The organism is Streptomyces sp. NPDC003691 (assembly GCF_053981115.1).
In genome coordinates, this window is the sequence record NZ_JBSFNQ010000058.1 from 1 (window position 1) to 50,297 (window position 50,297).

Below are 50,297 nucleotides of genomic sequence, written 5' to 3' on the forward strand. Positions count from 1 at the left end.
CGGCGCGGTCTTCTACCTCGGCGCGGCCGGGTCGGTGGCGTACCTCTTCCGCGACTCGTACGAGGCCAAGCTCGCCCGCGGCGACCAGCCGAGCGGGAGCCCAGCAGGGCTGTCCGGGCGGGTCCCCGGCCCGACGAGACCGCCCGGCCGGGGCTCAGCCCGCCGTCGCGACGAGGCGCCGCAGCGAGGTGTGGGCGGGCGGCCCCCAGGTGGGCTTGCCGCCGGGGCGGCCGTGCACCCCGGCGTCCCCGATGAGGATGCCGCCGATGGCACGCAGTACGGCCCATCCCCGGGCGCGGCGCAGGGTCGCGGCGTCCGGGGACGGCCGGTACGCCGTATGGAAGCGGTCGGCAGTGCCCTCCGGCAGCAGGATCCAGACCGCGGCCAGATCGCAGGCGGGGTCGCCCGCGCAGAGGTCCCCGAAGTCGATCACGCCGCAGAGCGTGCCGTCGGCGGTGACGACGTTCGCCGGGTGGAGGTCGCCGTGGAGCCAGACGGGCGGGCCCGTCCACGCCGGTGCGGCCAGGGCGTCCTCCCAGACGGCGCGGACCGCGTCCGGGTCGGTGACCAGCCCCGGCTCCACGGCCGCGGCGAGGTGCTTCTCGAAGGACCCGGCATGCCCGGCCAGCGGACCGCCGCGCTCGCGGCCCTCGGGGGCCCCGGCGGGAGCGGGCCGGTGAAGCGCCGTCAGAAAGGCGGCCAGGGCATCGGCCGCCGCCGCGCCCCGGGTGACGGGGGCGCGGTCGGCCGGTTCGCCCGGCACCCAGGTGGTCACGGTCCAGGGCCGTGGAAAGAGCGCGGACGGCTCCCCGAGGCGCAGCGGGACGGGTGTCGGCAGCGGCAGGCCCGCGGCGAGACCGGGCAGCCAGGTGTGTTCCTTGCGCAGGAGTGCGTCGGCGGAGTCCGTCGCCCAGGGGAGCCGTACGGCCAGATCCGCGCCGAGCCGCCACAACTGGTTGTCCCAGCCGCGCGCCCCGAACTCCACGGGACGGTCCGCCAGATCGGGGTGCTGCTCCCGCAGCAGATCCCGGACCAGCTCCGCCGTGACGTCGATATCGGTGTGGTTCATGCGGATCAACCGTAGCCGGACGGCGGAATCCGCCCGGCCCGCGTGCCGCACGGCGGCCCCGGGGGCGCGTTCCGGGACGCTCCGGCTTCCGCTCGGGGGCGCCGCACCGGGCCGCGCACCCCTGACTGCGGTCCCGCTCGGGGCCGTCCGGCCCGGCGGCGGGGGAGTCCCGTCCAGGCTTCCGCCCTGGCCGAACCGCCTCCCGGGCTTCCGTACGGGCGAGGCTACGGGCGGCCCGCCGTGCCCGCCGTGCCCGCCGTGCCCGCCGTGCCCGCCGTGCCCGCCGTGCCCGTAGTGCACGGAGCGCGTGGGCCGGGCGGAACGCCCCGGACGCCCCCGGCCCCCGGAGGTCCCCCCGCCCGCGGCCGCCGCCGCATGGGCCCCGCGTGTGCAACGCACACACCGCATTTGTGAACGGCGCATGAACGAGACATGACATAAGTGACTGTCCGGCCGCGCCGCCCGGATGGAAATCTCTGTCACGCCACGGAGCGCCCGGCTGACGGCCGGCCCCCGCGGCCGGACCCCCGGGCGGCAGCCCGCACCGCACCGACGACCCGTGAAGGAGGCCAGGTGAATCCGGAGTACGGCGCTTACTGCCAGACGGACGGTGACTTCTACGACGCACCGCACCGCGCCGACGGCAGCGCGACCCCGGACGCCTCCTTCTTCGAGCCCGCCCGCGGCGCCGCCCCCGAGGGCTGGGAGACGCACCGCAGCGGCGACTGGCTGAACTTCCACCCCGCCGGTGCCGAACTCCCCGCCCAGGGCTGGAAGATCCATGTGTCGGCGGCCGCGGACAACGCCGCCTCGGTACTCCGCCGGGTCCACGAGCACTGCCTGGCCCACCGGGTCCCGCACAAGTTCGTCCCCTCCCCGCGCCTGCTCCACCTCCGCAACGCCAAGTACGCCGACCGTGCGGGCAGCGGCAAGTTCATCACCGTCTACCCTTCGTCGGACGCCGGCTTCGAGCGGCTCTGCGAGTCGCTGACCGCCATGCTCGAAGGGGAGCACGGACCGTATGTCCTGAGCGATCTCCGGCTCGGCGAAGGACCGGTCCACGTACGGTACGGAGCCTTCGCCGCCCGCTACTGCCTCGGCGCCGACGGCCGTCCCGTACCCGCCGTCGAGAACCCCGGGGGCACCCTCGTCCCCGACCCGCGCGGCCCCTCCCTGCGGATACCCGACTGGGTCACCCCGCCCGGCTTCCTCCGCCCGCATCTGGAGGCCCGCGCCGCGCTCGGCACCGCCGGGACCCCGTACCAGGTCGAGGCGGCCCTGCACTTCTCCAACGGCGGCGGGGTCTACCGTGCCCGCGACAGCCGCACCGGGGAGACCGTCGTCCTCAAGGAGGCCCGGCCCCACGCCGGACTCGCCGCCGACGGCGCCGACGCCGTCGCCCGGCTGGAGCGCGAGCGCACCGCCCTGGAACAGCTCGCCGGACTCGGCTGCGTCCCCGCCGTCCTTGCGGCCTTCGAACTGGGCGGCCACCACTTCCTGGCCCTGGAGCACATCGAGGGCACCACCCTCAACACCCTCCTCGCCCGCCGCTATCCCCTCTCCGCGCCGGACCCGGATCCCGCGGCCCTCGCCGAACACGCCGCCTGGGTGGAGCGCGTCCACGGCATGGTCGAGGAGGCGGTCGCCCGGGTCCACGAGCGCGGCCTGGTCTTCAGCGATCTGCACATGAACAACATCATGCTGAGCGACGACGAGTCCCGTGTTGTCCTCCTCGACTTCGAGGCCGCGTTCCCGGCCGCCGACGAGAACCGCCGGCAGACCGTCGCCAACCCGGCCTTCGTCGCCCCCGCCGACCGCACCGGCACCGGCATCGACCGCTACGCCCTGGCCTGTCTGCGGATCGCCCTCCTGGCGCCGCTGACCACGCTCTTCTTCATCGACCGGGGCCGCGCCCCCCGGATGGCCCGCGACACGGCCCGGCTGTTCGGCACCGACGAGGCCGCCCTCGTCCCCGCCGTCCGCGAAATCGTCCGCGGTATCCCCGGGGAACACGCGCCCGAACCCGCCGCCCCCGAACCCGCCGACTGGCCCCTGAGCCGGGACTCCATGGCCCGGGCGATCGCCGCCTCCTTCACCCCCGAACGCGAGGACCGCTGCTTCCCCGGCGACATCACCCAGTTCGCCACGCCCGTCGGGGGCCAGTGCTTCGGCACCGGCGCCGCCGGAGTCCTCCACGCCCTCCACGAGACCGGCGCACCGCCCTGTCCGGAGGCCGTGGAATGGCTGCTGACCCGGACCAAGAGCGTCGCGCCCGGCACCCCGCCCGGCTTCCACGACGGCCTCGCCGGCATCGCCTGGACCCTGAACCGGCTGGGCCACCACGACCGCGCCGCCGAACTCGCCCACCTCGTCGCCGAACAGCCCCTCGACCGCCTCGGCCCCGATCTCCACAGCGGCCAGGCCGGTCTTGCCCTCGCCTTCGGCGACCTGGCCCGCGACGCGTCCGGCGCGGACGCCACCGCGTTCGCCGCGGCGGCCGACCGCTGCGCCGGGTACGCCGCCCGGTCCCTGACCGAGGGCCGCCCCTCGCCCCGCAGCGGGCTGCTGCACGGCGCCACCGGCCTCGCGCTCCTCTTCGTACGGCGCTACGAGTCCACCGGCGATCCGGCCTTCCTCGAACTCGCCCGGACCGCGCTCGCCCGCGACCTCGACCGCTGCAAGCCCGGAAAATCGGGGGAGCTGATGGTCGTCGAGGGCAAACGGCTGATGCCCTACCTCGGCGCGGGCAGCGCCGGTATCGCCCTCGTCCTCGACGAGTACCTGGCCCATCGCCCCGACGAACGCTTCGAGGCCGCCCGGGAGAGCATCGCACCCGCCCTCCGCGCCGCGTTCTACGTACAGCCCGGGCTCTACCGCGGTGTCGCCGGGCTCGTTCTGCACCTCGCCCGCACCCCCGTGGGCGACCCGTCGGAACGGCGCCGCGCCATCGAGCGCCACGCCCGGCTCCTCGGCCTCCAGGCCACCCCCTACCGAGGCGAACTCGCCTTCCCCGGCGAGCAGATGATGCGCCGGTCCATGGACCTCGCCACCGGTACCGCCGGTGTCCTGCTCGCCCTCGGCACCGCGTACGGGGACACCCCCGCCGCCCTGCCGTTCCTCCCGCCGCGCCCGCGGCCCACAGACCGGCCCCAGCCAGGGGCCGCGCACCACCAACCGTCCCCACGATAAAGGAGTTTGTCATGGCGCTTCTCGACCTCCAGGCCCTTGAGATCACCGAGGACGAGGCCTTCGGCGACGTCGAGACGGGCAGCAACCTCAGCCTGACGTCCTGCGGCCACAACAGCCACCTGAGCCTGCTGGCCTGCTGACGCCCCTTCGGCGTACGGACCGGTTCCGGGGCTCCGGCCCCGGGACCGGTCCCGTCCGTTCGTCCGGCCGCGCCTCCTCCGGCCGGACCCCGCACACCGGAAGGACCGTCCGCATGACGAACCGCCGGGCCGCCGCCCACCGCGGCCGCGGGCCGCGCCGGAACCCGGCCGGGCCGGGCCCGTACCGGATCCGGCCGCGGTCATGACGGACGCGCACACCACCGCACCACCCGCCACCGTCCCGGCGGCGCCCGCCGCCTCGCCGTCCGCGCCGCCGCGGCCCGGCCGGGCCGGGCTGGCCGTCCTCGTCCTCTGCACCACCGCGGGCGCCCTCGCCGCCGTCGCCCTGCCCGCCGCCCTGGGCCGGACCCTGGACCTGGCGGTGACCGGAGACGGGGTCCCCTGGGCCGGACTGGCGCTCTGCGCCGCACTGACCGCCGCCGACGCGGGGCTCGACGCACTCGTCGCCCTCCTCGGCGGCACCAGCACCGCCGCCCGTACCGCCCGGCTGCGCACGGCGGCCCTCGGCCGCCTGCTGCGCGCGGCCCCCCGCGAGGCCGGCGCGCTGCCGCCCGGGGACCTCACCACCCGGGTCACCGCCAACGCCGCCGACGCGGCCTCCGTCCCCGTCACGGCCGCGGCCGCGGTGCCCGGGGCGCTGCTGCCGCTCGGCTCCGCCGCCGCGCTGCTCGTCATCGACCCGTGGACCGGCCTGGCCCTGCTCGCCGGACTGCCCGCCGCGGTCCTGCTGCTCCGTGTCCTCCTGCGGCGCAGTGCCGACGCCGCCGCCGACTACCAGCGCGAACAGGCCCTCGTCGCCGACCGGCTGACGGAGGCTCTCGACGGTATCGCCACCGTCCGCGCGGCCGGTACGGCGGCCCGCGAGCACGCCAGGATCACCGAACCCCTCGGCCGGCTCGCCGTCCACGGCCGCCGCACCTGGCGCATCCAGGGCACCGCCACCGGCCAGGCGGCCGTACTGATGCCGCTGCTCACCGTGGCGGTCCTCGCCGTCGCGGGCACCCGGCTCGCCGCGGGCGCCATCACCGTCGGCGAACTGCTGGCCGTCTCCCGGTACGCGGTCCTCGCCCTGGGCCTGGGCGCCCTCACCGGCACCCTGGGCGCCCTCGCCCGGGGCCGGGCCGCCGGGGCCCGGCTCGCCCCCCTCTTCGCCCTGCCGCCCGTACCGCACCGCTCGCTCACCCTGCCGCCCGGCGGGCCCGGCACCCTCGAACTCCGCGGTGTCGGCGTCGAGCGGGAGGGCCGGACCCTGCTGGCGGACATCACCCTCACCGTGCCCGGCGGCACCTCGACGGCCGTCGTCGGCCGCTCGGGCGCGGGGAAGTCCCTCCTCGCCGCCGTCGCGGGGCGGCTCGCCGACCCCGACACGGGGACCGTCGCCGTCGACGGGGTTCCGCTGGACGGCGCCGACCCCGAACGGCTGCGGCACGACGTCGCGTACGCCTTCGCCCGGCCCGCCCTGCTGGGCACCACCGTCGAGGACGCCGTCGCCCTCGGCCCCGGACGGCCGGGGCCGGACGCCGTCGGGAGGGCCCTGCGCGACGCCAGCGCCGACGGCTTCACCGCCCTGCTGCCCGCCGGGGCACGCACCCCACTGGCCGAAGCGCCCCTGTCCGGCGGCGAGTACCAGCGACTCGGCCTGGCCCGGGCCTTCGTCCGCGATGCCCGGCTGCTCGTCCTCGACGACGCCACCTCCAGCCTCGACACCGTCACCGAGGCCCGGATCCAGCAGGCCCTGGCCGCCCGCGCGGGCCGCTGCACCCGCCTGGTGGTCGCCCACCGCGCCGCCACGGCCGCCGCCGCGGACCAGGTCGCCTGGCTGGACGGCGGCAGACTGCGCGCCACCGGCACCCATACGGAGCTGTGGCAGGACCCCGAGTACCGGGCGGTCTTCACCGCCCCCGAACCGCCGCCGCCCCGCTCTTCCGGGGAGCCGTCATGAGCCCCGCCCCGCGGCCCGGAACACCCGGCCCCGTACCGGCGCCCGAGGCGCCCCGCGCCGAGCCGCCCCGGGAGCGCGCCGCCGTGCGCCGGGTCGCCGCCGAGGGGCTGCCCTTCCTGCGGGCCCGCACCCGGGTGCTCCGCGGGCTCCTCGGCTGGTCCCTGCTGGAGTTCGCGCAGACCTTCGCGGGCGGATACGCCGTGGCCCGCGCCCTCGACGACGGGTTCCTCGCCGGGGAGCGCGGCACCGGAGCGCTCTGGCTGGCCTTGGCCGCCGTCGCCGTCGTCCCCGCCTTCCTCGCCCAGCGCGGTGTCTTCGCGGGCCTGGCCGACCTCGTCGAACCCCTGCGGGACGGGCTCGTACGGCGCGCCACCGCGGTGGCCCTGACCGGCGAGCCGGGCTATCCGGCCGCGGGCACCGGAGCCGTCTCCCGGGTCACCCACCAGAGCGAGATCGCCCGCGACGGCTGGGCCGGACTGGTCCTGGCCCTCCGCGGCTTCGTCTTCACCTCCGCCGGGGCGCTCGCCGGGCTGGCCGCGCTCTCCCCGCTGCTGCTCGTCGTCGTCCTGCCGCCCCTGCTGCTGGGCATCGGGCTGTTCCTCGCCACCCTGGTCCCGATGGGCGCCCGGCAGCGCGACTACCTGGACGCCGACGAGACCTTCGCCGCGCACGCCGGACGGGCCACCGCCGCGCTGCGCGACATCGCGGCCACCGGCGCCGCCGGGCCGCTGACCGAACGCACCCGGGAGCTGGCCGAGGCGCAGACCACGGCCGCCCGCTCCCTCGCACGCTGGTCGGCGCTGCGAATCGTCGCACTGGCGATCGGCGAACGGCTGCCCCCGGTCCTGCTTCTGGCGGCCGCCCCGTGGCTGCTGGACCACGGGCTGACCACCGGCGGACTCATCGGCGCCTTCACCTATCTGACGACCTCCCTCGCCCCCGCCCTCAACTCCCTGCTGGCCGCCCTCGGCACGGCGGGCGGACGGCTCCTCGTCGTCCTCGACCGGTTCACCACCCGGGCCGTACTGCCCCCGGACCCGGCCGGGGACCACGGCGACAGGCGCCCCGCGCCCAGCGCCGTCCGCGCCGAACTGCGCCGGGTGTCCTTCGCGTACGGACCCGGTGCCCGTCCCGTCCTGGACCGGCTGGACCTCCGGCTGCACCCGGGCGACCATCTCGCGGTCGTCGGCCCCAGCGGCAGCGGCAAGTCCACCCTCGCCGCCGTACTCGCCGGAGTGGTACCGCCCACCGCGGGCGAGGTGCGCTGGCTGGGCCGGCCCGCCGGCGGACAGGAACCCACCGCCGTCCGCACCCTGCTGCCCCAGCAGCCGTACGTCTTCACCGGCACGCTCCGGGAGAACCTCCGCTATCTGCGGCCCGGCGCGCCCGACGGCGACCTGGCGGCCGCCGTCGCCGCGATCGGCCTCGACGCCCTGGCGGAACGCCTCGGCGGCCTGGACGCGCCCCTCGACCCCCGGCGGCTCTCCCAGGGGGAACGGCAGCTCGTCGCGCTGGGCCGGGCCCATGTGGCGACCGCGCCCCTGCTCGTACTCGACGAGGCGACCAGCCATCTCGACCCGGCGGCCGAGGCCCGCGCGGAGACCGCGCTCGCGGCCCGGGCCGACACCCTCGTCGTGGTCGCGCACCGGCTCTCGTCGGCCCGGCGCGCCGGGCGCGTCCTGGTGATGGACGGGACGCGCACCGAGGAGGGGACACCGGACGAACTGCTCACCCGCTCCGCGCTCTTCCGCGAGCTGACCGGCCGCTGGGCACCGGAGCCCGCCGAGCGGCCGGGGACCGCCGACGACACCCGGACGGTCCGCTCCGGCTGAGGCCCTCCGGCCCGGCCGGGGATCCGGCAGGCCCTCCGGCCCGCCGGCCGTACCGTGCCCGCGCTGTGCCCGGCCGGGAGCCGGACCGGGACCTTCCGGGCCGCTGCCCGCACAGTTCCCGGCCGAAGGCCGGGGCGGAACTCCCGGCGGGTGTCCGGCCGCGGCGTCGGGCCCGCCCGCTCAGAGCCAGCCGAAGTCCCGCGACAGCCGTATCGCGTCCAGCCGGTTGCGACCGCCCGTCTTCCGTATCGCGGCGGCCAGATAGTTGCGCACGGTACCGCTCGCCAGGTGCAGCGCACTGGCGATCGACGTCACCGATTCCCCTTCCGCGGCCAGCTCCAGCACCCGTAACTCTCTCGGGGAGAGCGGCACCTCCGAGGCGTTGAGCAGACCGAAGGCGAGCGACTCGTCGATATGCCGCCCGCCCGCCGCCACCTTGCCGACCGCGTCGCCGAGGCTGTCCACGGGGCCGAGCTTGTCGACGTACCCCATGGCCCCGGCGTCCCCGGCCCGGCGCAGATCACCCGCCCGGTCGGCCCGTGCCAGGACCACCAGCCCCGGACCGCACTCCTCGGCTCCGCGTAAGGACTCCATGAAGGTGAGTACCTCCATGGAGTGCGGACACTCCAGATCGGTGACGATCACATCGGGTGGACACTCCCGTACGGCGGTCCGCACGCCGCCCTTGTCCGTGGCGTGTACATGGAGGCCCTCGTCCTTGCTCAGCAGACAGGCCAGCGACGCCCGCCACAGTGACACCGCGTGGACCAGCAGAACCGTCGTCATGTGATGCTCCTCCACTTGTGACTTCGCATCCACAGCGCGGATGTACGACGCGCTGTGCGCCACTGTTCACCAGTTCAGCACGGTTGAAACGCGCACCACTGACGAAATGACTAATACGGCCCGGTGGCGCGTGAGCGGTGGCCGGAAAATACAGCCGGAATGTGACCCGCCGGTAGCAAATGGGGAGCGGGGGGCTTGCGGGGCGCCCGGGATGCCGGTGTCGGAAGGGGCCAAGTCCCGCTGCTGGTAGGAGAGTTGTGCACCGCGTGTGAAGGGTGCGATACGGGAGCGGCGGCGCGGCGCTGCTGGTGCGGGAACGCCGTCCGCCGGGCCGTTCGCCGCCCGTCGTCCTCTCGGGTACGGGCGGCGAACGGCCCGGCGGCGGGGTGTGCGGACCCCGGCCGGGCGGCGTGAAATCAGAGCCAGCCGGGCGCGACGAACAGCAGCCAGGTCACCGGCGGCGCCACGACGGCCATGCTGAAGCCCCAGACCATCAGCCGCCGGAAGACCGTCTCCCGGTCACCCTCCGTCACGCTCGCGGTGACCAGGGCTCCGCTGGTGGAGACCGGGGAGGAGTCCACCACCGAGGAGGAGATGGCCAGCGCGATGACCAGGCCGACCGCGCCCACCTCACCGGCCAGCAGGAACGGCACCGCCAGCGGGATCAGCGCCCCGAGGATGCCGGTCGTGGAGGCGAAGGCGGAGACCACGGCCCCGATGGCGCAGATCAGCAGCGCGCCCAGCAGCGGTGTGCCGATACCCGCCACCTCGGTGCCCAGATAGGCGATGGTGCCGATCCGCTCCATCATCGCCACAAAGGTCACGATGCCGCAGACCAGCAGGACCGTGGACCAGGCGCAGCGGTCCACGGCCCCCTTCGCCGACGCCGGGGAGAGCAGCGACAGCACCACCGTGACGGTCAGGGCGAGCAGCCCGACATGGAGGTCGAAGACCAGCGCCCCGAGGACCAGGGAGAGCAGCCCGGCCAGGGTCAGTATCCGTACCCCGTCGAGCCGCAGCTCCGGTTCGACGGCGGGCGCGGCCGGCGCGGGAGCCAGGGCGACACCGCCCCGGCCTCCGGAACTCCCGGCCGCCAGGGCGGTGCTCGCCGGGGAGGGGTCCGCCGAGGGGGCGGAGCCCGTACCGCCGCCCCCGGCGGGCGGGGGTACGGCCGGCCCCTCGTCGCCCACCCGGCGGCCCAGCAGCGACCGTCCGCCGAACAGCGCGAAGACCACCAGGCAGAGCAGTACGTTGAAGACGAACGAGGCGGCGAAGAGCAGGGTCGGGTTGCCGGGGATCCCGTTGCGGGAGACGACCCCGTTGGTGATGCTGCCGAAGACGCTGATGGGCGAGAATCCGCCCGCGCTGGCGCCGTTGATGATGAACAGGCCCATCAGTACCGGATTGATCCGGTGGCGGACGGCGAATCCGGCGCCGATGGGCGCGACGATGGCGACCGCGGCGGGCACCACGGCGCCCACGGCCGTGAGGGTGGCCGTGACCAGGAACAGCACCCAGGGGATCAGGGCGATCCGGCCCCGGACGGCCCGGGCGCTGGCCTGGACCAGCCAGTCCACGGTGCCGTTGTTCCGGGCGATGGCGAACAGGAAGGTGACACCGACCAGTACGACGAAGAGATCGCCGGGGAAGCCCCCGAAGATATCGTCCGCCGACTGGCCGAAGAAGAGTGATCCGGTGACGAAGGCGGCCACGATGGCCAGGGCCCCCATATGCACCGAGGTGACGGTGGCGACGGTGAAAACGCATGCCAGGGCAATGATGGCTAGGACGTGATCGGACACGAGGCTTCCTCGCCTTCGGTCGATGGCCGCTGCGGGTGACGGCACCGCCGGGCGTGCGGAGGCGCCCGAGGGGGATGGCGGTGCCGGGGGAGGGGCGGGCTGCGATGCGTTGTCCCCACGCATCGGCTAATTCCGCCATTTGGAACCTGAGTTCCGCGATGGGGAGTATGCAAGGCCCCGCGTCCCGGCCGAGTCAAGAGGTCCGACAGAGATTCCCCGCGGGATGTGTCTTCGCCGCCCGCGCTCGCCGCCCCGTCGCGCCCCGCCGTCCGGTCCGCCCTCCCGGCCCGTTGCCGGCCGCCGCCGGGCCGGACCCCGGTCCGCCGCACGGTCCGTCCGTCCCGGCCGGTTTCCCCTCGCCGGTGCCCCGGGCCGGGCCCTCCCGTCGGGGTCCGCCGCTGCCCGCCCGGGCCCGCCGCCCGTCAGTGCTCCGGCGGCCGCCCCAGCGCCCGGCTCACCGACCGGGCCGCCTCCCGGACCGCCGCGCCCAGGGCCGCCCGGGACTCCTCCGTCATCCGGCTGCTCGGAACATTGACGCTGATGCTCGCCACCGGAGCCCCCGAGGCGTCGACCACCGCCGAGGCCACCGCCGACACATCCGTACGCCACTCCCCGCCGTTGGTCGCGTACCCCCGCTCGCGGATCTCCGCCAGCTCGGCGCGGAACGCGGCGCCATCGGTGATCGACGCCCGGGTGAACCGTTCCAGCCCCTCCGCGATCAGCCGCTCCACCGCCGTCTCCGGGCCCGCCGCCAGCAGGGCCTTGCCGTTCGCCGAAGCGTGCGCGGGCAGCACATGGCCGAGCGGCAGCACGATCCGTACCGGCTTGCTGGTCTCCAGCCGTTCGATCAGCACCACCTTGCCGCCCTCCGGGACCGCCAGATGGACGGTCTCGTCCGTCCGTCGGCGCAGCTCCTCCATCACCGGCACCGCGATGTCGCGCAGCCCCAGCTCACCCGTGGCATGCCGCCCCACGTGCAGCGCCTTGGTGGTGACGGTCCATCGGGTGGGGGTCCCCGGAGCCGGCCGGATCCACCCCGCCTCGTGCAGCGTGACCAGGGCCCGCTGAACGGAACTCTTCGGCAGGGAAAGCGCCCGCGCCAGCTCGGCGACCCCCGCGGGCTGCCGCTCCGCGACCTCTTCGAGGGTGCGCAGCGCATTGAGAACGTTCTGCATGCATTGACTCCAGGGTCGGGTCGTGCCATTCTCCCCGTGCCATCACACGGTACACCGTGCCGCTACACGGCACAAGCCCTTTGGAGGAGTCCCTCCCATGACCGTTCGCACCGGCCGCCACTTCCTTCAGATCCCCGGCCCCACCAACGTCCCGGACCAGGTGCTCCGCGCCATGTCCGCCGCCACGATGGACCACCGGGGCCCCGAGTTCGCCGCCCTGACCACCCGTCTGCTGGAGGTGGTCAAGCCGGTCTTCGGCACCACCGCCCCCGTGGTCATCTACCCCTCCTCCGGCACCGGCGCCTGGGAAGCCGCCCTGGTCAACACCCTCAGCCCGGGGGACCGGGTGCTCTGTTTCGAGACCGGCCACTTCTCCACCCTCTGGGAGGAGATGGCCCGTTCCCTCGGCCTGGAGACGGAGATCGTCCCCGGCGACTGGCGGCACGGCGCCGACCCGGAGGAACTGGCCCGGCGCCTCGCCGACGACACCGGCCGCACCATCAAGGCGGTCTGCGTCGTCCACAACGAGACCTCCACCGGAGTCACCAGCCGGATCGGCGAGATCCGCCGGGCCCTCGACGCCGCGGACCACCCCGCCCTGCTGCTCGTCGACACCATCTCCTCACTGGGATCCATCGACTACCGCCACGACGAATGGGGCGTCGACGTCACGGTCTCCTGTTCGCAGAAGGGCCTGATGCTGCCGCCGGGACTAGGCTTCAACGCCGTCAGCGCCAAGGCGCTCGCCGCCCGCGAGAAGGCCGGACTGCCGCGCTCGTACTGGGACTGGATCCCGATCCTGGAGGCCAACCGCCGCGGCATGTTCCCGTACACCCCGGCCACCAACCTGCTCTACGGGCTGGCCGAGGCCGTCGAGATGCTGACCTCCGAGGGACTGTCCGAGGTGTACGCCCGGCACGCCCGGCACGCCGAGGCGACCCGGGCCGCCGTCCGGGGCTGGGGCCTGGAGGTCCTCTGCGCCGACGAGCGGGAGCACTCCGGTTCGCTCACCGCCGTCCTGCTGCCCGACGGCCACGACGCCGACAAGGTCCGCAAGATCGTGCTGGAACGCTTCGACATGTCGCTCGGCGCCGGACTCGGCAAGCTCTCCGGCAAGGTCTTCCGGATCGGCCACCTCGGCCACTTCAACGACCTCACCCTCGCCGGCACCCTCGCCGGTGTGCAGATGGGCCTCACCCTCGCCGGAGTCCCCGCCGACCCGGCCGGGCTCCCGGCCGCCCTGGAGGTGCTGAGCACCCCGTGACGCCCCGCCGCCCCACCGCATCCCCCCGGGAGCCCCGCACATGACGTCCGTCCACGAGACCCCCGGAGCCGTGCCCCCGGCTCCGGCCGCCGACGCCGCCGACCGCGATCTCGAAAACCGCCTGCGCCGTGAACTGGACGGCGAGGTCGCCTTCGACGACTACACCCGCCATCTCTTCTCCCGCGACGCCAGCATGTACGCGATCACCCCGCGCGGCGTCGTCTTCCCCCGGCACCAGGACGACGTCCGGGCCACCGTCGCCGCGGCGGCCGAGTACGGGATCCCCGTACTGCCCCGCGGCGCGGGCACCAGCCTGGCCGGCCAGACCGTCGGCCCCGGTCTCGTCCTCGACTTCTCCCGCCATATGAACCGGATCCTCGAACTCGACCCCGGTTCCCGTACCGCCCTGGTGGAACCCGGCGTCGTCCAGGACCGGCTCAACCGCGAAGCCGCCCCCCACGGGCTGATGTTCGGGCCCGACACCTCCACCAGCAACCGCGCCACCCTCGGCGGCATGATCGGCAACAACTCCGCGGGCAGCGGATCGGTCCGCCACGGCATGACCATCGACCATGTCCGCGCCCTCGACGTCGTGCTCTCCGACGCCACCACGGCCCGCTTCGAACCGGTCGACGAGGCCGAACGCGCCCGCCGCGCCGGACGCGCCACCCTCGAAGGCCGGATCTACCGCGAACTCCCCGAGATCGTCCGGGCCGACGCCGACGCGATCGCCGAGGGCTTCCCCCGGTTCTGGCGGCGCGCCTGCGGCTACCGGCTGGACCGGCTCGCCCGCGACGACACCCCCTTCGACCTGGCGAAGTTCGTCGTCGGCTCGGAAGGCACCCTGGTCATCGCCACCCGGGCACTCGTCGAGCTGGTGCCCAAACCCCGGCACACCGTGTTCGCCGTCGGGCACTTCACCTCGGTCGCCGGAGCCATCGGCGCCACCGAATCCGCCCTCTCCCTCGACCCGTCCGCCGTCGAGCTGATGGACCGCACCATCCTCGACCTGTCCCGCCGGAAGATCGAATACGCCTCCCTCGGCAACCTCCTCGAAGGCGAGCCCGAGGCCCTCCTCTTCACCGCCTTCACCGGCGACGACGAGGCCGAACTCAAGGACCGGCTGGGCCGGCTGACCGCCCTGTGGAAGGCCGAGGGCCACGGCTACCACACCCTCCAGGCCGTCACCCCGGCCGAACAGTCCGCCCTGCTGAAGGTGCGCAAAGCCGGACTCGGGCTGCTGATGGCGGCCGGCGAGGGCACCCGCCGCCCGCTGGCCTTCGTCGAGGACACCGCCGTCGACCCGGTCCACCTCGCCGAGTACACCGCCCGGTTCAAGGAGATCCTCGACACCCACGGACTGACCGCCGGGTTCTACGGCCACTGCTCCGTCGGCTGCCTCCATATCCGGCCCTTCCTCGACCTCACCGACCCCGGCCAGATCACGACCATGCGGACCGTCGCCGAGGAGATCAAAGACCTGGTCCGCGAGTACGGCGGGGTCAACTCCAGCGAGCACGGCGACGGACTCGCCCGCAGCGAGTTCAACCGGGAGATCTTCGGCGACACGCTCTACGAGGCCATGCGCCGGGTCAAACGCGTCTTCGACCCCGACAACCGGATGAACCCCGGCAAGATCGTCGACGCCCCCGCGATGACCGACCATCTGCGCGACCCCGCCCTGCCGCCCGCCGCGGACTTCCGCACCCGCCTCGACTTCGAGGTGCTCGGCGGTATGCGCGGCGCCGCCGACCGCTGTATGAACATCGGCCTCTGCCGCAAGAGCGGCACCGGCACCATGTGCCCCTCCTACATGGCCACCCGCAACGAGGAGGACTCCACTCGCGGCCGGGCCGGCGCCCTGGTCAAGGCGCTCTCGGAGCCCGACCCGCGCAAGGCCCTCGGCGACGAACGCCTCCACGAGGTGCTCGACCTCTGTCTGATGTGCAAGGCGTGCAAGAGCGAATGCCCCCTCGGCGTCGATATGGCCACCCTCAAGGCCGAAGCCCTCTCCCACCACCACGATCTGCACGGCACCCCGCTGCGCTCCCGGATCTTCGGCTCCATCCGCTTCCTCAACCGGCTGGGCTCCGCCACCGCGCCCCTGTCGAACCTGCCCGGCCGGATCGGCCCTGTACGGAAGCTGATGGACCGCCTGCTCGGGATCGCCCCGGCCCGGCCGCTGCCCCGGTTCGCCCGACGCAACCTCGTCCGCTGGTTCCGCCGTCACCGCCGGACCGCCGCCGTCGCCCCCGGCAGCCAGGGCGTCCTCACCTATCTCGCCGACTCCTTCACCACCTACACCGAACCGGAGATCGGCCGCGCCGCCATCGAACTGCTGGAGCGCGCCGGCTGGGACGTCCGGCTGGAGAGCGGCGGCTGCTGCGGCCGCTCCAGCCTCTCCAAGGGCCTCGTCGAGGACGCCGCGAACAAGGCGTTCGCCCTGGTCCACCTGCTCGCCGAGTCCACCCCGCCGGGCTCACCCGTCGTCGGCTGCGAACCCTCCTGTCTGATGACCCTGCGCGACGAACACCGCGCCCTGCTCCCCGGCGACTCCGCCGTGGAGGACATCGCGGGCCGGGTCCAGCAGGTCGAGGAGCTGGTGACGGCCGCCATCGACGACGGGAGGCTGACCCTCGGCGCCGACACCTGGCCCGCCGGGCGGCGCCTCCTCTACCACGGCCACTGCCATCAGAAGGCCGAGGTCGGCACCGCCGCCGCCGTCGAGATGCTGCGCCGTATCCCCGGCGCCGAGGTGGTCGAGGTGGACGCCGGATGCTGCGGGATGGCGGGCTCCTTCGGCTTCGAGTCGGAGCACTACGACGTCTCCCTGACCGTCGGCGAGGACCGGCTCTTCCCGGCGGTACGGGCCGAGGGCGACGACACGGTCATCGTCGCCACCGGGGTCTCCTGCCGGCAGCAGATCTTCCACGGCACCGAGCGCACCGCCTGGCATCCCGTCCAGCTGATCCGGGCCGCCCTGGAGTCCGGCGGCGGGGACCCCGCTCACTCCCCGGGCGCCTCCGCGGCCACCGACCGGGCCCAGCGGTAGTCCGCCTTGCCGCTGGGGGAGCGCCGGATCGCCTCCGCGATCACCAGCCCGCGGGGGATCTTGTATCCGGCGAGCCGGGTCCGGCAGTGCTCCCGGATCGCGTCCAGCGTGGGCGGCGGGACCCCGTCGCGCACCTGGACGACGGCCGCCACCCGGTGCCCCCACCGGGCGTCGGGCACCCCGGCGACCAGCACGTCGTAGATGTCCGGATGGGCCTTCAGCGCCTGCTCGACCTCCTCCGGATACACCTTCTCGCCGCCGGTGTTGATGCACTGGGAGCCCCGGCCGAGGACGGTCACCACCCCGTCCCCGTCCACCGTCGCCATATCGCCGAGCAGCACCCACCGCTCGCCGCCGCGCCGGAAGAAGGTCTCCGCGGTCTTGGCCGGGTCGTTGTAGTAGCCCAGCGGCACATGGCCGCGCTGCGCGATCCGGCCCGGCTCGCCCACCGCCACCGGCTCGTACGTCACCGGATCCACCACCATCGTCCGCTCGTTGACCCGGAGCCGGAAACCCCGCTCCGGCCCCGAGTCCTCGGTGGCCGTCCCGTTGAAACCCGACTCCGACGAACCGAAGTTGTTCAGCAGCAGCACCCGCGGAGCCAGCGCCGCGAACTCCGCCCGTACCGTCTCCGACATGATCGCGCCGGACGAGGAGACGCTGAACAGCGACGACAGGTCCGTGCCCGCCAGCGGCCCGGACAGCGCGTCGATCAGCGGCCGGAGCATCGCGTCGCCGACCAGCGACACCGTACTGATCCGCTCCCGCTCCACCGTACGCAGCACCTCCTCGGCCGAGAACCGGCGGTGCAGCACCACCCGCTGCCCGAAGTTGAAGGCGATGAAAGCGGTGAGGGTGGAGGTGCCGTGCATCAGCGGGGGAGTGGGGAAGAAGCTCAGCCCGTCGCCGCCGGCCGCCACCCGCTCGGCCAGCTCCGCCGGCCGGCTCACCGGCACCCCCGTCGGCGCGCCGCCGCCGAGCCCCGAGAAGAACAGGTCCTCCTGCCGCCACATCACCCCCTTGGGCAGCCCGGTCGTGCCCCCGGTGTAGATGATGAACAGATCGTCCGCCGACCGCGCGGCGAACCCGCGCTCCGGCGACGCGGCGGCCGTCGCCGCCGCGAACCCCACCGCCCCCGGTACGGCGTCCGCCTCCCGGGCCGGCTCCCCGACCCGCAGCAGATGCCGCAGCTTCTCCGCCCGCGGCAGCGCGCCCGCCACCCGCGCCCCGAACTCGGCGTCGTAGACCAGGGCCGCGAGATCCGCGTCCCGGTAGAGATAGGCCAGCTCCTCCGCCACATACCGGTAGTTGACGTTCACCGGCACGATCCGGGCCTTCAGCGCCCCCAGCACGGTCTGGAGGTACTCCACCCCGTTGTAGAGGTGCAGTCCGATGTGCTCGCCGGGCCGGATGCCCGCCCCGGCCAGATGGTGCGCCACCCGGTTGGCGGCGGCGTCCAGTTCCGCGTACGTCAGCCTGCGCTCCGCCCCGGTCCCGGGGTGGTCCAGAAAGACCAGCGCCTCCCGCTCCGGCACCACGTCCACGACGGACTCGAACAGGTCGGCAAGGTTGTACTCCACCGCTCCTCCTGACCCCGGGCGAGGCCCGCCCGGCGCGGCGGACCGGTTCCGGGCGGCCCGCCCGGACGGGTACGCGCCCCGGCGCCCGGGACAGACGCCGGGACGCGTACCGGAAGGCCCCGGCGGTCCCGGCCCCGTCCGGCCGGACGCCCGGCGAGGCGCTCAGGCGGTCATTAGAGCGTCCGCCGCCGGAACTGGGAAGGGGCGGCACCGAATTATCTGACTAGCTGTCAGAAAACTATTGAACCGGCCGCCGCGCTGCTGCAACCTGTTCCCCGGTCCACGACGGGAGGCCCGCGGATGGCACTGCACGGCGACACACCGCAGCACGCGAACGGCACCGGAAACGGCCCCGGAGACAGCACCGGCTCCGGCGCCGGCCCCGGTCTCGGCACCGAGCATCTGACCGTGACCCGCGAGGGCGCCACCCTCGTCCTCACCCTCGACCGCCCCGCAGCGCGGAACGCCCTCTCCCTGCCCATGCTCGTCGGCCTGTACGACGCCTGGCTGGCCGCCGACGCCGACGACTCCGTCCGCTCGGTCGTCCTCACCGGCGCGGGCGGCGCCTTCTGCGCGGGCATGGACCTCAAGGCCCTCGCGGGCGGCGGCATAGCCGGACCCGAGTACCGGGACCGGCTGACAGCCGACCCCGACCTGCACTGGAAGGCGATGCTCCGCCACCACCGCCCCCGCAAACCGGTGATCGCCGCCGTCGAGGGGCCCTGTGTCGCGGGCGGCACCGAGATCCTCCAGGGCACCGATATCCGGATCGCCGGGGAGAGCGCCGTCTTCGGCCTCTTCGAGGTCCGCCGCGGCCTCTTCCCCATCGGCGGCTCGACGGTACGCCTCCCGCGCCAGATCCCCCGCACCCACGCCCTGGAGATGCTCCTCACCGGCCGCCCCTACAGCGCCGCCGAAGCCCGGGACATCGGGCTGATCGGCCGGGTCGTCCCCGACGGCACCGCCCTCGCCGCGGCCCTGGCCACCGCCGCCGCCGTCAACGCCTGCGGCCCGCTCGCCGTCGAGGCGGTCAAGGCGTCCGTCTACGAGACCGCGGAACTCCCCGAATCCGAGGCGCTCGCCGCCGAGCTGGCCCGCGGCACACCCGTCTTCGCCACCGAGGACGCCGCGGAGGGCGCCCGCGCCTTCGCCGAGAAGCGCGACCCCGTCTACCGCCGCCGCTGACCGCCCGACCTCCTGTGGAGCCCGTATGACCACCGTGCCCGGGACGTCCGGGGCGAGCCCCCCGACCGCGTCCTTCACCGTCGAGTTCCCCTTCACCCGCTCCCTCGGCCCCGTCCAGAGCGCCTTCCTCACCGGACTGCGCGAACGCGTCGTCCTCGGCGTGCGCACCAGCGGCTCCGGGATCCTCGTCCCGCCCGTCGAATACGACCCCGCCACCGCCGCGGAACTGCGTGAACTGGTCCAGGTCGGCACCACCGGCACCGTCACCAGCTGGGCCTGGAATCCGCACCCCCGCCCCCGCCAGCCCCTCACCACCCCCTTCGCCTGGGTCCTGGTCCGGCTCGACGGCGCCGACACCGCGCTCCTCCATGTCCTCGACGTCCCCGGCCCCGGAGCCGTCCGCACCGGTATGCGGGTCCGGATCCGCTGGGCCGCCGAACGCACCGGCGCCATCACCGACATCGCCTGCTTCGAACCCGCCCCCGGCGGCACCGCACCGGCCCGCCCCGCCGCCCGCCACCACGACGGGGCCTTCGACGCCCCCGTCACCGGCATCGTCACCCCCGCCCGCCTCGACTACACCCACACCCCCGGCCGCGCCCAGACCCGCTACCTCCGGGCCCTCGAAGAGCAGCGGATCACCGGCGAACGCTGCCCCTCCTGCCGCCAGGTCTACGTCCCGCCCCGCGGCGCCTGCCCCACCTGCGGCATCGCCACCGCCGAACAGGTCACCGTCGGCCCCCGCGGCACCGTCACCACCTTCTGCATCGTCAACATCAAGGCCCGCAACCTCGATATCGAGGTGCCGTACGTCTACGCCCATATCGCCCTCGACGGCGCCGGCCTCGCCCTCCACGGACGTATCGGCGGCATCCCCTACGACGAGGTGCGGATGGGCCTCCGGGTGGAACCCGTCTGGACCCCCGGCGCCCGCCACCCCGACCACTACCGGCCCGCCGGTGAGCCCGACGCCCCCTACGACACCTACCGGGAGCTGCTGTGACGCCACCACCCGGCACCGCCCCCGTCGCCGTCGTCGCCTTCGCCCAGACCGTCCACCGGCGCCGCGCCGACGACGTCTCCGAGGCCGAGATGCTGATGCCCGTCCTCCACGAGGTCCTGGCCGCCACCGGACTGCGCACCGGCGACATCGGATTCACCTGCTCCGGCTCCGCCGACTACCTCGCGGGCCGGCCCTTCTCCTTCACCCTCGCCCTCGACGCCGTCGGCGCCTGGCCCCCGATCTCCGAATCCCATGTCGAGACCGACGGCGCCTGGGCCTTCTACGAGGCCTGGGTGAAGCTCCTCACCGGCGAGACCGACACCGCCCTCGTCTACGCGTACGGCACCTCCTCCGCCGGTGAACCGAGAGACATCCTCAGCCGCCAGCTGGACCCCTACTACACCGCTCCCCTCTGGCCCGACTCCGTCGCCCTGGCCGCCCTCCAGGCCCGGGCCCTCATCGACGCCGGGCACACCAGCGGCCCGGAACTCGCCGCCGTCGCCGCCCGCAGCCGCGCGGACGCCGCGGCCAATCCGTACGCCCAGCTCCGCGGCACCGTCTCCCACGGCGACCCCGTCGTCCACCCCCTGCACACCGGGGACTGCCCGCCCGTCGGCGACGGCGCCGCCGCCCTGGTCCTGGCCACAGGCGACCGGGCCCGCGCCCTCTGCGCCCGGCCGGCCTGGATCACCGGTGCGGACCACCGCACCGAGGCCCATGCCCTCGGCGTCCGCGACCTCACCGACTCGCCCTCCACCCGGCTCGCCGCCGCACACGCCGGAGCCCATGACCGCGCCCTCGACCTCGCTGAACTCCACGCCCCCTTCACCTCCCAGGAAGTGGTGCTGCGCCGCGCCCTCGACCTCGACCCGAGAGTGAGGGTCAACCCGTCCGGCGGAGCCCTCGCCGCCAATCCCCTGATGGCCGCCGGACTCGTCCGGATCGGCGAGGCCGCCGCCGCGATCCACCGCGGCGAGGCCCGCCGGGCCCTGGCCCATGCCACCTCCGGCCCCTGCCTCCAGCAGAACCTGGTCACCGTCCTGGAAGGGGACGCCTGATGCCCGGGGCGGCGAAGGAACCCGTCGCCGTCGTCGGCGTCGGCCAGACCAGGCACACCGCGGCCCGCCGCGACGTCTCCCTCGCCGGACTGGTCCGCGAAGCCGCCGTCCGCGCCCTCGACGACGCCGGACTGACCTGGGCGGACATCGACGCCGTCGTCATCGGCAAGGCCCCCGACTTCTTCGAGGGCGTGATGATGCCCGAGCTGTACCTCGCCGACGCCCTCGGCGCCGTCGGCAAACCCCTGATGCGGGTGCACACCGCGGGCTCCGTCGGCGGCTCCACCGCCCTGGTCGCCGCCCAGCTCGTCGCCGCCCGGGTCCACCCGACCGTACTGACCGTCGCCTTCGAGAAGCAGTCCGAGTCCAACGCCATGTGGGGCCTCTCGCTGCCCGTACCGTTCCAGCAGCCGCTGCTCGCCGGGGCGGGCGGCTTCTTCGCCCCCCATGTCCGCGCCTATATCCGGCGCAGCGGCGCCCCGCCGACCACCGGAACCCTGGTCGCCTACAAGGACCGGCGCAACGCCCTGAAGAACCCGTACGCCCATCTCCGCGAACACGACATCACCCTGGAGAAGGTCCGTACATCCCCCATGCTGTGGGACCCCGTCCGCTACTCCGAGACCTGCCCCTCCTCCGACGGCGCCTGCGCCATGGTGCTCACCGGCCGCGCGGGCGCCGCCCGCGCCCCGCGCCCCCCGGCCTGGCTGCACGGCGGTGCCATGCGCAGCGAGCCGACGCTCTTCGCGGGCAAGGACTTCGTCTCGCCCCGGGCCGGGCGGGACTGCGCGGCCGACGTCTACCGGCAGGCCGGGATCACCGACCCCCGCCGTCAGATCGACACCGCCGAGCTGTACGTCCCCTTCTCCTGGTACGAGCCGATGTGGCTGGAGAACCTGGGCTTCGCCGCCGAGGGCGAGGGCTGGAAGCTCACCGAGTCCGGCGCCACCGCCCTCGACGGCGAGCTTCCGGTCAATCCGTCCGGCGGGGTCCTGTCCACCAACCCCATCGGGGCCTCCGGGATGATCCGTTTCGCCGAGGCGGCGCAGCAGGTACGCGGCGCCGCGGGCGAACACCAGGTCGACGGGGCCCGCCGGGCGCTGGGCCACGCCTACGGAGGCGGGTCCCAGTTCTTCGCGATGTGGCTGGTGGGCGCGGAACCCCCGGACCGCTGACGGCCCCGGCACCGGGCGGGGGAGGCGGGCCCGCGGTCCCCGCCCGGCGTCCGGAGGACGGCCCCGGCCACGTACCATGGCCGTATGTCCTTCCTCCGCCGCCGCAGCGCCGCCACCCCCGCGGGCCCGGACTTCGACGTCCTGGCCATGGACCCGGGGGACTGGCCCGGAAATCTCGGCGCCGGGCTGCTGCCCGCGCCGGACGGCACCTGCCAAGGCGTCTTCCTCCGCTACGACCTGTTCGGCGGCCGCGGCCCCGCCATGATCATCGGCAATCTGCCCGAGGGCTCCCCGGCACGGGACCTGGAGGAGGGCCAGATCCCCTTCGAGGCCGCCCAGCTGCTGCTGGCCCTGGAGAACGACGAGCACGTCGAGGTCGTCGGCTCGGAGGACGTCCCGGTGATGCAGGGCGACAATCTGCTGATCGTCCGGAGGCTGAAGCTCTCCGAGAGCCGGATCTCCTGTGTCCAGTTCGACCGCAGCGACAACGTCCTGGTGACCATCGCAAGCTGGGACCGGCCCATCACGGACGATCTGTACGCGCTGCTCAAGCCGCTGCCCGCGGAGCTGTTCCAGCAGGGCTGAGCCCACCCCCGCACCCCTCCGGCGCGCCGCGTGACCACGGTGGATCACGCGGCGCGCCGCCGTATCCGGACGGTGCGCCGTATCCGGACGGTGCCGCCGGGGTACGGGCGGTACGGCTCAGCCGGTCCGCGCCGCCGCCGCGGCCGCCGCGAACCGGGCGGCCGCCGTGCCGAGGCCGGTGGGCCCGCCGATCCGGGTGGCCGCGCGGACGTCCGGGCGGACGTCGTCCGGGCCGTAGCGGCGGGCGTGCCGGTGCCAGTTGAGGATGCCCGCCAGCCAGTCCTCCAGCTCCGTGACATAGGCGGCCAGCTCCGCGCGCTGCCGCTCGCCGAGCCCGTGGTCGTCGCAGAGCACCGGCAGCTCGTGCTCCTTGACGTGCAGGAACTGCCGCAGCCGCCCGTCCATCAGATCGTGCACGATGCCCACTGCCCGGGGATAGTCGCAGTCGAAGAAGGTCTGCACCACCAGCACCATGTTGTGCAGCTCGCCCTCGCCCTCGACCTCCTTCCGGTACGAGTAGAGGTCGTTGAGCAGACAGGCCCAGGTGACCGCCGCGTTCTCCAGGGCGGTCACGGATCCGCTCGTCAGCACCTCCGCAGGCAGCCCGGTGCGGTGCCTCAGCCGGCTGAGCAGCATGGTGAGGTCCGAGCCGAAGGTGAACCGGCGCATCTCCAGATAGTCCACCGGGTCCGGCACCCGGTGCCGGACCGTGTTGGCCAGCTCCCAGAGCCAGCTCTCCAGCATCACCGCGACGGACGTCCGCAGTTCGCCGCGGGCGCCCCGGTCCATGGGGCCCGCGGTCCGCACCCAGAGGTCCGCCAGGCCCCGCTCCATGGGGCTCACCGCGTATGCCGGGGCCGAAGCGGGTTCGTCGAGCGGCAGACAGGCGAGCAGCCTTTCGTTGGCCAGTGCCGCGCCCGGGAGATCGCCGGTGCGGCCGAAGACCAGGGGATAGTAGTCGTCCGCGTAGGTGCCCCAGGTCAGCCAGTCCGCGCTCAGCCGCAGCTCCTCCGGTGTCGCGTCGGGATCGAGGCCCGCCGAACAGAGCGCGAAGTCGTAGCCCCGGAGCATGTCCGCGTCCCAGATGTCCGCCAGCAGCCCCATCCGGTCCGCCCAGGCCACCGAACCCTCCAGGGCGTCCCGGTGGTGCGGGCTGAGCCGGAGCGGGAACGGCAGCGGCGTCTCCGGCACCAGCAGGGGGCCGTCCACCGGCCGCGGCAGCTGCGTCAGGGTCCGCAGCCGTGCGGCGGCCGGGCGCCCGAAGAGGTTCCGCACGTCGAGCGCGGAGGTCCCGAACGCCTGCGGCCGACCCCCGCCGTACGGGGTGTCGGCGGGCCGCACCGCCTCGTTCATATAGCGGCTGGAGCGCAGATGCCACTCGTGGCCGCCGGACTGCCAGTCCTGGAGCCCCTTGGTGTAGAGCGCTACCGCCGCGGCCTCCCCGGGGCCCAGGCCCCGCTCCGCGCAGAACGCCGGGACCTCGGTGAGCGCGGTGTCCTCGAACTGCTGGAGCCGGGAGGTCAGCAGGTCGTTGACCGCTTCCGCCGCCTCCTGCGTCGTACAGCCGAGGAAGGTCTCCAGCACCAGCACACCGTTGCTCAGTTCGCCTTCGTCCTCCACCTCTCGCTGGTACGAGAAGAGGTCGTTGCGGAGGTGCACCGAGTCGGCGAACGTCTCCGTGAGGACCCGCAGCGGCCGGCTCCCGGCCACGTCCCCGGGCAGCTCCGCCCCCGCCGCGAACTCGACGAGCTGCGCCGACCAGGGCGCTCCGCCCACCTTGCGGCGCATCTCGATGTACTCGACCGGGTTGGCGATCCGGCCCCGGTCGATATTGGCCAGCTCCCAGTCGGACTCGTTGAGCAGATTGCGGGTGGACCGGGCGAACCGGGCCCGCCAGTCCGGGCCCATGAACGGCACGGTCCGCCGCCAGAGATCGGCGAGACCCGCCTCGACGGGGTTGGTGGGCCGGGGCATGCCCTCGTCCGGGTCCACCGGCATGAAGGCGGCCAGCCGGTCGAGGTAGATCCGCCCGGCCGCCCGGTTCCTGGGCCGTTTGAAGACCTCCAGGAAGTGGTCGTCGAAGAAGAAGACCCAGACGTACCAGTCGGTGACCAGCGACAGCACGTCCGCGTCGCAGTCGGGGTGGGTCCAGGCGCAGAGTCCGGCGTAGTCGTGCGCCTCCAGATCGCGCTCCTCCCAGACTCCGGACCCCTCCAGCATGCCCATCTCCCGGGCCCAGGCCCGGGTATGGGCCCGCGCGGTTCCGATATGGGGGTTGAGCCGCGCCGGATACGGCACATAGAAGTCGGGCAGGACGAAGGGCTGTGCCATACGGGCCGGGCCTCCCGGATCGGGCGGAACGTTTCCGGCCACTCCTGCCCGTCCCCCGTACGGCCCAAGCTCCGTACCGGCCGGTCATACCGTAATCCCACCCGCAGGGCGGAGGGCTCGAACGCACGTCCGTACGAATCGCCGTCCGGTCTCGGCGGTCTCGGCGGCGCGGGGGCGGAATCCCGCTTCTGGTACGGGCGTTCGGGGTCCGTTACGATCACCCGCGTTGTCCGTGCACCATCACCCGGCCGGACCGCCGGGCAGCGGGGATCGGGGGGAATGCATGAATCGGGTCCGGGTGCCGCGCGACGTCGCGGAACTCTTTGCCGAAGCCGTCGGGGAACGCTCCTGGAACGGCCCCGTCCGGCATGCCGTCGGCGGCCGCGACGGCAACGGCTCCTGGGCCCAGGCGAGCGCCATCGGCGCCTGCGCCCTGCTGGTCGGCGGAGTCACGACCTGGGGCATGCTCCACGCTCTCGACGACCTCGACGGGCGGCTGATGCTGGGCCTGGGCTTCGGCTATCTGATCACCCTCATCATCGGGCTGGCCGCGGTCGCCCACCGCCCCGGCCCCCAGCGGCCCGGTGTCTGGATCCAGTTGTACGACGAGGGCCTCGCGCACTACCGCCAGGGTGCCCGCGGGCCCACCGTCCTCGCCTGGGGCCAGATAGAGCGGGCCGTCCACCATGTGACCCGGGTCGAGGACTCGTACGGCCGGGAGATCCGCCGGGTCCACTCCCTGAGCGTCACCGCCCTCTCCGGCGCGGTCCGCCCGGCCGACCGGGGCACCGTCACCCTGCCGCCCGGCTTCCCCGACGCCGAAGTGCTGGCCCGGTACGTCACCGGCCGGACCCGCTGACCGGGCCCGCTGACCGGGCCCACGGACCGGGCTCCGGCCGCGCACTGCACCGCCCGGACCGGACGCGCCGCGGCCCCGGTGCGCCGGCACCGGGACCACGGCACGGAGTTCTTCCCGGGGACGCCCCTCAGCGCGTCCCCACCGCGGCCCGGACCGCCCGCCGCGCCATCGCGCAGTCGTCGTGCAGCCGCCGCAGCAGCAGCCGCTGCTGCTCACCGGCCGACGGTCCGCCGGGGGCGCCGCTCACCGGCGGGGCCTCCCGCATGGTCCGCTGGACCGCCGTCTCGTAGGTGCGGATCTCCCGGGTCAGCACCAGCATCAGATTCACCAGGAAGGCGTCCCGCGCCGCGGGCCCCTTCCTGGTCGCGAGCTGGCTGATCCGCCGCCGCTCGGCCGGGGCGTCCCCGAGCACCGCCCAGAGCGTCGCGAGGTCGTAGCCCGGCAGGTACCAGCCCGCGTGCTCCCAGTCGACCAGCACCGGCCCGGCCGGGGACAGCAGCATGTTCGACAGCAGCGCGTCGCCGTGGCAGAACTCCCGGCCCGCCCGCCCGCCCGCGGCCCCCGGGCCCCGCAGCAGCTGCCGGAGGTCACTCAGATCGCGGTCGGTGAACAGACCCAGTTCGTGGTACCGGGAGATCCGGGAGCCGTAGTCCAGCGGGGCGTCGAACAGACCGGCGGGCGGCCGCCAGTCGTTCAGCCGGGTGATCGCGCCCACCGCCGCCCGCACGTCCGCCCGGGGCGGTGCCTCCGCCGGATGCCGGGCCAGCGCCGCCGCCCGGCCCGGCATCCGCTCGATCACCAGGGTGCAGTTCTCCGGGTCCGCGGCGACCAGCCGCGGCATCCGGACGTCCTGGGGGCGGTGCCGGACGAACGTGCGGTAGACCGCTATTTCGTGCCGGAACCTTTCCTTCCAGACCGGGGAGTGGTCGAGCAGGCATTTGGCGACCGCCGTGGTCCGCCCCGCGGTGCCGACAATCAGCACGGAGCGGCCGCTGCGCCGCAGTACCTGCACCGGATGGAACTCCGGGCAGATCCGGTGCACCGAGGCCACCGCCATCCGCAACTGGGTGCCCTGCGGACCGGAGAGGTCGATCCTGCCGCTGAGCGGCTGGCCCGCGACCGGGGCCGGCCGCCGCAGCCGGTTCGCGGGCTTGGGATCGAGATACGGTCCGGAACCGGCCGGCGCGGCGGAACGCTGCGGCCGGAGCGGGGCGGACACGGAGGACGATGCTGTGTACATGGGGGTGAACAGATCCCTTCGTGCGCCGACGGAATGCGTGCGCCGCCCCGGCCCCGGTGGCCCCGCACCCTGGGGAGTGCGGACCTCCGGCGGGCCGGGGTGGCGCGTTCCTACGTCACACCAGCGCACGGGTGGCACACCATCTGGCGGACCCTGGCGAACCCTGGCGAATAGTCGCCACCCCCCTGGCGCGGGGCTACTGTCGACTCAGCCGAGAACCTGGGGGCTTTACGTGACCGGAGGACCCAACACCCGCCTGAGCGACCTGTTCGGCATGGCCGGCTGGTCCAAGGGCGAGCTGGCGAGACTCGTGAACCGGCAGGCGGCGGCCCTGGGCCATCCGCAGCTGGCGACCGACACCTCGCGGGTGCGGAGGTGGATCGACATGGGGGAGATCCCGCGCGATCCCGTACCGCGGGTGCTGGCCGCCCTGTTCACCGAGCGGCTCGGCCGTGTCGTGACCACCGAGGACCTGGGCTTCGTCCGGAGCGGGAGAGCGGGCAGGCGGAAGGGCGCACGGGCCGCGGAACAGGCGGCGAACCCCGAAGGCCTTCCCTGGGCCCCCGACCGGACGGCGTCGGTCCTCACTGAATTCACGGGAATGGACCTCATGCTCAACCGACGCGGGCTGGTGGGCGCGGGCGCGGCGCTCGCCGCGGGCTCCGCACTCACCGGCGCCATGCACGACTGGCTGCACAGCGACCCCGCACTCGTCACCGACTCCACCCCCTTCACCGCCCATGCCGACCCCGCCGGGTACGACCGTTACGAGGCCGCCCCCATCGGGTCCCAGGAAATCCAGGCCCTGGAGCGCTCCGTCGAGGTCTTCCGGGCCTGGGACGCCTCCCGGGGCGGCGGGCTCCAGCGCAAGGCCGTCGTCGGCCAGTTGAACGAGGTGGGCGGCATGCTCGCCTACCGCCACCCCGACCACCTCCAGCGGCGGCTGTGGGGCGTGGCCGCCAACCTCGCCGTACTCGCCGGGTGGATGTCGCACGACATCGGCCTCGAACCCACCGCCCAGAAGTACTTCGTGATCGCCGCACACGCGGCGCGCGAGGGCGGCGACCGGCCCCGGGCCGGGGAGGCGCTCTCCCGGGCCGCCCGCCAGATGGTCCATCTGGGCCGCCCCGACGAAGCCCTCGACCTGATGAAACTCGCCCAGTCCGGCTCCGGGGACGAGACCCTGCCGAGGACCCGGGCGATGCTCTGCACCATCGAGGCATGGGCCCAGGCGTCCCTGGGCCAGGGCCAGGCGATGCGCCGGAAACTGGGCGAGGCCGAGGACCTGTTCGTCTCCGACCGGAGCGATGTGCCGCCGCCGAGCTGGATGCAGATGTTCGACGAGGCCGACCTGCACGGGATGGAGGCGCTGGCGTACCGGACCCTCGCCGAGCACGAACCGGCGGCCGCCACGGTCGCCCGGGGCCACGCCAGAAAGGCGCTGGAACTGCGCGAGGGCGGACGGCAGCGGTCCAAGATCTTCGACTACATCTCGATGGCGTCGGCCTGCTTCATCGCCGACGACCCCGAGGAGGCCGACCGCTACGCCCGGCTGGCACTGGTCTCGATGGGGGAGACCTCGTCGCACCGGACCTGGGACCGGCTGCGCGAGATGTACCGGCTGACCGGCCGCTACGCCGGGCACGGCACGATCGGGGGGTTGCGGGAAGAGCTGGAGCGGGTGCTGCCGCACAGCCCGGGCGGACGGGCCGGGTCCCTGGTCACCTGAGCCGGCCGGCGGCCGCCTCCCGGATGCCGGGCGGGGTCAGGCGCTGATCCGGGCCACCAGGACACAGGCGTCGTCCCGGCGGCCGGTACCGAAGGCCCCGGCGACGATCCGTACGCCGTCCTGAGCGTCGCGCGCCTCCGATAACAGGGGTGCCAGCGCCAGCAGTTCCGTCGCCGCGGACTCCTCGGCCGCGCCGGTCCGGGTCAGTCCGTCCGTGTGCAGGACGAGCAGATCGCCGGGGCGGAGCCCGACCTCGTTCTGTTCGTAGCGGGGCGCCGAAACGGCGCCGAGCAGTACCCCGTCCGGCGGAGTCAGCGGGCGCCCCGTCCCGTCGCGGAAGAGCAGCGGGGCGGGGTGGCCCGCCTGTGCCCAGGCCAGGGTGCGCCGCGCCGGGTCGATCCGGCAGCACACCGCGCTGCCGAGGGTCGGCTGCGCGGCGGACTCCAGCAGATGGTTGAGATGGCCCATGACGGCACCGGGCGCGATACCCGCCACCGCCATCCCGCGCAGGGCGCCCAGCAGCATCGCCATCGAAGAGGTGGCGGCCACCCCGTGCCCGGTGAGGTCGCCGACGCTCAGGACGCAGGCCCCCGAGGGCAGTTCCAGCGCGTCGTACCAGTCGCCGCCGATCAGATCGGAGTTGTCGGCGGGGAAGTACCGGGCGGCGACGTCGAGTTCGGTGGGGCCGCCGAGGGGGAAGGCGAGCGAACCGCGCCACGGCGGCAGGACCGCCTCCTGCATCTCCACGGCGATCCGGCGCTCTGCCTGTTCCCGGTGCCGGCGGCGGCGGAGCGTCTCCCGGCTCTCGCGGACCGCCTCCTCGCTCCGGCGCAGGGCGCTGACGTCCCGGAACACCGCCCACATGGAGGCCGTCGAACCGTCGGCGTCGAGGACGGGCTCGCCCATCATATGGACGGTGCGGACCTGCCGGTCGGGCCGGACGATCCGGAACTCCCCGTCGATCGGACGGCCGTCGACCAGACAGCCGGTGACCAGGGCGGTGAGCAGCCCCTGGTCCTCGGGGTGGACGACGGACGGCAGTTCGTCGAGGGTCATGGCACCGCTGCCCCGGGGACGCCCGAGGATGGTGTACAGCTCGTCGGACCAGTTGACCGCGTCGGTCAGCAGATTCCACTCGGCGCTGCCGACCCGGTTGAGCAGGGTGCCCGAACTCTGGGCGTGGTCGGCCTCCAGTGCCGCGAGCACGGGGGCGCCGGTGAACGGCTCGGCCGCGGTGAACCCGTGGGCCTCGGGGAAGACGCCGGACGCGGGGAAGACACCGGAATCCGGGAGTACGGCACAGGCGGCCGGACCGTCGTCGCCGGTGCCCCCGGGCAGCCCCTGCCGTAACTGCCCCAGATGGGCGCCGAGATCGTCGAGCTGGTGGACCGCGAGATCGCACAGGGCCCGCTGCCACCGGCCGTGCGGACGGTCGTCGGCGACCGCGTCGCGGCGGACCGCGTCCACCGCCCCCCGCAGCCTGCGCGCCCTGCTGATCAGCGCGTCGACGGCGACGGCGCCCGCGTCCGGCCCGCCCTCCGGCAGCTCGCCGGGACGGTCCTCGAACACATGGGAGGGCATGTCGTACTCCGATGCGGGCGTGGCCTCGGGCCAGGTCTGACACGGTCGGAACATGGGGTCGTTACGACTGTTGCACAGGGAGCGGCGGCTCGTAAGGCGTTTGGCAACACTCGACCAGCGGGTGCCGATGGCATATGTCATCGAAGGGGCGGGCCGGGTGCGGCGGCGGGTGATCGGAACCTGTCTACCCTGCCGGGCGCGCCCCGTGGAAGAGGCACAGGGGGAAGACACCCGTGCGATCGACCTGCCCCGCAAGGGTTTTCGGCCGCCGGGAGAGTGTCCGGGAGGAAGCACCCGTACGGACCTCCGCGGCCGTAGGTCCTCCGGCGCAACGGCCCCTTCGCCATCGCCCGGCGGTGGCGGCGTCCGAGGCGTCGGGCCCCGGAACTCATGCCTCCGCCGGGCCGGAGGCGGGCGGGGGAGTGTCCCCGCCCGGCCGCAGGGCACAGGCGGGAGAGAGAGTGCGCGTGCCGGGCGTCGCGGCAGGCAGGACTCCGCTGATACGGGCCCGGCCGGTCCCGGGGTACCGCGCCCGCCCCCTCCGCGGGCGCGGTACCCCCCGGAGCGGCGCGGATCAGACCCCCGCGGCCGCCTCCCAGCGCTCCCGGTGCAGAAACGCCAGCCTGGCCCGCTTCTCCGGCTTCGCTATCTCCGGTCCCGCCTCGAAACCGGCGCCGAGCATCCTGGCGATCGCCTTCTCGTTACGGGCGTCGGGTTCGACGACGACCCGCCGGGCGGCCGGGTCGGCGAACACATAGCCGAGGAGCGCGGCCATCAGCCCGGCGGTGAAGCCGCGTTCACCGCCCGGCGCGCCCGCGGCCGCCGGGCCGATCAGCAGATGCACGCCGACATCGCCGGGCAGTACCTCGTAGCACTCCCCGAGCGGGTCGGCGGCCGGTTCGTAGGTCTGGAAGAGCGCGACCGGTTCGCCGTCCCGTTCGACCAGGAAGGCGTGGTGGGTGCTGAGGGAGTCCACGTATGCGTAGATCTCCTGCACCTGCTCGCGGCTGTGGCCGAGCATGCCCCAGAACCGGGCGCGCTCCGCGGTGACCCAGGGGTGGACGGTGTCCAGGTCGCCGGCCGGGTCCAGGGTGAACACGCGTACGGTGCCGAAGCCTTCGGTCTTCTGCTCGTGCACGGCCTCGCGCACGGCGGCCGGGGCCGGGGGAGCGGCGGCGGGGGAGTCAGCGGACATCGTTCGGGGTCTCCTCGGTGAGCTTGTTCCAGTCGGTGACCACGGGGGCGAGTTCCCCCGCGAGCCACAGGGGCAGCTGGTCGCGGCGGTGGGGGGAGCCCGGTATCCCGGAGGCCCCCAGCGGCACGATCCAGCGGCTGTTGTCGCGCCGTGCCAGGTCCCAGACGTAGCGGGCGGCGGGTCCGCGCCAGCTCAGGTCGGTGACCCCGGGGACGCTGGTGGTGGCCAGGACGCAGTCGTGGTCCCCCGCGAGCCCGGGCCAGCCGCCCTCGGGCGGGGCATCGTGCTCCCCGCCGGGCAGGGCCTGCCACGGCGCGAGCCGGTGCCGGTCCCCCCAGGTGTCCTCGGGGCGCCCGGCGCGGGCCGTGGCGACGTCCTCCAGCCCCTCCCGTACCGCCTCCGCCACATCGGCGCGCGACAGCGCAGGGGAGGAGAGCAGCCCTTCCAGAGCGAACGCGACCCGGGGTACGAAGGCGGTCCAGGGGCGCAGTTCATCGGGCCAGGCGCCGCCCGCGACGGACTTGGCCAGGCCCTCGAACACGGGGTGCGCGGCGATCCGGCGGACCACGGCCGCGCGGACGTCCGCGTAGAGCGCGGCCTCTGCGCTGCCCGCGTCCATCCGGAGGTCCCAGCCCGCGAGCCGGTCGCGCAGCGCGGCGGCGGCCGGGCTCGGCCCGTCGAGCCGGGCCAGCAGCGCCAGCAGGGGGCGGGCGGACTCGATACGGGTGTCGGTGTGGACCTCCGCCATGCCCTCGGCCGTCCAGCTCCGCCTGCCGTGGAGCAGTTCCCGGATCCGCGCGGCCCGGTGAGGGGCGGCGAACTCCACGCCCAGCGGCTCGGCGAGCCCCCGCTCGTTGGCCATCACGGCGATCGCGCCGACCGCCCGGCGGGGCAGCGGCCGCCAGCCGCGCCACGCGTACCGCGGCTCCCAGGCGGGCACGGTCCGCAGCAGGTTCTCCCGGTCCCGGTGGGGCACCCGCCCCGCGACCCGGTGCAGCAGCCCGCCCCGGGTGTCGGCGGCGAGGACGACGTTGACGGGCTCCGCCCAGCCGTCGAGCGCCCGGTCGACATCGCCGACGGTACGCGCCCGCAGCAGCGCCGGGAGCGCGGCGAAGCCCAGATCGGCGGTGACCCGCGGCGGGGTGCGCAGACTGAGCACCTCGGCGTCGTCCCGCCCGCCCACGACCACCGGGCCGCGCTCGGTCTCGATCACCTCGACGTCCACCGGCGCGCCGCCGGCCACCTCGATGGTCTCGGTATGGACCCGGGCGGGCCGCCAGCCCCCGGGGCCGAGCGCTTCGAGACCGCCGTCGGGCAGCTCGCGCAACTGCTCCCGGTACAGGTCCTGGTAGTCGGCCATGGCGTTGGTGATGGCCCAGGCGACCTCGCCGGTGTGGCCGAAGTGTTGGATACCGGGCACCCCCGGCACGGCGAGCCCGACGACGTCGAACTCGTCGCAGGCCAGCCGGATCTGCTGGTAGACGCCGGGCTCCTCGATGGCCCGGTGCGGGTCACCGGCGATCAGCGGGGCGCCGTGCGCGGTGCGGCCTGGGCCGACCAGCCAGCCGTTGCTGCCCGCGCCGTTCGCCCCCTCGGCGGAGAAGAGTTCGACCGCGTCGACGCCGAGCGTCCGGGCGACCTCCTCGCGCCAGATCTTGGTGGGGAACCCGGCGAAGAGGATATGGGTGCTCAGCCAGATCCCCAGGGGCACCCACGGCTCCCACGGCCGGGGTTCGAGGCCCGCCTCGGCGAACCGGGGATCGCGCCGGGCGCCCTCGGCCATCCCCGCGTCGACACCCGCCGTGTACTCCCGCACCCAGTCGGCGGTGGCCTCGTCCAGCGAGAGATAGCAGCGCCGTGCGGTGTCGTCGATGCGGGACCGCCGCGCGAACGCGTCCCAGCCCGCGGCCGCCGCGCCCAGGAAGCCCGCGGAGGTGCCCTGCGAGCGGCGCCGTTCGACCTCGATCTGCCAGCCGCGGTCCACGGCGGCGTTCCGGCCCTGGGCATGGGCGAGCGCCGCCGTGCTCTCCGCCCGCAGATGCGGAATCCCCCGGTCGTCCCGGTAGACCTTGAAGTTCACCTGTCCCGCCCCTCGATGACGACGCCCCAACTCGTTTAGGTTAGGCTCCCCTAAGTTACTGTACGGGCGTTCGGATGAACAAATGCGAACGAACAGGGAGGAGCAAGGCGTGGGGCATGGCTGGGAGGGTGTGGTCCTCAAGCTGATGCGGGGGAAGGACTTCCGGTTCACCGTGACCGGAACCGAGGCGGTCGGCGACCGCTACCACCGCGTCCACTTCACCGACGGCGGCATGCTGGCGCAGACCGGCGTCCACCCCACGATGTGGGTCCGGGTCTGGTTCGAGAACGCGGGCAAACCGCACCAGCGCGCCTACACCCTGGTCGACCCCGACCCCGAGCAGGGGACCTTCAGCCTCGAATTCGCCCTCCACGCCGGCCCGGCGTGCGACTGGGCCCGCGCCGCGCGTCCCGGCGACACCGTGGACGCGACCCTCCAGGGCACCGGCTACACCGTCCCCGCCCCGCTGCCCGGCCGGCTCGTCCTGGTCGGCGACCCCGCGTCGCTGCCCGCGATCAACTCCCTGCTCGACGCGGTCCCCGAGGTCCCGGCCACCGTCTTCTTCGAGACCGGCCACGAAGCCGACGAGCAGCTTCCGTTCCGTCTCGACCCCGCCCGGCACGAACTGCGCACGGTCCCCCGGACCGAGGGCGGCGCCGGCCTGGTCGCCGCGGTGAAGGCCGCCCTGCCGGGCCTGATCGGCGACCCGACGACCGCGTATGTGTGGATCGCCTGCGACACCGTCACCACCCGGACCCTCGCCTCGTACGCCCGCAAGCAGCTCGCTCTCCCCAAGGACCGGGTCGACGCCCTCGGCTACTGGCGCGCGACGGCCTGAGGCCCGCCGGGCGGGGCGGGGGAGCCGCGAAGGCGGCCCGGCCGGGCGCCACGGCGGATGCCCGCGGCCGGCCGGCTGCGCCCGGCGCGCCCCCGCTCCCGGACGGCTCCCGTGGCCCGGGCCCCAGCCGCCCGATCATGGCGTGTAATACTCGCTTCATGAGTTCACCTATGACAGGTGTGCGGGTCCGGGGCTCCGGAGGGGGCGTGGTGATCCGCCGGGCGACGGCCGCGGACGCCAGGCCGCTCACCAGGATGGTGCGCACCTCGGGCGCCTACGAGGGGCACTACGCGTCCGTCGTCGCCGGAGTCACCGTCGGCCGCGACTACATCGAGGCCCAGCAGGTCCATGTCGCCGTTGGCGCCGACGGCGCCCGGCTCGGCTTCTACGCCCTGCTGACCGAAGCCGCCGAACTGGACCTGCTGTTCGTCGCCGACCGGGCCCAGGGGCTCGGCGTCGGCCGCCTGCTGATCGCCCATATGGCGGACGAGGCACGCCGCCACGGCCTGGACACGGTCCGCGTCGTCTCCCACCCGCCCGCCGAGGGTTTCTACCGAGCGATGGGCGCCGAACGCACGGGCACGGCACCCCCCAACCCGCCCGCGGTGGCCTGGCCCCGCCCGGAACTCCGCTTCAGGATCCCCGCCGCGGGGTGACCCGGCCGGGGCGCGCGGCGGCCCTGCCGTGCCCTCTTCATCGGGCGACCGCCCTCCGGTGACCGCCCGGTCCGCGGGCGCCGCCCGGCCGGAGCGGCCCCCGCCGTGCCGCCGCCGTCAGGAGACCGCCGTCCGGTGCACGCCCGGTCCGCAAGCGTCGCCGGGCCGGGATTCCGCGGCCGTCGCCGGGCCGGGGCCTCCGGGCCATGAACTCCCGGCCGGAGTGCCGGTCGGCGCCCGTCCCCCGGGCCGTCCCCCGGGCCGGACGCCGCTCCGGTCCCGCGCCCCCGGCCGGAGGCCGTCCCGCGTCAGACCACCGCGCCCGACGGATGCCGGTCGCGGGCGGTCCGGGCCGGATCGCGGCGCGGGCGGTCGCGCCGGCCGGAGGTGAGGATCACCGCCAGCGGCATCGCCGTGAAGACCGTCGACGCCACCCCCACCACGACCCCCGCCAGCAGTGCCACCGAGAAGTCGGCCAGCGAATCGCCGCCCAGCACGGCCAGCGCGGCCAGGACGAACAGCGCCCCCATGCCCGTGTTCACGGTCCGCGGCAGGGTCTGTGCCACCGCCAGGTCCGCGAGGTCGGGCCAGGCCGCGCGGGGTGCCGACCGCCGCAGCTCCCGCAACCGGTCCAGGACCACGACCGAGTCGTTCACCGAATAGCCCACGACCGTCAGCAGCGCCGCCAGGAACACACTGTCCACCGGCTTGCCCAGCCAGGCGAAGAGCCCCACCACCAGCAGCACGTCCTGCGCCATCGCCGCGACCGCCGACACCGCGAAGGTCCAGCGGAACCGCAGGGCCAGATAGGCGAGCTGGGCGGCGACCGCCACTCCCAGCGCGATCAGCGCCTGGGTGCGCAGCTCGGACCCGAGGCTCGGCCCGATCCGCTCGTCGCGCTCCACCCGGGCCCCGTCCGCGACCTCCCCCAGCGCCGCCCGGATCCGGGACTGCTCGGCGTCGCTCAGCTCACCGGTGCGTACGGTGATCCCGCCCTCGCCGGACTCCTGCACCACGGCCCGCGGGAACCCGGCGTCCGACACCGCGCGGCGCGCGGTCTCCGCGTCGACGGAGCGCCCGGTCACGTACTCGGTCTGACGGCCGCCGGTGAACTCGACGCCGAACTCCAGCCCGCGCACTCCGATCCCGGCCACCGCGGCCAGCAGGAGTCCGCCGCACAGGCCCAGCCACAGCCTGCGGCGGCGCATCAGCCTCGGCGGCCGCCGCTCCAGCCGGGTCCGCAGCCGGCCCTTGGCCGCGATGCCGGTCAGCCCCGGCCGCCGCCGTACCCACGACCGGTGCAGCGTCCACTCGGCGAACAGCCGGGTGATCACCATCGCGGAGACCAGGGACGCCAGTACCCCGATCGCGAGCGTCACCCCGAAGCCCTTGACCGGGCCGATCGCGAAGGCGAAGAGCAGCCCCGCCGCCAGCAGGGTCGTCACATGGGAGTCCGCCACCGCGCTCCACGCCTTGCGGAAGCCGGTCCGCAGCGGCCTGCGGGGATCCGTGTCCCCCTTGCCGCGCGGGAACTCCTCCCGGGCCCGTTCGAACACCAGGACGTTCGCGTCGACCGCGATACCGATCGCCAGGACGAACCCGGCCAGTCCGGGCAGGGTGAGCGTCGCGCCCAGCGCGACCACCGCGGCGTACGAGATCAGCCCGTACAGCGCCAGCGCGACCGTGGCCAGCAGTCCGAGCAGCCGGTAGATCACCACGATGAACACGCCCGTGCACACCAGGCCGATGACCGCGGCCCAGAAGCTCGCCCGGATCGCGTCCTCGCCCAGGGTGGGGCCGACGGTGCTCTGGTGGACGGTGGTCACCGGCACCGGCAGTGCGCCGCCCTTGACCAGCGCGGCCAGCTCCCGGGCCCCGTCCCGGTCGAAGCCGCCCGTGATCTGTGCCGAACCGCCGGTGATACCGGCGCCGCAGGCCACCGTGCGTTCCATCCCGGGGGCCGAGACGATCCGGTCGTCCAGCACGATCGCCACCCGCCGGGCCGGGTCGCCCGGCGCGGCGCAGGCCGCCTGTCCCGTGATCCGTGCCCAGTCCTTCGCCCCGCCGCCGCGGAACTCCAGGTCGACGGTCCAGCCGCGGCCGGACGCCGGGTCGAGCACGGCCTCGGCGTTCTTCACCCCGCTACCGGTCAGCGCGGGCGGGGCCAGGGCGAGGAAGCTGCCCGGCGCGTCCGGGTCGGCGAGCACCCGCGACCCGTCGGACGCCGGCGCGCCCGCGGGCCCGGCGACGGCCCGCTCCACCGGATGGAAGCTGAGCTGGGCGGTCCGGCCGATGGCGGCCGCGGCCTCCCGGGGGTTGTCCACACCGGGCAGTTCGACGACGATCCGCCGGTCGCCGGAGCGTGCGAGGGACGCCTCGGCTACCCCGAGCGCGTCGACGCGCTGGCGCAGCACCTCCAGGGTGCGGTCGGTGGCGGCGGCATCGGCCCGCACGGTGGGGGAGTCCCGGGTCTCCAGGACGATCCGGGTGCCGCCCCGCAGGTCGAGGCCGAGCTTGGGGGCCGAGGTCAGGGCCACCAGAAGGGAGACCGCGACGACGGCGAACGCGGCGATCGCCCGCCACAGGGTGCCGCGGGGCGCGCGGGATGTTCGGGCTGCCCGGGATGTCCCGGGCGTACGGAAGGGACGGGAAGGCATGGCTGCTCCACGTGCGGTGCGCGGACGCGAGGCGTCCGCGGACAGGAAAGGAGTCCGGCCCTGCGGGGCGGCCGCGCGGGGGCGGCCGGGCCCGGGGGACCGGAGGGCACACGTCCGGCACCCGTCCGGAATCACCGGCGGGAGTGCGGGAGCGCGGCGGACGAAGGCGGCCGCCGGAGGGCGGTCGCCGGAGCGTCAGTTGCCGTGGAGGTGAGGGGGAGCCCGGGTACGGGTGGGGCCGGTGGTACGGACCGGCGGGGCGCGCTCCTGCCGGGGCCCGGCGGCCTCGCGGCCGGTGGCCGGCGGCGGGGCCGGTGTAGCCGGCGCGGGTGCCGCGGCCGGTGGCCCGGCGGGCCGGTCGCCGCTGTCGGCCACCGCCGCCACGGAGGCCGGGGCGGCGGGAGCACGGCGCGGATCCGGACGGGTGGCCGAGGCGGCCCGCTGGAGGGTCTCGGCGCGGACCGGGGTCACCGCGTTCGCGCCGACGGCGGTCGCGGCCGGAGCGCCGGACGCCGGGGACCCGCCGGTCAGCGCGGCCATCACGGCCCACAGGGCGAGCAGCAGACCCGGCAACAGGGCCGCGAGTCCGACGCGTACATGCCGCCGCACACCGACCCCCTTCCGGCCGTGGACCGTCTGCCGGGATATGACCGGCCTGCTGATGGTGACGACAGCCTAGGCGACGGCGCCCGGCCGGTGGCAGGGCGGTGGCCGTCCGTTCGGAGGGCGGCGGGGCGGAAGACCGGGTCCGGTGGTCCCCCGCCGACAGGGGACCACCGGACCGCGGCCGGTCAGAGGGAGCCGCGGGGGACTCCGGTACGGGTGCGAGGACCGGGCCGGGTGGCGGAGCCGACTGCTCCGCCACCCGGCCCGGCCGTGACGGTGGGAGCGGCCGGCGCCGTCACGGTCACCGGCCGGGCGGCGGGGCCGGTCGGCCTTGTGCGCCGGCAGGTGCCGCTGTGGGGGGACAAGCGCCGGAAATACACCGCTTCCTCCGGGGTGGGGTACCGGGCCCGTTGGGGGGCGGGCCCGTCGAGAACGCCGGAGAGGACCCGACCCGGGGACTCAATCCAGGTCATGGCCCTGTCAAGCGGCGCGCTAGGAATCCTGGACTCCCGGCGCCCGCCGTAACAAGAACCTCTTTTGGCCGCGCTACGCGCGTCCCGCACGGATGCGGCGGGCCGCCCGGTCCGCCGCCGCGGGGCGGTCCGCGGCACCTGTGCCGCGGCCGTCCGCGGCGCCGCCGGGAGCCCTCGCCCGCCCGTCCGTTCGTACGGTTGCGCAAGGGAACCCGGCTGGGCCGGGGCCCTCGCCGTGTTCGAGCGGCGGCCGGTTGCGGGGCAGCTCAGTGCGGGCCGTGGAATCGAACAGAATTGGGCGCAGGGTTAAGTGACGCTGTTTCATATTTTCACAGCGTTCCTTCGTAATGGCGGGCCTCGGGGGGTAGCCGCCGCGCCGTGCCGCAACACCCTTCTGACCTGCTGTTCCCCTGGGGTCCGGCTCGCGCCCGCCGGGTCCGGCGCCCTGGTCCGTGAGGTGCGGGCCGATCGAGGGCGGGTGATATGAAGCGCTATGTCCATTGTCGGATCATGGCTGAAAATAGCTGCTTCGCTCGCGTCGCGCGCCTGCACCGGAACCCGTCCGGCCGCCCCCACCGGCCCGCCGCGCCCCCGCGGAAATCGCGTTGCCGCCCCGTCCGGGCGTCGGCTACTGTCACCCGTATGACTGCCGGGTCGGCCAAGTGCCGTGATCACAAAGGTTTCCCGGCCTCGGTTTGATGCCGGGGCGGGCGCGTGCCCCGCCGCATCTTCTTCCTCCCTCCGCTGAGCACCACCCCCTCGTGTCCGCCGTGCCGGAAACCCGGCCCGCGGACCGGTGGGCGATACCGGAACCACACGGAAGAAGAGCATGACCAACGATTTCAACCAGAAGATCATCGAAGAGTTCCGGGCCAACGACGGCAGGGTCGGCGGCCCGTTCGAAGGGGCCCGGCTCCTGCTGCTGACCACCACCGGAGCCCGGACCGGCCTGCCCCGCACCACCCCCGTCGGCTATCTGCCCGACGGCGACGGACGGGTCCTGGTGATCGCCTCCGCCGGGGGAGCCCCCGGCAACCCGGCCTGGTACCACAATCTGGTGGCAAGTCCCCGGGTGAACGTCGAGACCGGTGTCTTCACCTACGACGCCGACGCCGTCGTCCTCACCGGCGAGGAGCGCGACCGGGCCTTCGCCCGGGCCGTGGAGACCGACGACGGCTGGGCGGAGTACCAGAGCCGGACCAGCCGCACGATCCCCGTGGTCTCCCTCCGGGAGATCGCCCCCGACGGACCGCCGGTGATCAGCGGCTCCCAGGAGTTCGGCGACGTCCTCACCCGTATCCACGGCGTGCTGCGCCGTGAACTCGCCCTGATCCGGCAGGAGGTCGCCGCCTCCGGCGGCAGCCTGGGCGCCCAGCTGCGCCTCAACTGCCTCAGCCTCTGCCAGGGCCTGCACAACCACCACGAGGGCGAGAGCCAGGGCATGTTCCCGATGATCGCCCGGCAGTTCCCGGAGACGGCGGCCGTGATGGCCCGGCTCGACGAGGAGCACCGCAGGGTCGCGGAGCTGATCGGCGAACTCCAGCGCGTGGTCACCGCCGACGAGCCCGACACCGCGGCCGTCCTCGCCGAGGTCGACCGGCTCTCCGCCGAGCTGGAGGCGCATCTGGTCTACGAGGAGGAGCAGCTCATACCGCTGTTCCGGCGCTGACGCACCACCTGACTCCGGGTACGGTCCGTCCCGCCCGCGTGCGCCGCCCACCACGCGGCCGGGGCCGTACCCCGTCCCTTCGGCCGCCCCGGCCCGCCCCGGGGCGCGATTCGATGCGCCGGGAATCCACGGCCGGCCGGCCTCCCGCGCATCCCGGCCCGGCGCGGTGTGCTGTGGCGCGGCGCGGTTCAGCCCCCGGCCGTGTCCGCCAGCGTCTCCAGTACCGGTGCGACACCGTCCTCCCGCGCCAGCAGCGCCGCCAGCGACCGGGCCCGTATCCGGTGGCTCTCGTCACCGGTGGCCTTCCGCAGCGCCGCGGCCAGCGCGGGCGCCGTCAGCTCGCGCAGGGGTACGGTGCCGGGCGCGACGCCCAGGGCCACCAGCCGGGCCGCCCAGAACGACTGGTCGAACTGGACCGGCACGGGCACCGCCGGAACACCCGCCCGCAGCCCGGCCGCCGTGGTCCCGGCACCGCAGGCATGGACCACGGCCGCCATATGCGGGAAGAGCGCGCTGTGCGGCACTTCGCCGATGGTCAGCATGTCGTCGCCGTCGGCGCGCAGTCCGGCCCAGCCCGACTGGACCACCCCGCGCAGCCCCGCCGCCCGCAGCGCCCGCACCACGGTCGCGCCGACCCGTTCGGGATCCGGGGTCGTGGCGCTGCCCAGACCCACGAAGACCGGCGGCGGGCCGGCCGCCAGAAAGTCGGTCAGCCCGGCGGGGAGCGCCGTGCCGGGCGGATCGTACGGCCACCAGTAGCCCGCGATCCGCAGCCCGGGCCGCCAGTCCGCCGGGCGGGGCACGATCCGCTCGCTGAAGCCGTGCAGCACCGGCCACTCCCGGGCCTCGCGCTCCCGGCGGGCGCTCCGCGATCCGGCGCGCGGCAGGCCCAGCCGGTCCCGGAGCCCCCGGACCGCGTCGGTGAAGATGGCGTCCACGGACGCGTTCACCGCCCGGGCCGCCAGCCGGTTCCCCCGCCGCCCCCAGGACCGGGTACCGGTCATCGGCGGTGCGAACTCCCCGGTGGCGGCGTGCGGCTGGAGATAGACCCCCACGGCCGGCAGCTTCAGGCCCTCCGCGATCGCCAGGCCCAGCGGTGCCACCGACACGGACAGCAGCAGGACATCGCTCCGCTCCGCGGCGGCGAGCAGACCGTCCGACAGTTCCCCGGCCACGGCCCGCGCCAGCGAGACCACCCGCACCAGCTTTCCCGCGCCGGTTCCGCTGCGGTGCAGTCCGCGTCCCGCCGCCGACTCCAGTTCGGCCCGCGGATCGACGGGCAGCGGATGGAAACCGATCCCGGCCGCCCCGGCCAGCGGGGCGAACCGTTCATGGGTCACCAGGGTGACCTGGTGACCGGCCCGGGCCAGCCCGTGTCCGAGTCCGGTGAAAGGAGCCACATCGCCCCGGGAGCCCGCCGTCATGACCGCCACTCGCATGATCGCAGTATGGCCCGGGGGAAACCGGCCGGACGCCGCGCGGCACCCGGCACGGCCGGATCCGGCCAGACCGCGCGGCAGCACGGCCGCCGGACGGCGGGCCGCGGGGATCGTACGGATGTACGGGTGAGGTGGTGCGCGGTCCGCCCGCGCGCCGGGTCTCCGGCGGCCCGCGGGAGGGTACGCGCACCCGCCGGGCGGCCGCGGCCGCTCCACCGCGCCCCGTACGGACTTCCCGGATCTTCCGAACCGCCCGGTGCCGCCCGTCACCCGGCGGGCGTCCGGCCGCGCCGCCCCCGGACCGCGAGCGCCGCCGCGATCACCCCGTAGGGCAGGGCGAACAGCGCGAACAGCGTCCCGTGGCCCAGGTGTCCGGACGCGATGCCGTACACCCCGTACACCAGCAGCGTCGTCAGCTCCGTCCCCAGCCCCGCCAGCGAGGTGACGGTGGCCCGCGCCCGGCCGGTGAGGGACTCCTGGAGCCGGGTGTCGGCGACCACGTCGGCCGCCTGGAACACCAGGAACGCCACCGCCAGCAGGGCGAACCCGGAGGCCGATCCGGACAGGGCGCCGGCCGCCAGCAGTGCCGCCGCTCCCGCGAGCAGCGCGGCCGACGTCCCCGTACCCAGCCGCCGGGCGTGCCCGGCCCACAGCCCGCCGAGCGCCGCCCCGGCGTACAGGGCCAGCACCAGCAGCGGCACCTCGCGCACGGCCGCGCCCGTCGCGGCCGCCAGCAGCGGCACGTACTCGTCGAGGGAGCCCCAGACCGTGGTGAGGACGATCACCGTGAGAACGGCGTACCGTACGGCCGGAATCCGCCGTATCTCGCCGAGCCCGGCCCGCAGCGTCGCACCGTACCCCGCGCCCGTATCCGCCTCCGCGCCCGTATCCGCCTCAGGGTCCGCGCCCGCACCCCTGTCCGCGCCCGCGCCGGGATCCGGATCCGCCTCCGGCCCCGCCTTCCCCCAGCCGTCGCCCTCCGCCGCGCCGGCCGGTCCCGGCCCGCCGCCCCGCTCCGGCAGGGTCGCCGCGGCCGCCGCGCACAGCAGACAGGCCGCCGTGCTCGCGGCCCCGAGCGCGGTGAACCCGCCGACGGCGTACACCGGCGCGGCGGCCGCGGTCGCCACCGCCGTCGCGACCGTCCCGGCCGCGGCGGCCCGGCCCGTCAGCCGCGCATAGCGGTCGGCGGCCCCCAGATGCTCCAGCTCCTCGTACACCAGGGCCTCCAGCGCGCCCGACCCCAGCGCGCCGCCGACCCCCCAGAGCACAAAACCCGCCGCGAAGGCGGGATACGAGGGCACCGCCACCCAGAGCCCGAATCCGGCGCCCGTCAGCAGCGCACCCGCGACCAGCGCCGAGCGGCGGGACACCGTGTCCGCCCAGACCCCCGACGGCACCTCGGCCACCAGACCGGTGACCGACCAGACGACGAACAGTACCGAGATCTGACCCGTACTCAGCCCGTGCCCGGCGAAGAGCAGGGCGTACACCGGGTACAGCAGGACGAAGTCCCTGAGCGCGGCATAGAGGTACAGCTTCCGTGCCAGCAGACGCAGCGCGCGATCGGCGGACGGCGGACCGCCCGGACGGACGGACCCGGAGGATCCGGAAAGGAAGGAGGACACCACAACGGCTCCGGAGAGAAAGGACGGACGGCGGGCGGCAGGGGCACCCGCCGCGGGTGGTCCGCGGCAGCACGCTCCGGCCTCCGCACCGGCACTCTCCGGTCGGGGCTCACAGTCCTCGGTGAGGCATCAATGTCGTCGTCTCATACCGTCCAGCCTACGGGGGAGCCCCGCCCCGGGCGGGCGTATCACGGCACGATCACCCGGCCCGTCCGGGATCCCCCGCCCCGGCCGGGCCGACGTCCACGGCGGTCTCCGCCCACACCCGCTTCCCCCCGGCGAACGGCAGCGCCCCCGAAGCCGTCGCCAGCGCCTTGACGAGCAGCAGCCCCCGGCCCGAGGTCGCGTCCGGATCGAGCACCGTCGGCCGCATCGGCCCGCGCGGCGAGGAGTCGTTGACCGCTATCCGCAGCTTCCCGCCGGTCAGGGTGAGGTCCAGCCCCACCTGGCCCCGGGTGTGCGCCACCGCGTTCGTGACCAGCTCGGAGACGATCAGCAGCGGTACGTCCAGCGGACCGGTGGCACCCCAGGACCGCAGGGTGCGCTCGGTGAACCGGCGGGCGTGCACGATCGCGTCCGGCAGCCGCCACACCGCCCAGCGGGCCCGCAGCGGCCGGACGTCCGTACCGTCGTACCGCAGCAGCAGCACCGCCACATCGTCGTCGCGCCGGTCCACATTGGTCAGCAGTTCGTCGGCCGCCCGCCCCGGGTCCGCGGGATCGACCGCCGACAGCAGGGTCCGCAGCCGGGCCATCCCCTCGTCGAGCGGCAGGTCCGCCGCCTCGACCAGCCCGTCCGTCAGCAGGGTCAGCACCGTGCCGGGCTTCAGCCCGGCCTCCGTCATGGGGTACTGCGCGTCCGGTACGACCCCGAGCGGCGGCCCGCCCCGGACCGCCAGCTCCTCGGTGGCACCTCCCGGATGCCGCAGCAGCGGGGCCGTGTGCCCCGCCCGCACCAGCAGCGCCGCCCCGTCCTCCAGGTCGAGATCCACATAGCAGCAGGTGGCGAAGAGATCGGTCTCCATTCCGGTCAGCAGCCGGTTCGCCAGGCTCAGCACCACATCGGGCGGATGCCCCTCCACCGCGTACGCCCGGATCGCCGTCCGCATCTGCCCCATGATGGTCGCCGCCTCGGCACTGTGCCCCTGCACATCGCCGATCACCAGGGCGACCCGGCGGTCCGGCAGCGGTATCACGTCGTACCAGTCCCCGCCGACCTCCAGCCCCTCGGTGGCGGGCAGATAGCGGGCGACCGCCCGCGCCCCCGGCAGCGGCGGCAGGGTGCGCGGCAGCAGGCTCCGCTGGAGCGTCCGCGCCAGCTCCGTACGGGCGTCGAGGGCATGGGCCCGCATCAGGGCCCGGCCCACCAGACTGGCCGCCGCCGTCAGCAGAGACCTTTCCTCGGGGCCGAACCGGTGCTCCTCGTCCCACCCCACCAGACAGACACCGACCACCCGCCCGTCGGCCTGGAGGGGCAGTACCGCGAGCCCCCCGGGCCCGATGTCCACCAGACCGGGTTCCAGATCGGCCCCCGGCAGCCAGGCGGTGACCGCGCCCTCCCGCAGCGCCCGCCGCAGGGTGGGCAGGGTGCTGCTGGGCGCGTCCGGCCACTCCGAACGCCACTCCGTACGCCACAGTCCGGGCCAGGCCTCCGGCTCCGGCGGGTCCAGCAGGGTGACGAAGAGCCGCTCCGCCGAGACCTCCGCGACCGCGACCCGGCTGGCACCCAGCGGCTCCCGGAGCGCCGCGACCGCCGTCTCGCTCACCTCGCGGACCGTCGCCGCCCCCGCCAGGGCCGCCGACAGCCGCTGGACCTGCGACACCTCGTCGGCGGCGTTCGGCCGCAGATAGGCCGCGTCCGCGACCACCCCCAGCAGCCGGCCCGGCGTCCCGTCGGCCGCCAGGAGGATCCGGCAGCGCAGTCCCAGCCACCGCAGCTCACCGCTGAGACAGCGGACCCGGAAGGCGAGCTGGTGTTCGGCGGGCGCCCACGGACCGGGCTCCACCACCGACATCAGCGCCGGGATGTCGTCCGGGACGGCACAGGCGATGAGAGTGGCCGCCCGGCCGTCGAACTCGCCGGGCGGCAGCCCCAGCAGATCGAGTACCTGCTCGTCCGCGGTCATCGCGCCGGTGGCGAGGTCCACGACGAACGCCCCGCTGCGCACCGGCACCAGCCCGGCCCCGCCGTCCGGGCGCGGCTGCCCGCGGCGCACCAGCCGTGCCTCGAAGGCCTCGACCCGGGCCGCGACCTGGTCCGCGTAGAGTTCGAGAAGTAATCGGCGGTCGGCGTCGAACCCCCCGGGCACGGACCCGGCGATGACGAGACAGCCGCGCCGCCCGGCATGGCCGCCGAGCGGCAGGACGGCCAGGGCGGTGTCCGCGGGCCAGAGCGCGGCCCGCTCCCGCAGGCCGTCGCCCCGCTCCTCCTCCGGTTTCTCCGGTTCACCTAATTCTTCAGGTTCTTCCGGTTCATCCGGCTCTTTCGGTTTTGCCGGTCCGGTCGCCGGTCCGGCTCCGGGCCGTGCGACCGCGCCCGGCTCCAGCCAGTGCGGCCGGCCGGTGCGGAACGCGTCGGCGACGGGGGAGCGCTCGGCCAGCGAGAGTAACGACGGCATCCCGTAGCCCGTCGCCGCCCCCTCCGCGGCCTCGGCCAGCCGCAGCCGGTCCCCGCCCTCGTCCAGCAGATACACGGCCGCACAACCGGCCCCGCAGAACGTGAAGTCTTGCCTGGTCAAGGCCCGTATCGCCCCCAAAGCCACGGCCGTGCTCAGCTACCACGGCCGCCCTGCGGCAGCCGGAACCGGCCGCCCGGCGGGCCCTGCCGTGGTCGTCCACTCTAGGCCGCCGGACGGGTGAAGGGGGAGGGTTGGCACGACCACGTAATACGAGGCGGTGCGCCCCCGGCGATCCGGCCGGAACGGCAGCTCCGGCCGCCCCCGCCCCGGCCGCCGTCCCACGGGGCCGGACCCGGCGCCCGGGACCCCTCGCGGAGCCCCGGGGGCCGGGCCCGGTCCGGTTCAGAGCCTGCCGCGCCGCCGCTCCTGGAGCAGCAGCAGACCGAGATAGGCGCCGCCGATGGCCATCGTGTAGATGCCGACGGGCAGGTTCTCGAAGAGCGGCAGCTGCTGTGCGCAGAGATCCGCGAGCACCAGCAGCAGCGCACCGGTCAGCCCCGACAGCACCAGATGCGGGCCGGGCAGCCGGGTCAGCCGCTTGGCGACCTGCGGGGCGGTGAGCGCGACAAAGGCGATCGGGCCCGCCACGGCGACCGCACCGGCCGCCAGCACGATCGCCAGCAGCACGGCGGCGGACTTGGTCCGCCGCGGCTCGGCGCCCAGCCCCTGGGCGATGTCGTCGCCCATCTCGCCCGCGGCCAGCGGGCGGGCCAGCAGGGCCAGCGGCACCAGGGCGGCCAGCAGCACCAGCCCGATGGTCGTCGCGTCCTCCCAGGACCGGGAGGAGAGGCTGCCGTTGATATAGGCGGTCAGCGCGGACGCGTTGTCCCGCTCCATCGCGTACACGACGTACTGGGTCATGGCCTGGCAGATCGCGGCCACCCCGATACCCGCCACGACCAGCCGGGCCGGATTGCGGAAACCGGTGCCCGTCGACACATAGACCAGCGCCATCGCCAGCACGGCGCCCAAGAGCGCGCCGAGGGGGACCGGGACGGTGCCGGGCAGGAAGAGTGCCGCCATCGCGGCGCCCGCGCCCGCCCCCGCGGCCACCCCGATCACATCGGGGCTGCCCAGCGGATTGCGGGTGGCGGACTGGAACAGGGCCCCGGACAGGCCCAGGGCGCAGCCGGTGCCCAGCGCGACCACCAGGCGGGGGCCGCGCAGCCGCTCCAGCACGAAGGCGTCGCGGCCCTCGGCGCCGCCGCCGAGCGCCGTACCGAGTTCGGCGAGCGGGATCCCGAGCCGTCCCATCGACAGCGTCGCCACCGCGGCGGACGCGGTCAGCAGCAGCAGTCCGGCGGCGACCAGCACCGAGACGGGGCGTACCGACACGGCCGCGTACGGGCCGAACCGCACCAGCCCCTTCGGCCGTCCCGCGGCCCGCGGCGCGACGGGTCCGGGACCCCGGTCCACCGGCGCCGGGCCGAGGACCTGCGTCTTCGGGCCGGTCATGCGTTCCCCCTCATCCGGCGCACCGCGACCAGCAGCGCGGGCGCCCCCACGAACGCGGTGACGACCCCGACCATCAGCTCCTGCGGCCGCAGCACCACCCGTCCCACCACATCGGCGGCGAGCAGCAGCGCCGGGCCGGCCACGCACGAGAACAGGATCTGCCGGTGGAAGTCGACTCCGACGACGGCCCGCACCACATGCGGGACGGCCAGCCCGACGAAGGCGATCGGACCGACCGCGGCGGTCGCGGAGGCGCTGAGCAGCGTGGCCGCCAGCAGCCCGCCGGAGCGCACCAGCCACGGGCGGGCGCCCAGCGCGGCGGCGGTGGCGTCTCCGAGGGCGAGGGCGTTGAGCCCGCGCCCCAGCAGCAGCGCCAGCACCAGCCCGGTGGCGGCGAACGGCACCATCGCCCAGAACACCTCGAAGTCCCGGCCGCCCAGCGCGCCGACCACCCAGTACCGGTAGCTGTCGAAGACCTGCGGTTTTGTCAGGGTCACGGCCTGGATGAAAGCCATCAGTACGGCGGAGAGCACCGCTCCCGCCAGCACCAGGCGCACCTGGCTGCGGCCCGAACCGCCGGAGCCGATGGCCAGCACCAGCACTCCGGCCAGCAGGGCGCCGGGCAGCGCCCACCACATGGCGGCCGTGCTGCCGCTCGCCCCGAGGAAGGCGGTGGCGGTGACGATGCTCGCGGAGGCGCCCGCGTTGATGCCGAGCAGTCCCGGCTCGGCCAGCGCGTTACGGCTGACGCCCTGCATCAGGGTGCCGGCGACCGCGAGCGCGATCCCGGCCAGCACCCCCAGGGCCGTCCGCGGATAGCGGCTTTCGACGACCGCGGTGAGCTGGGCGTCCGCCGTACCCGAGAGGACGTCGACGACATCCGCGAAGGAGGTCGTGCGGCTGCCGAACATCACACTGGCGAACAGGGCGAGCGCGAGGAGCACAAGCCCCGCGGACATGCCGACAACCCGCCGGGCGGTGCCTCCCGGGTGGGAGACACCGCCCGGCGGTGCCGGTGAGATCGTGGCCATCTGGCGTACGGTCCTCGTGGTCCTACTTCTTGGCGGCGGCGACGGCCTTGTCGATCAGCGGCAGGTAGCGGTCGACCACCCACGGCACGGTCAGCGGGTTGATGATCGACGACGCGGTGACGAAGGAAGCGTCCTCACCGAAGACCACGGCACCCTTCTTGATCGCCGGGATACCCGCGTACAGCGGCTGCTTCTCGATCTCCTGGCGGTTCTTCGCGTCCGAGTAGAAGGTGAAGATCAGGTCGCTGTCCTTCAGCTTCCCGGCGTTCTCCAGACCGATCAGCGCCGAGTCGGTGCCCTTGGTCTCCGGGAACTGGTTCACCACCGGGTCGACGGTGAGGCCGAGGGAGGAGACCATCTTGACCCGCTGCTCCTCGGGCTTGAACACACCGAGGGTGCCGGGACCGCTGTTGTAGATGTACGAGAACTTCAGGTCCTTGTACTGGGGGCGGGTGGCCGCGGCGTCGGCGAGCTGCTTCTCGATGGTGGCGATGAGCTTCTTCGCCTCCTCGGGCTTGCCCATGGCCTTCGAGATGGTGTTGATCTGCTCGTCCCAGTTGGTGCTCCACGGCAGGTCCGGGTAGGCGACCGTGGGGGCGATGTCCTTGAGGACGTCGTACTGCTTCTGGGTGATGCCCGACCAGGGGGCCAGGATGAGGTCGGGGTCCAGCTCCAGGATCGCCTCGGTGTCCAGCTCCTCGCCGCCCGTGAACTGCTTGGGCAGCTTCTCGCCCTTCTTGGTCACGGCCTCGTGGATCCAGGGCAGGTAGCCGGTCTTGTCGCTGCCCCAGGCATAGCTCTCGATACCGACGGGCGTGGTGCCCAGGGCTATCGCCGTCTCGGCGGAGCCCTGGCCGAGGGTGACGATGCGCTTCGGCTCCTTCGTGATCTCCGCCTGGCCGAGGGCGCTCTTGATGGTCACGGGGAACGCGCCACCGCTCTTGGCGGCGGAGTCGGAGGACTCCTTGCCGCCGTCGTCCTTCGAGCAGCCGGCGACGGTGAGGACGACGGCCGCGGCCGTGGCCGCTGCGGCGAGGGCGCGACGACGTACGCGAGTGAACCCGAGCATGGATGTTCCTCAGAGAGTTGTGGAGGTGCGAGAACTGAAGCCGAAGCGCCGATCAGAGCCGGACGTCGTCGAGTTAGGCAAGCCTAAGCTAATGATGTCTTGATGTTCAACTCTGGCCGAAAAGAGCCGCCGGGCTGGCCCGTTCCTTCGCCGAGCGCCACGACTTCGACCGCGGATACGGCCCCGCCGTCAACCGTATGCTCCGGCTGGTGCGTGAAGGGGGCGACTG

General features: G+C 74.5%; 34 protein-coding genes and 1 pseudogene. 17 read left to right on the plus strand and 18 right to left on the minus strand.

The features are described from left to right. Window positions 1–154: 154 nt before the first annotated feature. Window positions 155–1,069 (minus strand): aminoglycoside phosphotransferase family protein, encoded by a 915-nt coding sequence (locus ACWDR0_RS24400; protein WP_456353886.1) that lies wholly within the window; start codon window positions 1,067–1,069, stop codon window positions 155–157. Window positions 1,070–1,642: 573 nt separating this feature from the next. Between ACWDR0_RS24400 and lanKC the strand changes: the two genes are divergently transcribed. The 4 genes from lanKC (at window position 1,643) to ACWDR0_RS24420 (ending at window position 8,193) form a co-directional block, all read left to right on the plus strand. Then, window positions 1,643–4,258 (plus strand): class III lanthionine synthetase LanKC, encoded by a 2,616-nt coding sequence (lanKC, locus tag ACWDR0_RS24405; RefSeq protein WP_456353887.1) that lies wholly within the window; start codon window positions 1,643–1,645, stop codon window positions 4,256–4,258. Window positions 4,259–4,269: 11 nt separating this feature from the next. Next, window positions 4,270–4,398, plus strand: coding sequence for a SapB/AmfS family lanthipeptide (locus tag ACWDR0_RS24410; protein WP_040912782.1), 129 nt, complete (start codon window positions 4,270–4,272; stop codon window positions 4,396–4,398). A 202-nt stretch (window positions 4,399–4,600) separates the two neighbouring features. Continuing rightward, on the plus strand, window positions 4,601–6,361 hold the full coding sequence (locus ACWDR0_RS24415) for an ATP-binding cassette domain-containing protein (protein WP_456353888.1): 1,761 nt from the start codon (window positions 4,601–4,603) through the stop codon (window positions 6,359–6,361). Beyond that, the gene (locus ACWDR0_RS24420; protein ID WP_456353889.1) at window positions 6,358–8,193 is read left to right on the plus strand and encodes an ATP-binding cassette domain-containing protein; all 1,836 of its coding nucleotides are present in this window, start codon (window positions 6,358–6,360) and stop codon (window positions 8,191–8,193) included. The genes ACWDR0_RS24415 and ACWDR0_RS24420 overlap by 4 nt, the downstream gene beginning before the upstream one ends. 180 nt (window positions 8,194–8,373) lie before the next feature. Here the strand turns inward: ACWDR0_RS24420 and ACWDR0_RS24425 are convergent, their stop codons facing one another. The 3 genes from ACWDR0_RS24425 to ACWDR0_RS24435 all read right to left on the minus strand — a co-directional run bounded on the left by ACWDR0_RS24425 (window position 8,374) and on the right by ACWDR0_RS24435 (window position 11,956). Continuing rightward, complete coding sequence (locus ACWDR0_RS24425; RefSeq protein ID WP_456353890.1) at window positions 8,374–8,979, minus strand: response regulator transcription factor; 606 nt, start codon at window positions 8,977–8,979, stop codon at window positions 8,374–8,376. 416 nt (window positions 8,980–9,395) lie between these two features. Further along, window positions 9,396–10,781, minus strand: a complete 1,386-nt coding sequence (locus tag ACWDR0_RS24430) for an SLC13 family permease (RefSeq protein WP_456353891.1) — start codon at window positions 10,779–10,781, stop codon at window positions 9,396–9,398. A 422-nt stretch (window positions 10,782–11,203) separates the two neighbouring features. Then, window positions 11,204–11,956 (minus strand): IclR family transcriptional regulator, encoded by a 753-nt coding sequence (locus ACWDR0_RS24435; RefSeq protein ID WP_456353892.1) that lies wholly within the window; start codon window positions 11,954–11,956, stop codon window positions 11,204–11,206. Window positions 11,957–12,053: 97 nt separating this feature from the next. Between ACWDR0_RS24435 and ACWDR0_RS24440 the strand changes: the two genes are divergently transcribed. After that, on the plus strand, window positions 12,054–13,220 hold the full coding sequence (locus ACWDR0_RS24440; protein WP_456353893.1) for a pyridoxal-phosphate-dependent aminotransferase family protein: 1,167 nt from the start codon (window positions 12,054–12,056) through the stop codon (window positions 13,218–13,220). A gap of 40 nt (window positions 13,221–13,260) precedes the next feature. Beyond that, window positions 13,261–16,272: an FAD-binding and (Fe-S)-binding domain-containing protein gene (locus ACWDR0_RS24445; RefSeq protein ID WP_456353894.1), complete on the plus strand. Its 3,012-nt coding sequence runs from the start codon at window positions 13,261–13,263 to the stop codon at window positions 16,270–16,272. Here the strand turns inward: ACWDR0_RS24445 and ACWDR0_RS24450 are convergent. Beyond that, entirely contained in the window at window positions 16,227–17,852 is a 1,626-nt protein-coding gene (locus tag ACWDR0_RS24450; protein ID WP_456353895.1) for an acyl-CoA synthetase, read from the minus strand. The two genes, ACWDR0_RS24445 and ACWDR0_RS24450, sit on opposite strands and share 46 nt — an antisense overlap. 300 nt (window positions 17,853–18,152) lie before the next feature. On the opposite strand from ACWDR0_RS24450, the gene ACWDR0_RS24455 reads away from it, so the two are divergent. From ACWDR0_RS24455 to ACWDR0_RS24475, 5 genes are all read left to right on the plus strand, one after another. Next, window positions 18,153–19,037, plus strand: coding sequence for a crotonase/enoyl-CoA hydratase family protein (locus ACWDR0_RS24455; protein WP_456353896.1), 885 nt, complete (start codon window positions 18,153–18,155; stop codon window positions 19,035–19,037). 25 nt (window positions 19,038–19,062) lie between these two features. After that, window positions 19,063–20,040 (plus strand): Zn-ribbon domain-containing OB-fold protein, encoded by a 978-nt coding sequence (locus tag ACWDR0_RS24460; RefSeq protein WP_456353897.1) that lies wholly within the window; start codon window positions 19,063–19,065, stop codon window positions 20,038–20,040. Then, on the plus strand, window positions 20,037–21,098 hold the full coding sequence (locus ACWDR0_RS24465; RefSeq protein WP_456353898.1) for a thiolase domain-containing protein: 1,062 nt from the start codon (window positions 20,037–20,039) through the stop codon (window positions 21,096–21,098). Before ACWDR0_RS24460 ends, ACWDR0_RS24465 begins: the two co-directional genes overlap by 4 nt. Beyond that, on the plus strand, window positions 21,098–22,273 hold the full coding sequence (locus ACWDR0_RS24470) for a thiolase domain-containing protein (RefSeq protein ID WP_456353899.1): 1,176 nt from the start codon (window positions 21,098–21,100) through the stop codon (window positions 22,271–22,273). Before ACWDR0_RS24465 ends, ACWDR0_RS24470 begins: the two co-directional genes overlap by 1 nt. A gap of 84 nt (window positions 22,274–22,357) precedes the next feature. Continuing rightward, entirely contained in the window at window positions 22,358–22,858 is a 501-nt protein-coding gene (locus ACWDR0_RS24475) for a hypothetical protein (RefSeq protein ID WP_456353900.1), read from the plus strand. A gap of 117 nt (window positions 22,859–22,975) precedes the next feature. Here ACWDR0_RS24475 and ACWDR0_RS24480 read toward each other — a convergent pair whose 3' ends face one another. Beyond that, a complete protein-coding gene (locus ACWDR0_RS24480; protein ID WP_456353901.1) occupies window positions 22,976–25,189 on the minus strand; it encodes a terpene synthase family protein in 2,214 nt (737 codons plus the stop codon). Window positions 25,190–25,472: 283 nt separating this feature from the next. Here ACWDR0_RS24480 and ACWDR0_RS24485 point away from each other — a divergent pair, with 283 nt between their 5' ends. After that, window positions 25,473–26,048, plus strand: a complete 576-nt coding sequence (locus tag ACWDR0_RS24485; RefSeq protein WP_456353902.1) for a hypothetical protein — start codon at window positions 25,473–25,475, stop codon at window positions 26,046–26,048. A gap of 127 nt (window positions 26,049–26,175) precedes the next feature. Here ACWDR0_RS24485 and ACWDR0_RS24490 read toward each other — a convergent pair whose 3' ends face one another. Next, the gene (locus ACWDR0_RS24490; RefSeq protein WP_456353903.1) at window positions 26,176–27,288 is read right to left on the minus strand and encodes an aminoglycoside phosphotransferase family protein; all 1,113 of its coding nucleotides are present in this window, start codon (window positions 27,286–27,288) and stop codon (window positions 26,176–26,178) included. A gap of 232 nt (window positions 27,289–27,520) precedes the next feature. Between ACWDR0_RS24490 and ACWDR0_RS24495 the strand changes: the two genes are divergently transcribed. Then, complete coding sequence (locus tag ACWDR0_RS24495) at window positions 27,521–29,017, plus strand: DNA-binding protein NsdB (RefSeq protein ID WP_456353904.1); 1,497 nt, start codon at window positions 27,521–27,523, stop codon at window positions 29,015–29,017. A 36-nt stretch (window positions 29,018–29,053) separates the two neighbouring features. Here ACWDR0_RS24495 and ACWDR0_RS24500 read toward each other — a convergent pair whose 3' ends face one another. From ACWDR0_RS24500 to ACWDR0_RS24510, 3 genes are all read right to left on the minus strand, one after another. Continuing rightward, complete coding sequence (locus tag ACWDR0_RS24500; RefSeq protein ID WP_456353905.1) at window positions 29,054–30,598, minus strand: PP2C family protein-serine/threonine phosphatase; 1,545 nt, start codon at window positions 30,596–30,598, stop codon at window positions 29,054–29,056. Between the two features lie 574 nt (window positions 30,599–31,172). Further along, window positions 31,173–31,793, minus strand: coding sequence for a GNAT family N-acetyltransferase (locus ACWDR0_RS24505; protein WP_456353906.1), 621 nt, complete (start codon window positions 31,791–31,793; stop codon window positions 31,173–31,175). Next, on the minus strand, window positions 31,783–33,873 hold the full coding sequence (locus ACWDR0_RS24510; protein ID WP_456353907.1) for a penicillin acylase family protein: 2,091 nt from the start codon (window positions 33,871–33,873) through the stop codon (window positions 31,783–31,785). Before ACWDR0_RS24510 ends, ACWDR0_RS24505 begins: the two co-directional genes overlap by 11 nt. A 109-nt stretch (window positions 33,874–33,982) precedes the next feature. Between ACWDR0_RS24510 and ACWDR0_RS24515 the strand changes: the two genes are divergently transcribed. Further along, window positions 33,983–34,711, plus strand: a complete 729-nt coding sequence (locus ACWDR0_RS24515) for a siderophore-interacting protein (RefSeq protein WP_456353908.1) — start codon at window positions 33,983–33,985, stop codon at window positions 34,709–34,711. A gap of 158 nt (window positions 34,712–34,869) precedes the next feature. Then, complete coding sequence (locus tag ACWDR0_RS24520) at window positions 34,870–35,367, plus strand: GNAT family N-acetyltransferase (RefSeq protein ID WP_456353909.1); 498 nt, start codon at window positions 34,870–34,872, stop codon at window positions 35,365–35,367. A 308-nt stretch (window positions 35,368–35,675) separates the two neighbouring features. Here ACWDR0_RS24520 and secD read toward each other — a convergent pair whose 3' ends face one another. After that, window positions 35,676–38,024, minus strand: coding sequence for a protein translocase subunit SecD (gene secD, locus ACWDR0_RS24525; RefSeq protein WP_456353910.1), 2,349 nt, complete (start codon window positions 38,022–38,024; stop codon window positions 35,676–35,678). 195 nt (window positions 38,025–38,219) lie between these two features. Beyond that, on the minus strand, window positions 38,220–38,633 hold the full coding sequence (locus tag ACWDR0_RS24530; protein WP_456353911.1) for a hypothetical protein: 414 nt from the start codon (window positions 38,631–38,633) through the stop codon (window positions 38,220–38,222). Window positions 38,634–39,932: 1,299 nt separating this feature from the next. On the opposite strand from ACWDR0_RS24530, the gene ACWDR0_RS24535 reads away from it, so the two are divergent. Continuing rightward, window positions 39,933–40,772, plus strand: a complete 840-nt coding sequence (locus tag ACWDR0_RS24535) for a nitroreductase/quinone reductase family protein (RefSeq protein ID WP_456353912.1) — start codon at window positions 39,933–39,935, stop codon at window positions 40,770–40,772. 188 nt (window positions 40,773–40,960) lie between these two features. Here ACWDR0_RS24535 and ACWDR0_RS24540 read toward each other — a convergent pair whose 3' ends face one another. The 6 genes from ACWDR0_RS24540 to ACWDR0_RS24565 all read right to left on the minus strand — a co-directional run bounded on the left by ACWDR0_RS24540 (window position 40,961) and on the right by ACWDR0_RS24565 (window position 50,068). Further along, complete coding sequence (locus tag ACWDR0_RS24540; RefSeq protein WP_456353913.1) at window positions 40,961–42,211, minus strand: glycosyltransferase; 1,251 nt, start codon at window positions 42,209–42,211, stop codon at window positions 40,961–40,963. A gap of 266 nt (window positions 42,212–42,477) precedes the next feature. Next, window positions 42,478–43,836: an MFS transporter gene (locus tag ACWDR0_RS24545; protein WP_456353914.1), complete on the minus strand. Its 1,359-nt coding sequence runs from the start codon at window positions 43,834–43,836 to the stop codon at window positions 42,478–42,480. A 199-nt stretch (window positions 43,837–44,035) separates the two neighbouring features. Further along, window positions 44,036–46,573, minus strand: coding sequence for a SpoIIE family protein phosphatase (locus tag ACWDR0_RS24550; RefSeq protein ID WP_456353915.1), 2,538 nt, complete (start codon window positions 46,571–46,573; stop codon window positions 44,036–44,038). Between the two features lie 282 nt (window positions 46,574–46,855). Further along, window positions 46,856–47,968 (minus strand): FecCD family ABC transporter permease, encoded by a 1,113-nt coding sequence (locus tag ACWDR0_RS24555; protein ID WP_456353916.1) that lies wholly within the window; start codon window positions 47,966–47,968, stop codon window positions 46,856–46,858. After that, the gene (locus ACWDR0_RS24560) at window positions 47,965–48,999 is read right to left on the minus strand and encodes a FecCD family ABC transporter permease (RefSeq protein ID WP_456353917.1); all 1,035 of its coding nucleotides are present in this window, start codon (window positions 48,997–48,999) and stop codon (window positions 47,965–47,967) included. Before ACWDR0_RS24560 ends, ACWDR0_RS24555 begins: the two co-directional genes overlap by 4 nt. A gap of 22 nt (window positions 49,000–49,021) precedes the next feature. Continuing rightward, window positions 49,022–50,068: an iron-siderophore ABC transporter substrate-binding protein gene (locus ACWDR0_RS24565; RefSeq protein WP_456353918.1), complete on the minus strand. Its 1,047-nt coding sequence runs from the start codon at window positions 50,066–50,068 to the stop codon at window positions 49,022–49,024. 134 nt (window positions 50,069–50,202) lie between these two features. On the opposite strand from ACWDR0_RS24565, the pseudogene ACWDR0_RS24570 reads away from it, so the two are divergent. Continuing rightward, window positions 50,203–50,297, plus strand: a pseudogene (locus ACWDR0_RS24570) (ADP-ribosylglycohydrolase family protein); the annotation flags it as partial.

Coding starts and splice junctions, on each gene's coding strand:
- ACWDR0_RS24505 (WP_456353906.1), bottom strand. CDS start 31,793: ATGTCCGCTGACTCCCCCGCCGCCGCTCCCCCGGCCCCGGCCGCCGTG.
- ACWDR0_RS24540 (WP_456353913.1), bottom strand. CDS start 42,211: ATGCGAGTGGCGGTCATGACGGCGGGCTCCCGGGGCGATGTGGCTCCT.
- secD (WP_456353910.1), bottom strand. CDS start 38,024: ATGCCTTCCCGTCCCTTCCGTACGCCCGGGACATCCCGGGCAGCCCGA.
- ACWDR0_RS24420 (WP_456353889.1), top strand. CDS start 6,358: ATGAGCCCCGCCCCGCGGCCCGGAACACCCGGCCCCGTACCGGCGCCC.
- ACWDR0_RS24535 (WP_456353912.1), top strand. CDS start 39,933: ATGACCAACGATTTCAACCAGAAGATCATCGAAGAGTTCCGGGCCAAC.
- ACWDR0_RS24500 (WP_456353905.1), bottom strand. CDS start 30,598: ATGCCCTCCCATGTGTTCGAGGACCGTCCCGGCGAGCTGCCGGAGGGC.
- ACWDR0_RS24480 (WP_456353901.1), bottom strand. CDS start 25,189: ATGGCACAGCCCTTCGTCCTGCCCGACTTCTATGTGCCGTATCCGGCG.
- ACWDR0_RS24560 (WP_456353917.1), bottom strand. CDS start 48,999: ATGGCCACGATCTCACCGGCACCGCCGGGCGGTGTCTCCCACCCGGGA.
- ACWDR0_RS24470 (WP_456353899.1), top strand. CDS start 21,098: ATGCCCGGGGCGGCGAAGGAACCCGTCGCCGTCGTCGGCGTCGGCCAG.
- ACWDR0_RS24460 (WP_456353897.1), top strand. CDS start 19,063: ATGACCACCGTGCCCGGGACGTCCGGGGCGAGCCCCCCGACCGCGTCC.
- ACWDR0_RS24455 (WP_456353896.1), top strand. CDS start 18,153: ATGGCACTGCACGGCGACACACCGCAGCACGCGAACGGCACCGGAAAC.
- ACWDR0_RS24565 (WP_456353918.1), bottom strand. CDS start 50,068: ATGCTCGGGTTCACTCGCGTACGTCGTCGCGCCCTCGCCGCAGCGGCC.
- ACWDR0_RS24485 (WP_456353902.1), top strand. CDS start 25,473: ATGAATCGGGTCCGGGTGCCGCGCGACGTCGCGGAACTCTTTGCCGAA.
- ACWDR0_RS24400 (WP_456353886.1), bottom strand. CDS start 1,069: ATGAACCACACCGATATCGACGTCACGGCGGAGCTGGTCCGGGATCTG.
- ACWDR0_RS24490 (WP_456353903.1), bottom strand. CDS start 27,288: ATGTACACAGCATCGTCCTCCGTGTCCGCCCCGCTCCGGCCGCAGCGT.
- ACWDR0_RS24445 (WP_456353894.1), top strand. CDS start 13,261: ATGACGTCCGTCCACGAGACCCCCGGAGCCGTGCCCCCGGCTCCGGCC.
- ACWDR0_RS24555 (WP_456353916.1), bottom strand. CDS start 47,968: ATGACCGGCCCGAAGACGCAGGTCCTCGGCCCGGCGCCGGTGGACCGG.
- ACWDR0_RS24440 (WP_456353893.1), top strand. CDS start 12,054: ATGACCGTTCGCACCGGCCGCCACTTCCTTCAGATCCCCGGCCCCACC.
- ACWDR0_RS24415 (WP_456353888.1), top strand. CDS start 4,601: ATGACGGACGCGCACACCACCGCACCACCCGCCACCGTCCCGGCGGCG.
- ACWDR0_RS24520 (WP_456353909.1), top strand. CDS start 34,870: ATGAGTTCACCTATGACAGGTGTGCGGGTCCGGGGCTCCGGAGGGGGC.
- ACWDR0_RS24435 (WP_456353892.1), bottom strand. CDS start 11,956: ATGCAGAACGTTCTCAATGCGCTGCGCACCCTCGAAGAGGTCGCGGAG.
- ACWDR0_RS24475 (WP_456353900.1), top strand. CDS start 22,358: ATGTCCTTCCTCCGCCGCCGCAGCGCCGCCACCCCCGCGGGCCCGGAC.
- ACWDR0_RS24425 (WP_456353890.1), bottom strand. CDS start 8,979: ATGACGACGGTTCTGCTGGTCCACGCGGTGTCACTGTGGCGGGCGTCG.
- ACWDR0_RS24410 (WP_040912782.1), top strand. CDS start 4,270: ATGGCGCTTCTCGACCTCCAGGCCCTTGAGATCACCGAGGACGAGGCC.